The following is a 57,671-nucleotide window of genomic DNA, read 5'->3' as shown; positions in this document are numbered from 1 at the left end:
CCGGGAAGATCTCCCCCGACAATGCTGGGGCCGCCGGGGTAATAGGGTTTTGGCGTGTCGCGCACCGGGTCCCAATATTCGAAATTGGTCGTGAGGATGATGGCGAGACGCTTGCCGTTCGGCCACCGGAGCGGCTTGCGTTCGTTGATCGGAACGAAATCGTAATGCATCGATTGCTCCGCCCGTCTCAGTGCTGCGACAGGAGAGAGCCGAAGCCCTGCACCTTGTCTTCGATGCCATTCTGGCGCAGTGCATACCAGTAGGTCGCCGTGTTGATGGCGATCACGGGCTTGTCGAGCCAGAATTCGGCGATGCTGGCGACACGCGCCATGGCAAGGTTGGTGCCGACCTGGACGATCGCCTCGACGCTGGAATCATTGACCTCGTTGATGCTGTCACGCAGTTCCTGCTCGCTGACGTGAGCGATCTGCATCGGGCTTGGGCAGCGCAGGCCCTTGAGATGCACGACCTCATAACCGCAATCGGAGAAGAACTTGATCACCTGCTTGTCGCCGACCGGCATATACGGTGTGACGACGCCGATACGCTTGATGTCGCCGTATTTGGCCAATGCCGCCTGGCAGGCATCGGAGCCCATCGTGACCTTCACGCCAGCGCGTTCCTCGACGCGCTTCTGGAGTTCTACCGAACCATCAAGTCCGTCCCAGAACGTTTCTGCCGACATTCCCATCACCAGGTGATCGGGGCTGCAGGTCATCACGGAATCGATCGACTGCATGATCGCTGCGCGGATATTGTCGATGAGCTTGAGGAAATCGTCGTCGCTATGAACCGGATCGTCCGGGATCGTGATGCGCGAAAAGTGGTTGGTCACGCCGACGGGGCTCATGCGGTCGAATTCCGGCTGCACGGACGTATTGGTCGAAGGCGCGATGACGCCGAATTTTTTGCGGTATCCGAGGCTGTCCACCATGTCTGAAAAATCCTGTGTTGAAATCTTTGTTCGGGGGTCAGGCGACGTCTTCCAGGTCGCGGAGCGACTGGATCATCGAAGACCGCATGAGGTAGTTTTTGTGTTTGGAGGGATCGGCGGCGATCTGGCGCAATTCGTCGTGATAGGCCGCGCGTGCCACGGGATCGTTTTCCGCCATCATCTTGCGATTGCGCAACGATTGTTCCTGGACGGTTTCGATCGCCACCTTGCGGCGCTGGCGATTGTAGCGCTGCGTGATGTCAAGCGGCGCCTTGCCATGCCAGACCTCGACCAGCTTGTCGCACAGGTTCACGGCATCATGAATGCCGCCATTCATGCCCATGCCGCCAAGGGGATTGTTGAGATGGGCGGAATCGCCTGCCAGGAATACCCGACCAGCGACATAGCTCGCCGCGACGCGCTGGTGCACGCGGTAGGCGGTTGCGTGGACGATATCGTAGGCGCCAGACTTTGGGCAAAGTGCCTGCAGGCGTCGTTCCATCTCGGCCGGATCCTTGATCTGCTCTTCCGTCTGATTCGGGTCGGTCGGCAGCAGCACGCGCCAGAGCGACGGCGTGCGCAGCAGCACCGCCCATTCGCTGGGATCGGTGAGGTAGGCGATCGGCGCCAGATCCTCGATTGCCTCGTCAAAGCGAAACGACGTTGACATCGACAGGAAGATCTCCGGTATCGTCAGCCCGTCGAAGGAAATGCCGAGCGACTTGCGGATGGCACTATGGGCGCCATCGCAGGCAATCAGGTATTGTCCGGACAATTGGTCGCGCGAACCATCCGCGATATGCTCGATTGTCAGCGTTATCCCGGCATCATCCTGCGCGACCTCTACGGCCTTGGCACCATAGATCAGGTCGATCTGGCTATCCGCCGCGATGAGTGCCCGCAACTCTTCGGAGAGCTTCCACTGTTCGCATTGAAGGCGATAGGGATGATTGGTCTCGCCGGCCAGAATGCCGAGATCGAAGGTCGCGACGACCCCTTCTTTTCGGTCACGAAACTGCCATGTCGGGCAGACAAGCCCGCGTTCGACGAGTTTTCTGCTGATATCAAAGCGATCGAGCATGTCGAGCGTCGGCGGATGGAATGTCGAAGCCCTGAGGTCCTTGGGCAGGTCCGGGCTGGTTTCCACGATGGTCACGGGTATGCCCGCCTGAGACAGGCAGCAGGCAGCAACCAGCCCGACAGGCCCGGCCCCGACGATCAGAACACGATCCATGTTCACCCTCATTATCATTATTTCTCCGTCAATGTTTCCCTTGACATGGGTCAAGTGCTAACTCATTGTGTACAACATGTCACGACATTTAAAGAGGCAATTTTGAAAATGTCGAGATTTTTAGAGGCGGCTGATTGTTGAGCATGCGGTGCATGTGAGGCGGTCGGGCGATGAAGAAGGCGGGCGCGAAATGGCGTTCCGCCCATAAAATGAGGCGCCACAAGGCGTCCGAAGACGGGAACGATGATCTTGACGATAAATTTGACGGGAAGAATTCCGCTTTTCTCTTAGGTTGACTAGGCCCGGGCAGGGCGGCTCACGGCATGTCAGTATGCCGTTTTTCTGTGCGTTTGCACTTTTATCCTGCCCTGTTTGTATACAAATAACGAGAGACAAGCTCATGTTGTTAATTCAGCAATTGCTGAACGGGATCATGCTGGGCAGCGTTTACGTGACGGTAGCGGTCGCCTTCACGCTGACCATTGGCGTGTTGAACTTTCTCAACTTCACCATCCCCACACTCTTCATGCTATCGGGCATGGGCGCCTGGGCGCTTGCCAAATGGGGGCTGCCCTTCGGCCTGACGGGGCCCTTTCCCTGGCCGCTGGCGCTCGGCGGTGCAGTTGTCATGACAATTGCCGCATCGCTCGTCGTTGAACGCTTCACCTTTCGTTATATGAAGGCGAAGTACGGCGATGCGACGGAGCATGCCATTCCGCTGGTAAGCTCGCTCGGTTTTCTTCTCATCATCGAAAACCTGATCCGCATTGGTTACGGCACCGATCCCCAGCGCATGGACGCGATCAGCTGGGATACGACCATCAACCTCGACGGCCTGCTTCTGCGCGCGCCGCAACTGATCAGCCTTGCGGTCGCTCTCGCAATCGTTGCCGGACTGACCTGGGTGCTGAAACACAGCCGCATCGGTCGCGGATTGCGCGCGATTGCCGAAAATCCGGATGCCGCCAATATCCTCGGCGTCGATTCCAAGCGGCTCGTTCCGGTCATCTTCATGCTGACCGGCCTGCTCTGCGGGCTTGCCGGCATTCTCTTTGCCATCAATTACGGTGAGGTCTCTCCCGGCATGGGTGAGGAAATCGGGTCCAAGGCCATAGCCGGCATGGTGATCGGCGGACTTGGCTCGATCTGGGGCGCCGTTTTAGGCGGCCTGATCATCGGCATCGCGGAGATGCTGACCGTTCATTTTTTTGGCGCCGACACCGTCCAGGTCGTCGTGTGGGGCCTGCTGCTCGCGGCCCTCTTCGTCCGCCCCCAGGGCCTGCTTGGCCATCACTCGATTGGCAAAGGAAAGCTCTGACCATGAGCGGCTATTGGACCGGTATTCTCACGATCCTCGCGATCAATGTCATCATGGCCTATGCGATCTTTCTGCCTGTCGCAACTGGCCAGCTCAATCTCGGTGGTGCCGGTTTCCAGGCGCTCGGTGCCTACACCGCCGCCTATTTTTCCGCAAATTACGGCCTGACCGTTTGGTTGACATTGCCTCTGTCGATCCTGGTCGGCGGCGCAGTCGGCATGGCCATCGCACTGCCTTTGCTGCGCACGAAGGGGGTCTATCTCGTGCTTGCCACTTTCGCACTTGCGGAAGTGATCGGGGGGGGCATCCTCAATACCGAGGCGCTCGGAGGTGCCATGGGGCTGTCCGTGCCGGATTATGTCGATTATCCGGTGCCGATGGGGGCGGCCGTCCTGGTCACCCTGTTCTGCTTTTATCTGATGGCAACGCGCTTCGGGCTTGCCATGCGCGCTGCCCATGACGATGAGGTGGTCACCGATCTCCTCGGTGTCAGCGTTCGCGGCGTTCGGGTGGCAGCCTTTGCCATCGGCGCGGCCCTGGCCGGTCTCGCCGGCGCGCTTTATGCGCACAGCTACAGCTTCGTGGAAAGCCAGAGCTTCAACGCGACCCTGTCGATCTATGTCCTCCTCTACGTGCTTTTGGGCGGTACCCAGACCGCGCTCGGGCCGTTGTTCGGTGCGGTGTTCTTCACCTTGCTGCCGGAAGTGCTTCGCTCGATCCTGCCCGAATTCAAGAGCTGGATCGTCCTGGCCTTCGGGGCCGGCGGCAATGTCTCTCCTCCCGACGAGAGCTGGCGTTTCGTGATCCTTGGCCTTCTGACTGTGCTGATGATGATATTCCGACCGGAGGGCCTGATCACCCGAACACTGGTCGACAGGCTCCGCAGTCCCTTTACACCACGCCGGCGCGTCCTGCGGGAGGTCGCGGTATGAGCGGCTCATCGGACGTCCTTCTCAGTCTGTCAGGGGTGTGGAAAAAGTTCGGCGGCCTCACCGTCACCTCGGATGTCAGCTTCGACGTTCCCCGCGGCGCCCGTATGGCGTTGATCGGGCCAAACGGCGCCGGCAAGACGACGATCTTCAATCTGATCTCGGGCTTTTACGAACCAACAGCGGGCAAGATCGAGCTCGAGGGTCACTCCATTCTGGATTATCCCTCGCGCAAGCGCATCGGCCTCGGCATTGCCCGCAGCTTTCAGAACATTCGGCTGATGCCGCATCTCTCGGTTGTCGAAAATGTCATGCTTGGCCAACAGGTGCATGCCAATTCGGTCTTCGACATGCTGAAGCCGCTTTCCCTGTTCGGCCGCTCGCGCTGGCGCGCCGAGGCTGAAGCGCTGCTGGAGGAAATGGGGCTCGACACCTATCCGGGTGAAGTGGTCGCCACGCTGCCTTATGGCGTCAGGAAGAAGATCGAGGTGGTGCGGGCGCTGGCGGCCAGGCCCAAGCTGCTCCTACTGGACGAACCGGCCGCCGGTCTTAACGGCGCAGAAACCCAGAGCCTGACGGAATTCCTGAAGGGTATCAGCCGTTCGGGGGTCACGCTGCTGGTGGTCGAGCACGATATGGGGCTGGTGCGCGAACTCTGTGACACTGCCGTGGTGCTGAACTTCGGAAAGAAGATCTACGAAGGATCGACGGCGCACGTGCAGGAGGATCCGCTCGTGCTTGAAGCCTATCTCGGTCCCAATCATGCCAAGGCCGCAAAATCGGGAGCCTCCCATGTTGCTTGAAGTGCGCGGTCTTGATGTGCGTTACGGCCGCAACCATGCGGTCAAGTCGCTTGATCTTCATGTGGCGGAAGGCGAGATCGTCACCGTGCTCGGGGCCAATGGCGCGGGTAAAACCTCACTGTTGCGGGCGCTGCAGGGGGCCGTGAGGCCAGCATCTGGCTCCATCAGGCTTGCAGGCCATGAACTTGCCCAGGCCACACCTGCCGAGCGTGTGCGTCGTGGCATGGCGCTTGTTCCCGAGGGCCGGCAGATCTTCGTGAGCATGTCGGTGCATGACAATCTGCTGATGGGCGCCTATCTGCGCAAGGACGGCGATTGGACCCGCGATGTTGATGAGGTCTATGACCGCTTCCCCAATCTTGCCGAACGACGCGACATGAAGGCGAGCGTGCTGTCGGGCGGCGAGCAGCAGATGCTGGCGATCGGTCGTGCTCTGGTCAGCCGGCCGCGGTTAATCATGCTGGACGAGCCCTCGCTTGGCCTTTCGCCGCTGTTTGTCACAAATCTCTTCGATCTCATCGGCGAACTCAACCGCTCGGGCATCAGCATCCTTCTGGTCGAGCAAAACACCGGCATGGCCCTCGATGTCGCCCGGCGCGGTTATGTGCTGGAACTCGGCCAGGTTGTGCTTTCGGACGAAGCCCAGGCACTCGCCGGCAACAGTGCCCTGACCCAAGCCTATCTCGGCGGCGGCCACGCCGCTGCAAGCTGATCCCGATCTGACCGTCACCGGACGGACTGCCATCTCGAAAACAAAGGAGAATGCAATGACATCAAGGTTCCGTTTGCTCGCATCCGTCGCTCTGGCCGCGCTGGTGGCGCTTCCTGCGCTTGCGGAGGACACGATCAAGATCGGCAATATCGTCACCACGGCCGGGGTGCTGAAGAGCGTCGCGGAGCCTGCCGTGGTCGCCGCCGACATCGCCGTCGAAGAAATCAATGCCGCAGGCGGCATCAATGGCAAGAAGGTCGAGCTGATCCGCTTCGAGGCATCCTCCGACCCCAAGCAGGCCTCCGTTGGCGCGCGCAAGCTCGCACAGGATGATGGCGTGCTGGCCATTCTCGGACCCTTCTCATCGGCCGAATTTTCTGTCGCTCTCAACGATGCCGAGCGCTTGAAGGTGTTGATGATGCCGAACTCCGCCTCCACGCCCGGCCTGACCGAGGGCAAGACCTACAGCTACCGCCTGTCGGAAGACGAAAGCAAACAGTTCGGCCGTCTGCTGAAGTCGATCAAGGCGAAGGGCGTGAAGGCCGATACGGCCGAGATCGTCTATATCTCGGACGAAGTGGTCTCGAATGCCGCTGGCACGAAGCTCTATCCCACGCTGCTCGATGCCGCAGGCATCAAGCACGGCACGCCGATCGCGGTACAGTACAAAAGCTTTGATATGTCGGCTCAGGCGGCCCAGATCATGCAGTCCAATCCGGATATTGTCGCCATCGCCGGCACGCCGCCATCCGCCTCCAAAGTCATCAAGGAATTGCGGCGCCAGGGCTACAAGGGCCGCATCATCGGCTCGCAGATCTTCGCCGACCCCAATGTTCTCGAACTGTTTGGTCCGGAGGGTGACGGCACGCTGCTCGTCGCCGGTTTCTGGAAGGGCTTTAATGCGAGATCGCAGGCCTTCAACGACAAGTTCGTTGCCGAAGCCGAAAAGCGTGGCATCCACAAGCTCGGCGCACACCATTCCGATGCGCAGACCTATGACACGCTGTTCCTGATGAAGCAGGTGATGGAAAAGGCCGGCGTTACCGGAGATCCGTCGAAGCTGACGCAAGAACGGGAGAAGATTACCGCTGCCATGCAAGGCGTGAGCTTCTCCGGCATCCTCGGCGACAACATCTGCTTTGCCGGTCATGATGCCGAGCTTCCAGGTTATGTCATTGAGATCAAGAACGGGCAGTGGACGAAGTTTGACGAGGCGCCGGCCGATCCCTGCAAGTGATTTCCATTTGAAACCGACCCCGACAGCGCGCCACGCTGACGTCTTCAGCGTGGCGATCCGCCCCGGCCGTGATGTGCCAAGACCAAGCCCCAAGAAGAACAGAGGGAATGTGAAATGTTGAAACGCTTGACGATGGCGACTGCGCTTGCCGCGACACTGTCTTTTGTCCCCTTGACGATGGCCGCGGCCGAGACCGTCGGACTGGCGACCACCAAGGGCGGCGCAACCGAGCAGATCGCCACGGCGCTTGCCAAGACCATCACGGAGAGGGCGGGCGTCATGGTGCGTCCGCAGGTCATGGCCAACACATCGCAGTATCTGCCTCTGGTCGATGCCGGACGCGTGGAATTCGGCATCGCCAATTTTCCACAGACCGCCTATGCGATCTCAGGCACTGGCATGTCCGAAGGGCAGCCCAGTCCGAACCTGCGCATGGTGGCGTCTCTCATCCCTTTTAATGCAGGCCTGATGGCAACCGAAAAGTCGGGCATGAAGACCATGGGGGATCTGAAGGGGAGGAAAGTGCCGCGCTTTCCGGTCAATTCGCTCGGTGATTTCATCATTCGGGCATCGCTGCAGACTGCGGGCCTCACCTATGACGATGTGACATCTGTTCCGATCGCCAATTTCCCGGCCATGTTCGAGGCGCTGAAGGACGGCCAGACCGATGTGACCATCGCAACGGCCGGATCGCAGTCCGTTCTCGATATCGAGGCTTCGGTGGGCGGCGTCACCTTCCTCAGCTACAAGACCGGCGACGAAGCGGTGCTCGACAAGCAGCTTCCCGGGACGGGGTTGAAGAAGGGCAGTCAGCTCGCCACGTCGCCCGGCATCACGCCCGACACCAACATCTTTTTCTATGATTATACGCTGTTTGCCAGCGCCAGCGTTCCCAATGAGACGGTCGCCAAGGTGGCCAAAGCGCTTTACGAGGGCAAGGAGAGCCTGCAGGCATCCGGTCCGATCTGGAGCGAGTTCGATCCGGCCAAGCTCGCCCATGTCACCAAGCTCGACTATCATCCGGGTGCGGTGGCGTTCTACAAGAGCGTCGGCATCTGGTCCGGCAAGTGAGGGCGGCGTGATGGAGACGACGACCGTCAAGGATGAAACCGCGAATGTGCGGGTGGAGGAGATGGGGCTTGCCTCTCGAATCCTGTCGCTTCTGGTCCCGGTTCTGGCCCTTGTCTGGGTCATGGCTCTGCCGCAAAGGCTTGGACTTCTGATCTATCCGGAACAGATCGTTGCGCTCATGTTCGGCGCCTCGCTGGCGGTGGTTTATCTGCGCCGAAAGGCGCGCGAAGGGCAGATTGAGCGGCTGGCCAACCAGGCAGCCGGCGGTCTCTCCATCGCGCTCGGGATCTATGTGTTCTGGCGTTTCCCGGTTCTCTCCGAAGCCACCCATCGTTACGCGACCGAGGCTCTGCTGATCGGGGTGCTGGTCACAGGGCTCAGCATGGAAGCGCTGCGGCGGGTCGTCGGGTGGACGTTGATCATCATTTTCGCTCTGCTCTTTGCGTATGCGGTCTTTGGTGACTGGGTGCCAGGCCCGCTTCAGGGCCGCCCCATGGCCGCCGCCGACGTCTTGCGTTTCCTCGGCACGGATTCGTCCGCCGTCTGGGGGCAGACGTTGCAGATCGCGGCCTTCGTTGTCGTTGCCTTCGTGCTCTTCGGGGGGCTGCTGATTGCCTGCGGCGGTGGGGACTTCTTTACCCAGCTTGCCATGCGTGTTGCCGGCCGCGGACCTGGAAATGCGGCCAAGGTTGCGGTCACTGCTTCGGCCCTGTTCGGGACGGTATCGGGCAGCGCCGTTTCAAACGTGATGTCCACCGGTATCATGACCATCCCGCTGATGAAGCGCGCCGGCTTCAAACCGGCCCAGGCAGCAGGCATCGAGGCTGTGGCGTCAACCGGCGGACAGATGATGCCGCCGGTCATGGGCGCTGCCGCCTTCCTGATGGCAGAAATTCTGATGGTGCCCTACAAGACCGTCGCGCTCGCGGCCATGCTGCCTGCTATTCTCTATTACATGTCGGTCTACGTGCAGATCGATTTTATCGCCCGTCGTGACCACATCCCATCACTCGGCGCGATGGAACGGCGCAGCCTGATCGACGTGATGAAAGAAGGGTGGCTTGCCATTCTGGCTTTTTCGGTGCTGCTGTTTTGTATCTTCACCTGGAATATGCGGGCGGAACTTGCGGCCGTCTGGGCCTTTTTTGCCCTTGCCATCGTCGGCCTTGCCGCCGGTTATCTGCGCCGCGACAAGAAGGTTATGACATGGCGGCGCATGCTCCATGTCATCATGGACACCGGTGGCGCCACCTGTGACGTGCTGCTGATCACCGCCGTCTCCGGTATGATTATCGGTGTTCTGTCCACCACCGGCCTTGGTTTTGCGCTGTCGATGTATCTGCTGGAGTTCGGGGGCACGAGCCTGTTCGGATTGCTGATCGTGACGGCCATCATCGGTATCATTCTCGGTCTCGGTCTCCCGACCACCGGCGTCTATCTGCTGATGGCGGCGCTGGCGGCACCGACGCTGATCCAGCTCGGTGTGTCGCCGATCGCAGCGCACATGTTCGTTTTCTACTTCGGCATCCTGTCGATGATCACGCCGCCAATCGCGCTGGCGAGCTTTGCGGCTTCAAGCCTTGCGGGTGCGTCGAAGGGAGCTACCGATATCGAAGCCTTCCGCTTCGGCTGGATCGCCTATTTTCTGCCATTCCTGTTCATCTACAAGCCCGGCCTGCTGATGGTCGGTTCGTGGACGCATATTGGTTACGTCTTCGCAAGTTCAATGGTTGCGCTGGTCCTCGTCACCGGCGGTCTGGTCGGGCATGGCCTGAAGCCACTCCATCCGCCACTGCGTTTCGTCTGGCTCGCAACAGGGCTTCTGGTCATCGCCCCGCTCAACGAGATCGGCAGCGACGCGCTGGAATATGCCGTCAGTGCGATTGGCCTGGTGCTGCTCATGTTGTCGCTCCTGCCGACCAGGGGCACAAAGGCGGTTCGTGCCTGATAGGTTTCAGACCGCGACCCTTTGGTACGCAAGCCCCGAAAAATTGCAGCGCAACCCTGAAAATCAAGGGTTGCGCTGCACGCCCGGTGAAGATCATGCCGGTGGAAAGCGCACGGTCTGCTGAAGTCCCCCCGACCGGCGATTGGCGATGGAAATCTCTCCTGCGAACCGGTTTATGATTTCCTTGGCGATTGCAAGGCCGAGGCCGGCGCCCGGTGCCGTCTTGCGCCGGGCCGGATCGACGCGGAAAAACGGTTCGAAGACCTGACCGAGCAGATCCTCCGGAATACCGGGCCCCTTGTCGACAATGGTCAGGATGACGTCGGTGTCGGTGGTGTCGAGGCTCCAGTGCGCGCCACCGCCATGGGTGGCGGCATTGATGACGAGATTGCGCAGCGCCCGCTTCAACGCCATGGGATGCGCCAGAATGGTGGCCTGCCTCGCGTGATCGAGGCTGACGGGGAAGCCGATCCGGACCAGTTCTTCGGTGATCAGGCCGACCATCAGGTCGAGACGGATCAGCTCCGCACCCGCATTGCTCGTCTCTTCCCGGACGAGGCCGATGGCACTGTCGGCAATCGAATCCAGTTCCTCAAGATCCGACAGCCACTTGTCGCGTTCCTCGTCGTTCAGGATGAATTCCGCGCGCAGCCGCATGCGGGTCATCGGCGTGCGCAGGTCATGGCCGGCCGCCGCCACCAGCCGCATGCGACTTTCCAATGCGCTGCGCAGGCGTGCGCTCAGACGGTTCAGCGCACGGGCCGTGGCGCGCACCTCGCGGCTGCCTTCCTCCTGAATCTCGGGGAGGCGCCCATCCTGCCCGATGCGCTCGGCAGCTCCTTCCAGAAATTCCAGCGGCCGGGTGATCTTGGAGGCGATGAAGAAGGAGATGGCGAGGCTGCCCAGCACGATCAGCAGCATCCAGCCGCCCAGGATATAGGGCCAGTCGGAGGGCGGCGCCCGGTGCGGAATGCGGAAGACGGCCCATTCTCCGTCCGGCGTGCGCACGCTTGCCATCATCGGCGGCGTTCCGCTGGTCTTGTTGACCATGGCCTGCAGGTGAATGCCGTCCTGTGTCAGCATGTCGTGCAACGCATCGGTCAGGCGCTCGTGATATTGTCCCTCCGGTGGCCGGTTTTCCAGGTCCGCGCCCGCTGCGATCGCCTGGTCACGGTTCGTTTCGATGAGCGCAAGCGTCAGCCGGATCTGCGACACGACGGGGATCAGGATCTCGTGGGCGTCCGGTGGCACGAGCACCCGGCTTGCGGCGAAGGTCGCAAGTCCCACCACCGACACGATGGACAGAACGAGAAGGGCGGCAATGCGGTGGTAGAGGGATTTCATCGGGCCGCCGCAAGGGTTCGCACCGTGACGGTCAGCTGGTAGCCGCCATTGCGCACGGTCTTGAAGACCATCGTTTCGGTATACTCGTTGAACTTGCGCCGCAGACGGCTCATCAGCACATCGATCGAGCGGTCCATCGGGTCGCGGTTGCGCCCTTGTGTCAGATCCAGCAATTGGTCGCGAGACAGAAGACGGCCGGGACGTTCGAGAAAGACATGCAGAAGATCGAATTCAGCCCCTGTCAGGTCCAGTTGCGCGCCGCTTTCGTGGCGCACCAGCCTCAGTGCAGGGTCCGCCTCAAAGCCCTCGAAGACGTGGAGGCGTGTCTCAGGCGGGCTTTCCGGTGCATGCGTCATGCGCCGCAGGATGGCCTTGATGCGGGCCAGCAGCTCGCGCGGGTTGAACGGCTTGCCGAGATAGTCATCCGCCCCGATCTCCAGACCGATGATCCGGTCGACATCTTCCTTGAGCGCCGTCAGCAGAATGATGGCCAGCGTCGGATGGCGTTCCCGCAGCATCCGGCAGATGTCGAGGCCCGATCCGTCCGGCAACATCACGTCGAGAACGACCAGATCGGGCCTGCTGGCGACGATCATGGCTTCGCATTCCTTCCGGTCGGCCGCCACGGTCACGCGCATGCCCTGCTCGGCCAGATAACGCGACAGCAGAGAACGGATTTCACGGTCGTCATCGACGATCAGGATGTGGCCGCTGCCATTCATCGGGAATGTCCTTCCTCTCCGCCCCAGCCTCTGTCTTCGCCTCTGACTAGCCGATTGGCCGAAAAGACGTTCAGAAAAATTGTAACCCAATGTTTCTGAGCGCAGTTGAGAAACATTTCGTTACAAAAATCCCCTTCCACAACATGTTCGGACACAAGCAGCCCAAACTCGGAAACGCGGGGGCTTTATCAATGGGCAACGTAACCGGCTGAGAAAAGGCGTGCCACGTGGCGCGCCAGCGCTCCGCTTTCTGGTGTCGGTCGCGGCGCGCGGATGCTCCATTTCGTCGCCCGGCAGTCTCTTTTCCATTGGAACGGTTTGCCTGTTGATGCCCATCTCCCTGTCTTTCCGTCGAACCCTTTCCCCACGTCTGCTGCGCCTGCCTGCCGCGCTGGCCGTGCTGTCGCTGGCCGGCCTTGCCAGCTGCAGCGACAGTGGCCAGCAGGGCGGTCCGCCGACCGCCAATGTCCGTGCGCAGGTCAGTGTCGTGACGCTTCATCCGCAATCGGTGGTGCTGACGGCGGATGTGCCGGGCCGCACCGCCGCCTCGCTGGTGGCGGAAGTCCGTCCTCAGGTCACCGGCATCATCCGCGCCCGCAACTTCAAGGAGGGCAGCGAGGTTAAGGCCGGCGACGTTCTTTATGAAATCGATCCGGCGCCCTATCAGGCGACCTATGACAGCGCCGTTGCGGCGCTCAAGAAAGCCGAGGCTGCGGTGCCGAGCGCCCAGTCCAAGGTCGATCGTTATCGCAGCCTGACCTCGCAGGAGGCGGTCAGCAAGCAGGATCTCGATGATGCGGCCTCAACGCTTGCCCAGGCGCAGGCCGAAGTCGCCGCCGAAAAGGCAGCTGTCGATTCCGCCCGCATCAATCTCGACTACACGAAGATCCGCGCGCCGATTTCCGGCCGCATCGATGCCTCCTCCGTCACGGTCGGCGCGTTGGTGACCGAGGCGCAGACGACCACGCTGGCCACCATCAATCAGCTGGACCCGATCAATGTCGATGTGACGCAGTCGAGTACGGATCTGCTTGAACTGCGCCGGGCCATCGCCAGTGGCCAGATCAAGTCCTCCGGCACCAATGTCTCCGTTGCGCTTCGCCTGGAAGACGGCTCGCGTTACGAGCTGCCCGGAACCTTCCAGTTTGCCGAAGCCTCGGTCGCGGCAACCGTCGGCACGGTGACGGTCCGCGCGACCTTCCCCAATCCTGATCGTCTGTTGCTGCCGGGCATGTATGTGCGCGCCACCATCGAGGAGGGCGTTGCGCCCAACAGCTTCCTGGTGCCGCAGCGCGCCGTTACCCGCAACCTCAAGGGCGTGGCGGTGGCTTTCTTCGTGGATGCGGATGGAACGGCCCACCAGCGCGAACTCACTGTCCGTCGCAGCGTCGGCAACAATTGGCTGGTCGCCGCTGGCGTCGCCGATGGGGACCGCATCGTTGTCGAAGGTATCCAGCGCATTCGCGACGGTCAGGCGGTGACGGCGAGCGAGGTCGAGATCGACGAAGCCACCGGCGACATCAAGCAGATGGCACTCGCTGCGCCCGCCAGGGATGCCGGCACTGTCACGCATTCCATCGATTGAGGTGATCCTTGTCCCGTTTTTTTATCGCAAGGCCCATCTTTGCCTGGGTCATCGCCATCGTGATCATGCTGGCCGGCCTGCTGTCGATTACCACGCTGTCGGTGTCGCAATATCCGCAGATCGCGCCGACCACAGTGCGTATTTCCGGAACCTATTCCGGCGCTGACGCACAGACGGTGGAAAACTCGGTGACCAAGGTCATCGAGCAGGGCATGACCGGGATCGATAATCTCGATTACATGACGTCGACCTCCCAGTCTAACGGCCAGACGTCGATCTCGCTCACCTTCACCAATGTGGCCGATCCGGACGTTGCCCAGATGCAGGTGCAGAACAAGCTGCAGCTGGTGGAATCGCAGTTGCCGCAGAGCGTGCAGAACACCGGCCTCACGGTCAGCAAGTCCAGCTCCAGTTTCATGATGGTCATCGGCTTTGTTTCCACCGACGGCAAGCTGACGACCATCGATCTTGCCGACTACGTCAACAGCACGCTGAACGATACGATCAAGCGTGTCGAGGGCGTCGGCGATACCCAGCTGTTCGGGTCCGGTTACGCCATGCGCGTCTGGGTCGATCCGGACAAGCTGCAGCAATATGATCTGATGATCAGCAATGTCACATCGGCCATTGAGGATCAGAACACGCAGGTCGCGGCCGGCCAGCTTGGCGCGCTTCCGCAGCGCAAGGGCCAGCAGCTGAATGCGACGGTCACAGCCAAGAGCCGCCTGCAGACACCCGAGCAGTTCGAGAACATCATTCTAAAGAGCAATAGCGACGGTTCTCTGGTTCGGCTGAACGACGTGGCGACCGTCGAACTGGGGGCGGAGAGCTACAACACCTCGAGCATCTACAATGGCAAGCCGACGGCTGGCCTTGCCATCAATCTGGCCTCCGGTGCCAACGCGATCGATACCGCAGAGGCGGTGAGGGCAACCATCGACGGGCTGAAGGACACGCTGCCGCCGAATGTGGAGGTGGTCTATCCCTATGACACCACGCCTTTCGTCCAGCTGTCGATCGAGGAAGTCGTCAAGACGCTGTTTGAGGCGATCGTCCTTGTCTTCGTGGTGATGTTCATCTTCCTGCAGAACCTCAGAGCCACCCTGATCCCGACGCTTGCCGTGCCGGTGGTGCTGCTCGGCACCTTCGCGGTCCTGTCTGCCCTCGGTTATTCAATCAACACGCTCACCATGTTCGGCATGGTGCTGGCCATCGGCCTTCTCGTCGACGATGCCATCGTCGTGGTCGAAAACGTCGAGCGCGTGATGGAAGAGGAAGGGCTTTCGCCGCGTCAGGCAACGATCAAGTCGATGGGAGAGATCACCGGTGCCCTGGTCGGCATCGCGACGGTGCTCTCGGCCGTCTTCATTCCGATGGCGTTCTTTTCCGGTTCCGTCGGCGTCATCTACCGGCAGTTCTCGGTCACCATCGTCTCGGCCATGCTGCTGTCTGTCCTGGTTGCCCTCGTGCTGACGCCGGCGCTCTGCGCCACCATCCTGAAGACGCCGAGCCACGGCGCAAAGAGCAGGGGCCTCTTCGGCCTGTTCAACCGCGCCTTCGATCGCAGCACGCGAGGTTATCAGCGCAGCGTGGGCGGCATCCTCAAGCGGCGTTTCGTCTTCCTGGCATTTTTCGTCCTGATTGCCGGCGGCGTGGCCTTCCTCTTCACCGACCTGCCGAGTTCCTTCCTGCCGGATGAAGACCAGGGTACGCTGATCACCAGCGTCCAGCTTCCCGTCGGTGCGACCGCCGACCGCACCATGAAGGTGCTGCAGCAGGTGACGGACCATTATCTGACAGACGAAAAGGACTATGTGTCCGGTGTGATGGGCGTCGTCGGCTTCGGTTTTGGCGGGCAGGGACAGAATGTCGGCATCGCCTTCGTCAAGCTGAAGGATTTTGCCGAGCGCAAGACGGCGCAGGCAAAAGCCCAGGCGATTGCGCAGCGTGCCCGTGCCGCCTTTGCCAAAATCACCGATGCCAATGTCTTTGCCCTGGCGCCGCCGGCCATTCCCGGTTTCGGCAACAATGCCGGCTTCGATTTCTATCTGAAGGACGTGACCGGAGCCGGTCACCAGAAGCTGACCGAGGTGCGCAACCAACTGCTCGGCATGGCCGCAAAGAGCAGCAAGCTCGTTGGCACCCGCCCGAACGGCCAGGACGACACGCCGCAATATTCCATCAAGATCGACCAGGACAAGGCAAGCGCGTTCAACCTCGACCTGTCCGACATCGACACGACACTCGCCACGGCGTGGGGCGGCGATTACGTCAACGACTTCATCGACCGTGGCCGCGTCAAGAAGGTCTATGTGCAAGGCGACGTGGGTTCCCGCATGCAACCGGAAGATCTGAAGCGCTGGTATGTCAAGAATTCCGATGACGAGATGGTGCCGTTCGCGGCCTTCGCCAGCGGCCAGTGGACCTTTGGTTCACCGCGTCTTGAGCGTTACAACGGCTCCTCGGCGGTTGAAATCCAGGGCTCTCCCGGCCCCGGTGTGTCCTCCGGCGATGCGATGAATGAGATCGATGCGCTGGTCGCCGGACTACCCAAGGGCTTTTCCCATGAGTGGACGGGCCTTTCGGCGCAGGAACGGCTGTCGGGCAGCCAGGCGATGCAGCTTTATGCGATCTCCATCCTCGTCGTGTTCCTGGCCCTTGCAGCCCTTTACGAAAGCTGGTCGATCCCGTTTGCGGTCATGCTCTCGGTGCCGATCGGGGTGTTCGGGGCACTGCTTGCGGCAAAGCTGTTCGGCCAATCAAACGACGTCTATTTCAAGGTCGGGCTGCTGACCACCATCGGCCTTGCGGCGAAGAACGCGATCCTGATCGTCGAATTCGCCATCGAGCAGCAGCGGCGTGGCCTGGATATCATAGAGGCCACGCTGGAGGCCTCGCGCCAGCGCCTGCGTCCGATCCTGATGACCTCGCTTGCCTTTATCCTCGGCGTGTTGCCGCTTGCCACGGCCAATGGCGCCGGCTCCGGCAGCCAGAACTCCATCGGTATCGGCGTGATGGGCGGCATGATCTCCGCGACGGTCCTCGGGCTCTTCCTGATCCCGCTGCTGTTTGTCGCCGTGCGCCAGGTCTTCAAGGGGCATGTCGGACCATTCGAGGATGAGGAGACCGCGAAGACGCCGGCCGCTGCCGTAGAAACCCCCTCCGCATCCAGCCATTAAAGGCCTGCCATGACGACGATCGAAGCTCAACTTGGACATTGCGACCGCCGCGCCACCCGCCAAAGCCTGCTTGCCGCGGTGCTGCTTGCCACGTCGATGCTTGGCGGCTGTGTTGTCGGGCCGGACTACGTGAAGCCGGATCTTTCAATCATCAGGAACTGGTCTGCGGCTTCCGGCAAGAAAGTGCTGAAGCCGACAGAGCTTGCCGGTTGGTGGAAGGGGCTTGGCGACCCGCTGTTGAACGATCTGGTTGAGGAGGCGGTGAGAGGCAATCTCGACGTTGCCACCGCCAAGGCGAACCTGCGCCTGGCGCGGGCCACCACGCGCAGCGCCGAAGGTGCGCTTCTGCCAAGCCTCGACCAGTCCGACAGCCTCACCCGCAGCCGCAGTGCTAACGGTGACGGCGACACCTCCCACAGCACGCAATACAAGGCCGGCTTCGATGCCAGCTGGGAAATCGATCTCTTCGGCGCAGATCGGCGTTCGCTCGAAGCGGCGCGCGCCAGCGAACAGGCCGAGGAGGAGACCCTGCGCCAGACCCTCGTGACGCTCGCCGGTGACGTTACGTCCTATTATGTCGAGGCGCGTGAATACCAGTCACTGATCAGCCTGGCGGAGCGGTCTGCCAAGTCGCAATTGCAGGTGCTCGCGCTGACCAGGCGTCAGTTCGAGGCCGGCGAGGCGACAGGCATGGATGTGGCGAAGGCCGCCGCCACCGCCGCCTCGACCGAAGCCGATATTCCCTCCTACCGCATTTCCTATGCGCAGGCGGCGCATCGCCTTGGCATTCTGCTTGGACAGAGGCCGGATGCGGTGGAGGCGCGCCTGAAGAAGCCGGCACCGATCCCCGTGCCGAAGCGCACCATGCCCGCCAGCATCCCGGCCGAGATCCTGCTCAGCCGGCCGGATGTGAAGGCGGCGGAGCGCGATCTGGCGGCCTATACGGCCAAGGTCGGCGGGGCGGAGGCTGCCCGTTATCCCTCCATCAGCCTGACCGGCGATGTCACCACGTCAGCCGCGAGCGTCTCGGATCTCGCCCGCAAGTCGACCATCGGCTGGTCGCTCGGCCCGAGCGTCTCCATCCCGCTCTTCCAGGGCGGACAGTTGAAGGCTGCGGTGGACGAAGCGAAGGCGACGAGAGACCGATACTTCGTCGCCTATCAAACGGCAGTGGCGACCGCGATGGAGGATACCGAGAACGCCGTGATCGGGCTGACCCAGTCGCGCCTGCGCCAGGAGAAGCTGCGCCAGTCGGTGGCCGGTTACCGGCAGGCGGCGGATCTGTCGCGCAATCTCTACCAGTCCGGGGCCTCAGGTTTCCTCGATGTGCTTGATGCGGAGACCTCGCTCTACTCGGCCGAAGAAAGCTACATCCAGAGCACGGCCAACACCGCTACCTATTTCATCTCGCTCAACAAGGCGCTGGGCGGCGGCTGGTCGGGAACGGTGGACACAGACCAGCCGCTGGTCGTGGACACGAACGAGGGTCCCCATGCGCAGAAATGACAAGGTTACGGCAATCATCGCCTTTGCCGACCGTTTACGCGGCGTTCTCCGGGCCCTGCCTTTCGGATCGCGCGCGGCTCGCGCGACCGCTCCGGCCGCTGCGCAGGGCATGCCAGCCATTGTTTGCGAGCTTGGCCTCTCCGCTGTGCGCATCCGGGCGCAGGCGCACAAGCATCACGGACAGATCGTCGAGGGGCGCCTTCCGGATGACAGTGTCATCGAGATCAACCTCGACTGACACGACCTGCTGGACATGAAGTTCGCTTAGCAGAAGAGACGCCCCTGCCGTTTCCTCTGCCGTGGGCCGGTCCCTCCCTCCGGGACCGGTCTCACACCCCTCCTGCGTGCACAGGCGTTCTGCGGTTCCCGCACCATGATCGCGCACGGAAAACGTTGGATCGGCGCATTTGTTGCAATTTTGCGACAGGGCATTTTAGGGACGTTTCCGAATGTTTCTCCCGTTTCTTTTATCTTGAGTATTATATTCATATTAAAATAACCCTTTGGCAGCGTTCGGCTTTATGCCGAGCGCCCACCGAGTTGTCGCACGGGCAAGGGGCCTTTGCGCACCAGTATTTTCGATGACGAATGAAGGGAAAGACAGTGAGTGTTTCACGCCATCGCAAGGCATTGATGCTGTTCACGGCATTGAGCCTGATCAGCGGTGCCGGCCATGCCGGCGCGCAGGACAGCGCATCCCAGGTGAACAAGCAAGACGAGGCGACGGTGCTACCAAAAGTGGTCGTCAAGGGCGACCGCGTGAAGGGTGGCGCCGACGATACGCCGCTTGCGACGAGAACCGATCGCGAGACGCTTGCCAAGCGCGACATCCAGTCGATCGACGATCTTGGCAATACGGAAGAGGCCGGCATCAGCTATTCGTCGCGCTCCAAGGGATTTGCATTGCGCGGTCTTGACGACGACCGCATCCTGACCACCATCGACGGTGTCGCCATTCCCTATCTTGATGACAGGCTGGCCTGGAATTTCTCCTCCGGCGGCGTCGACAGCTTCGATTTCAGTTCGCTTTCCAGTGTCAGCATCCTGCGCGGTGCCGATTCCAGCCGTGCCGGTTCCGGTGCGCTCGGCGGCGCGGTGGTTCTGAGGACCCTGGAGCCGGAAGACCTGATCGGTGAAGGCAAGGATTGGGGCGGCTTCGCCACCACGCTGTATGACGGCTCCGACCGGTCGATCAAGGGTGCCGCGGCGCTGGCAAAGAAGATCGAGGGAACTTCGATTTTGCTGCAGGGCAGCTACAAGCGCGGCAACGAGACAGACACCAAGGGTACAAATGACAGCACGCGCAGCACCCGCACAGTGGCCGACCCCGCCGATACCTACACGTCCAACCTGCTCTTCAAGCTGCGGCAGGAACTGGAGGGCGGACATACGATCGGCCTGACCGCGGAACAGTTCAAGACCCGGGAAGATACGGACAAGATGTCGAGTTATTCCTCGACCTATGGCGCCTACGATTATCAGACCGACACCACCCGCGACCGCGTTTCCCTTGACTACGAATACGAGGCCATGGCCGAGGACGCCTGGCTGAAAAGCGCGCGGGCCTCGCTCTACTACCAGCACATGGATCGCGACGAAGGGTATCTCGCCACCCGCACGACGGCTCCCGTTGGCGCTTACGGACGCTCGACGGAAAGCCGTGAAAACACCGTGGGTTTCGTCGGTTCGGCCAGCAGCGAATTTGAGACCGGCCAGCTGAAGCATGAAGTGACAGTCGGCACGGACGTCGCATTCTTCGGCACCCACAGCTACACGACAGGCAGCGACTCCTGCGGGACGAATTATGTCAGCGCCTGCGCCTATTATCACGTCAACCAGTCGGATACGCCGGATGTCGACGGCACCCGCATCGGCGTTTTCCTCGATGACCGGATCGATATCGGCAGCAGCGGTGTTTCTATAACCCCCGGCCTGCGCTTTGATTATTTCGATTATCGACCGCAGGCGAGTGCGGCCTATGAAGCCAATCAAGGGTATGCGGGGCTGCCGGCCTCCGTTTCCGATTCCGCCTTCTCGCCAAAACTGCGTGCCGAATGGGCCGTCTCGCCGCAGGTCACCCTCTTTGCCCAGTGGGCCATGTCCTTCCGGGCGCCGACGGTGGCGCAACTTTACGGCAATTACGACAATGCGCCCTTCTACCGCATGGTTGGCAATCCGGATCTCGATGCCGAGACCGGCAGTGGCGTCGAGGTCGGGGCCGATCTGGGGTCTGAGGATCGCGGCCTGCGGCTCAGCGGTTTCTACAACCGCTACCGCAACTTCATCGACACCGAGACCTCTGCGCAATCGGGTTACAGCCTCGGCACCTATCGCTACTTCAACCGCGATCGCGTCCGCATCTACGGCGCCGAAGCCAAGGCGCATGCGGATGTCGGCCACGGTTTTGAACTGCATTCCTCGCTCGCTTATGCCAATGCCGAGGATCTGGACAGCGGCGAGGTTCTCGACTCGGTTGCGCCGCTGAAGGCCATAATCGGGGCCGGTTATAGCCGGGAAAGTTGGGGCACCAATGCGGACTGGGTCTTGTCCAAGGGCGTGTCCGATCTCTCGAGCGCAACCTACAAGGCGCCGGGTTATGGCATCGTCAACCTGACGGCCTGGTGGGAGCCGGAGCAGGCAAAGGGCCTGCGTGTTCAGGCAGGCGTCTACAATCTCTTCGACAAGGAATATTATGACGCGATGGAGACGAAGGACGTCACGTCCATTACCTCGGCAAACCGAGCCTTCTATTCCGAGCCGGGCCGTTACCTGAAGATTTCGCTGACAAAGACCTTCTGATCGGCATCCTGACGATCGACCTTCGGCCGGCCGCGCTTCAGCGTGGCCGGCCATTGCCGTCTCATGCCAAAGAGAGAGATGGGGGGACGGGGCAAACGTCACCCTCAGAGCAGCCTGTGCCGGGTCTTACCACGATATCGAGGGCGTTCAGGGAGAGGTCGATGCGAGCTGACATCGACCATGCCGGCGGGCGCGCAGCGTGTTCCGGCGACGTCATTTGCAGAAAAACTCGGTCAAATCGGGCGAAATCCGGCCTCTCCGGGCCATGGGGTGCTGCTTTCGCCGCCAATGTTCTTGCCACGACAAGGGAATCGGATAACAGTCACGATGATTACCGGGTTATGCGGAAAACAACGTAACTAACGGCAACAAGGAAAATGAACGTGATAATGCCGGCTTTTGAGCCCGTGATGAGTTTTGCCGATACGATCCTGGGTCAGGGCGGCGAAATTTCCACGAAGTTTGACATGGTGCCGATCAAAAAATTTCCGCCGAACGCGCAGAAGGCCCTGAGATAAAACAACGCCGGAAACCTTTCGCTTTCTCTTTAAAGGCGAAGGATGCCGGTCAATTCGGACACATTGTTTCGGACGATCTTGAGCGCCTCTGGCGGGAGTTCAAGGACAGTGAGAACACATAAGGAGATTTGAACCGCAAAAGAAAAAGGCCCCCAAGCGACATTGACGTCGTGGAAGCCCTTCTCGAAGTTCTAGCAGACTGAGAATCGCATTTCCCCGAATCGCTGTCAAGCTTTTACAGCCGTCTGTTTTGACGGGCCGGGATCTTTTGCCTGTTTGAAGGTGAAGGACAATGCAGACGCATGGAGTGACGACGCCCTTTGGGCGGCGTGGGGTTTCGCTTGCGCTCGTGAAAGGGCAAATGCAGGCAGAGGACATCCGCGCCGGCAAGGTGGTGGACAAATGGAAGCTGTTTCGCGATGTCGCGGAAGCGCGCGAAAAGCTTGGACTGCAGGACCGAAGTCTTGCGGTGCTGAACGCGCTTCTGAGCTTTTATCCGGAAACGGATCTATCTCAAGAAAAAGGGCTCGTGGTGTTTCCCTCCAACGAGCAGTTGAGCCTTCGCGCCCACGGCATTGCGGGCACAACACTGCGCCGGCATCTGGCAGCGCTGGTCGACGCAGGACTTCTCCATCGCCGCGATAGCCCCAATGGCAAACGTTATGTGCGCCGTCAGGCCGGGGGCGAGATCGAGCGGGCCTTTGGTTTTAGCCTGGCACCGCTTCTGTTGCGCTCGGAAGAGTTTGCCCATCTGGCACAATCGGTCGCAGCCGAACGGCGGGCGCTATCGCAGGCGCGGGAAGCACTGACGATCTGCCGTCGCGATATCCGCAAGCTGATTACGGCAGCCATCGAGGAGGGGGCGTCGGGCAATTGGGATGTGGTCGAGAGCCATTATATCGCGCTTGTCGCCCGACTTCCGCGCCGTGCCGATCTCACATCGGTCACGGCGATCCTGGAAGACATGCAGATGCTGCGCGAAGAAGTGCTCAACATTCTGGAAATGCAGCTAAAAAGTCAAAAAACAGACGCCAGTGCTATCCATTTTGGCTATCACATACAGAATTCAAAACCCGAATCCTTAAATGAACTTGAACCCGCTTTAGAAAAAAAGCAGGGCGAAAACCCGAATGATGGCCAGACACGGCAAGCCGGGCCGACAGGGGAGGGCCAGGCAAAAGGGCTAGCCTCTGAAACCGATGCTGCAAACGATGGTGTTTCCGGGTCCGGTTCCGCCGGCAATCCGGTCGGCCAGCATGATCGGGGCCTGCGTGAAAAACTTGCCGAGCGGTTAAAACCGCTGCCCTTGCCGATGGTGCTGAAAGCCTGCCCGCAGATCCTCGATTACGGCCCGGATGGGGATATCCGCAGTTGGCGCGATCTTCTGGTCGCGGCGGTCGTCACCCGCTCGATGCTCGGCGTCAGCCCGTCGGCCTACCAGAACGCCTGCGAAATCCTTGGGGCTGAAAATGCGGCCATCGTCATGGCCTGCATTCTGGAACGGGCCGGCCAGATCAAATCCGCCGGCGGTTACTTACGCGATCTCACGCGAAAGGCCGAACGGGGTGAGTTCTCGCTTGCCCCCATGGTCATGGCGCTGATGAGACAAAACGGCGGAAATGAACGGAAAACTGGATGAGGCAAGCTTTTCGGGGTGGCCGGACAGCCGATGAGGGATGTCCGGCATTGTTTTCTCACATCTGCCGTGTCAGCCGGGCAGCCAGCCATGGGTGAGGGGATGGTCGGCAGGCAGCGGCAGGCTGACGATGCGGCGGTTGCGGGCGGAATCGTAGAGCGCCGTGATCAACTCGATCGACTGATAGGCCTCATCGAGAGACGGCAGGTAGAATTCCGGGCGACCGGTGAGACGGGCATGAATGTCGGCAAACTGGCCGGCGAAGCGGAAGATGCCCTCGGCATTGGCGGCAACGATGTCATCGATTTCGGCCTGCTTTCCAGGATCTCTTGCCTCAAACGTCCAGGGGCCCGATCCGATGTGATAGGGTTCCGTGCCGGAGGTGATCGTCATATGCTCGAACAGAGCACGAAAACGCGATGTGCTGCCGCAGGCGCCAAGCGAGATCGAGGAGGAGACGAGCGCTCCCTCGCTTGTTCGCATGGAAAGGGCTGCGCAGTCTTCCGTCTCGATCGGGTTGACGCGCGTATCGATGAAGGCGGCGACCTCCGTGATCTCGCCGGCCAGATGCGCTACCAGATTATGGGCATGGATGGCGTGGCTGACCAGCGCGCCGCCGAGTTCACCCGACCAGGTGCCGCGCCAGCGCTCTGCGTAATAATCGGCCCGCCGGTCCCAATGGGTTTCGAGCGACAGCACGTAAGGCCGGCCGAGCAGGCCTTTCATCTTCAGGGCATGGGCGGCATGGTAGCCTGCGCCATAGCGATACTGGAAGATCGGAAAAACCTGACGATCGGCACGGGCGGCAGCGTTCCGGATCTCCGCGACTTCGGCAATGGAGCCGGCCAGCGGCTTTTCGCAGACCACATGTTTGCCCGCGGCCAGAACTGCAAGCGTCATCGGCGCATGCAGGCGGGGCGGCAGGCAGAGATCGACAAGATCCACCTCCGGGTCGGAAAGCACGATATCGAGATCGGAAATGGGGCGGCTGCCGGGGGCTTCCGCAGCGCCGCTTTCGGCCCGCTCCGGATTGAGATCACAGACATAACGCACGTCGAAAAGATGCGGCAGCTGGGCATATCCGGTAATGTGGGCCTTGCCGATGCCAGCGCCTGCGATGGCGACACGAATGCGCTCCGTCATGATGCAGCTCCCTTTTCTGCCAGAAGCTGGGCTTCAAGCGCCAGTTGCGTGGCCAAAAAAGCATGGGCTTGCGGCATGGCCGTTTCCGTCCGTTCTTCCACATCGCGCAGCAGGCGGCCGAAGAAGGGTTTGCCCGCGCCGGTGGCGTCAAAATGTTCGACACCCTTGGCATCGGCCAGGAACACGTGATCCTGCCCCGGTCGTCCGGCAATATCGATATATTTGCGCAGTTCCAGATACCCCTCCGTGCCAAGAATGGTCATGCGTCCATCGCCCCAGGTGGGAAGACCATCGGGTGTCAGCCAGTCCACCCGCGCATAACCGCGCCCGCCATTGCCTTCCAGCAGCACCTCGCCGAAATCCTGAAAGTCTGCACGATCCGGATTGGCGACATTGGCCACATGGGCGGAGATGACGCGTGCCTCAGATGACCCGGTAAAATGCAGGAACTGGTCGAACTGGTGGGCGCAGATGTCGGTCAGAATGCCGCCAAAGCGGTTGCGATCCCAGAACCAGTCTGGCCGCAGGTGGGAATTGCGCCGGTGCGGGCCGAGACCGACGGTCTGCACCACCGTGCCGATACGCCCTTCCGCAATGAGGCGGTCAGCCAGCGTCACACTTTCCACCGTCAGCCGTTCGGAAAAGCACACGGTCCAGCGCCGGCCGGTTTCAACGGTTGTCTGCCGGATCGCCGCAAGTTGCTCAAGCGTGGTGCAGCCGGGCTTGTCGACCAGCACATCCTTGCCGTGCTGCATGGCGGAAATGGCGATGGCGGCGCGCTCGCTGTTGATCGCGGCGCTGAGCACCAGACCGATGTGGTCATCTTCGAGAATTTGCGCCGGTGTCCTGAGCGGCACATCAGGATAGGTGGCGACGAAACTGTCTATTGTGGATTGCGGGGTATCGGGTGTGACGGCAAAGCCGGAAAATTTTGCGCCGGCGGCGGTCAAGCCTTCGATCATTCCGTAGATATGGTTGTGATCGATGCCGATAACGCCAAAGGAGAGGGGAGCGGGCATGGATATATCCTGTTGAAGTCAACTGATACAAAAATTCAAGGATCGTGGTCGTATTGGCGGCTGCGCCGAAAAGCGGCGCAGCCCGCAAGAATTCTGGATCTCCCGGTGGTCCTTGGACCGATCCGGGAGATGGAAGGCGGAAGGACGTTGCCTGTCACTGCGCCCGTTCGACGATGGCCTGGGCATCATCGATGAAGGTGGCGGCCGCGTCCTTGGCATCAAGCCTTGCCAGAACCACGTCCGTGCCGATGCGCATGAAGGCGTCGCGCACCTCGCCGGCTCCCTTCGGGGCTGGCAGGGGAAGCGGCCCGACCTTGGACTGGATCGCATCGAAATAGTCCACGGAGAGCTTTTCGACCTCGGTGAGCTTCGGCGCCAGTGCTTCGCGCACCTTGGGCGAGGCGGGAATGCCGCGTTCAAGGCCGAGAACACCTGTTATGGCGGGATCGTTGACCCAGGCGTTCATGTAGGCGATTGCCGCTGCCGGATCCTTGGCATCGCGCGACAGCGACAGGAACATCGAGGGCTTGATGAACTGGCCGGGCTTGCCATCCTTCTTGTGGGGCACCATGGCCGCGCCGATCTTGTCCTTGGCCGCAGACTGGATGCCGACGAGCTGATTGGACCAGAAATGCGCCATGGCGGTATCGCCGACGGCAACACCGGATTCAGCAATCGGCGCATCGAGGATGACGGTTTTTTCCTTGCCGCGCACCACGTCCTTCTTGCGCAGGTCCGCCCAGAACTGCCAGTAGGTTGCAACATCCTCTGCGGTGGCTGTCACCTTGCCGTCCTTGTCGTAGAATTCGCGGCCGTTCTGGCGAACCCAGGATTCGAAGGTTTCGATCATCAGGGCGAGATCGTCCGAACCCTTCACCTTGCCGCCGGATTTGGCCGTGATCGTTTCGCAGGTCTTGGCAAAATCGTCCCAGGTCCAGTTGATGAGGTCGGCCTTGATGCCGGCTTCCTCGAACAGCCGTTTGTTGTAAACGATCACCTGGCTGTTGGAGCCGATGTTGAGCGCATAGAGCTTGCCGTCGACCTCGCCGCCGGCAAGCGGACCCTTGTCGAAATCGGCAATCATCAGGCTTTTGCCGATGAATTCGTCGAGCGGCTTCAGCGCACCGCGGCGGACATATTCAAACAGGAACCGGTAATCCATCTGCACCAGATCCGCCATGTTGCGGCCGGCGGTCTGGGTGGCCATCTTGGTCCAGTAATCGCCCCAGCCGATGGTCTCGCCCGAGACTTCCACGCCGGGATTTTCCTTCTGGAACAGGTCGATCACTGCAAAGGTACGCTTGTCGCGCTCAGGGTTGCCCCACCAGTAATGGCGGATGCGGGTGGCGGCCCGCGCTGGCCCGGTTGCCAGCTGCGAAGCTGCAAGGCCAGCGCCTACGGCGCCCAACAGCTTGCGTCTCGTCAGGTTCATCATGTTCTCCTCCTCCTTGAGATGATTGCACCGCCCGATCGCTCCTCCGATCGGGCAGCCTGTTTGTCTTTCTCTCCGCAGCCCTTTCGACAGATATGTCAGATCTGACTGCGCAGCAGTTCGGTCAGGCATAACATCGCCATCGCCTGCCCATAGGGCATGGATGTGCGACGGATCTGCCGGTAGAAATCGAGGTCATTGCCCATTGCCGTCCCGAAGGACACCTGCAGCAGCTCTCCCTGCGGGCTGATATTGTCGATCACGCCCTTCATGGCGCGCTCTGCCGTTTCGAGATAGTCGGGGCCGAGATAACGCTTGCGCACGCTCTTCATCAGGCCATAGGCAAAACCTGCCGTGGCCGAGGCTTCCAGATAGCTGTCGGAGTCGTCGATCAGGGTGTGAAACAGCCCGGAGGCATCCTGATGCGCCTTCAAGGCGGAGGCCTGGCGCGACAGAACGGACAGAAGATGCCGGCGAAGCGGATCGCCCTCGGCAAGATCGAGCAGCTCGATGAATTCCGGGATGGCGATAGTGATCCAGCTGTTGCCGCGCGCCCAGCGGGCGCGGGCGAAGTTGTGGTGACCATCGAAGGTGAAGCCGTGGAACCACAGGCCCGTCTCGGTATCCATCAGATACTGCGCGTGCAGCAGAAACTGGTATTTGGCTTCCTCGACGAAATCCGGCCGGTTCAGCACAAGGCCGATCTTGGCCAGCGGCAACACGCTCATCATCAGCGTGTCATCCCAGATCTGCTGGTCGTTGACGCTGTTATAGACGATGTGCTGCAATCCACCCTCGCGGGTGCGCGGCATCTCGTGCATCACCCATTCGGCCCAGGTTTCGAGATAGGGCAGAAAACGTGGATCGCGGTTCATCTCGTAGAGATGCGCAAGCGTCAGGAAGGGGGCAACCGTGTTGATGTTCTTGGTGGGTGTGCCCTCTGCAAGGCGGGCCTCGAACCAGTCCGTGATGATCGCCATCACCTCTTTCTGCCCGGTCTGCTGCCAGTATTTGAAGAGGCCGTAAAGGGCAATGCCGTGCGTCCATTCCCAGCCGGCCCAACCCTTCGTGTCGATGACGCGCCCATCCTCGAGCTTCAGGAGATATTCCCCTGTCTTGTCCTCGATATGGATGAGATTGTCCGTCAACCGGTCGATCAGCGCGCAAATCTGGTCCCGTGCCAGCAAGGTGGGCTTCTGCCGTAGCAGAGGATGCATGCTTCAACTCCTCCCCAGTTGAAATATTTTCGGAACTTGGTTCCGGAAACGGAGCAGACCACACTCCGCCACGCATTTCAACGCCGTTTTTGTATCCGCTCTTTTGGCGTGCGGTTTGATCGTCAAGGGGTTGAGAACCGCAGCGGAGGAGGGGAAGAGCGGGGCTCGCACCCTGCTTGACAGACCCCGCCGTGAAATCCAGAATGCAGTTCCGGAAAATTTAGAACACGCCCATGTCGGATCAGCCCGCCAAGACAGAAAATGCCGCCGCCGTCCTCAAGGTCTTTGCTGTGCTGGAGGCACTGGTGGAGGCGCGCCAGATCGGGCTTGCGGATCTTTCGCAAAAGGCGATGACGTCGAAGACCACGGCGCATCGCCTGCTGCAGACGATGGTGGATCTCGGTTATGTCGAGCAGGATCCGGAAACCGAGAAATACGGCCTGACGCTAAAACTGTTCAGCCTTGGAGCGCGCTCGCTGAGCGAGCAGGCCGATCTGTTGCGGGCAGCAGATTCCGCGATGGGCCGGCTGTCACGGGCAACGGGTGAATCCATCAACCTTGGCATTCTCGACAGCCGCGAGGACAAGGTCGTCTACATCCACAAATACGATGCCGCCTTCAATCTTGCGATGAAATCACCGCTCGGCCTGCGCAACCCTTTGCACAGCACGGCCCTTGGCAAGGCGCTTCTGGCATTTCGCGACGAGGCGGAAATTGCCGAGCGGCTTGCTCGCATGGCGCTTGAACAGCGCGCACCTCGCACAATCACCGACCGCGCTCAGCTTCTGTCCGATCTTGAGGAGACCCGCACCCGCGGTTATGCGGAGGAGGTGGAGGAAAGCGAGGCTGGCGTGAGATGCATGGCGGCTCCGATCTTCAACTACCTCGGGCACCCCATCGCCGCCATCTCGATTTCCTTCCCGCTCTTCCGCTTCGACGAGGCCCGCAAGGCAGATTATGTCGACCTTCTCACCAATGCCGGCAAAGCCGCCTCCGAAGCGCTGGGGGGGAGCTAGGGGCGGGATGACGCTCTGAGGCAGGAGGCAACCTTTGTCATTGAACCCGAATGATTTTTCGGCTGAAATGCGCCGAAAGCGGTCCTCACGCGACGCGTCTGCCCTTTAGCCGTCAATCACATGCTTCACTACGACCGAGCCCTGACTTGAGTTGCTTCCAGCCGACTATGACGACAATGAACACGCCTGCGGCTGCAACCCAAAACGGAGCAACCAGCGCAACTTGTCGAGGGACAATGCCATCAAGGCCACGAACGATGAGCCCCGATAGCAGGAGACCAAGCGGCATCATTCCCCAGGCCAGCAGACGATAAACACTGTTCACACGGCCCCTAAGATGGTCAGGTATCATGCGCTGGCGGGTGGAAACCGACACCGTATTCCATACCAATCCGGCGAATTCGAACAAGGCAAGGATTAATGCTAGAGACACTGCATTGGGGGCCAATGCTATGCCGACAAAGGCGGGGACGGAGACAAAGAGCATCCATTGCGCGGTAGGACCCGTCCCCAGGCGACGCACTACATGCTCGCCCAACAGACCGCCCGCGATTCCCCCGACGGCTCCTGTAGCAAGAATTAACCCGTATGCCGCTGACGACAGGCCAAGGTTCTCCTGAACATGCAGTACCAATGCGATCATGACCATCTGAAAGAACAGGTTCCAAAACCCTGTAAGCCAGGCAAGTAGCCGTAGAAGCGGAGCGCCTCTTAAGAATGCCATTCCCTCGGCCAATTCCGCCCGCCAGTTTCGCCGAGCGGATTGGGCAGGCTGAAAGTTGCCGCCAATGTTGCCCACAATCAAAGCAGCCAGAGCGTAGGCGATTGCATTCGCGGTAAACGGAAAGGGCAGTGCGACGCCAACCAGTGCTGCACCTACGGGCGGACCAATGAGGGCGTTACCCGTAAGCTCGACACTCCAGAGTCTGCCATTTGCCCGTTCCAATTTGTCAGGCGGAACAAGCGCGGGAAGCATGGTCTGCGCGGCATTGTCCCGAAACACCTCGGCCGCACCGACAATGAGAGCCGTAAGGGTGAGAACAACAAACGCCAGTGGCGATGTGAGCCCCGTTTGGGGAGGGGCTGACAATGGCAACTGGCTGTAAAGCGCCACCGCCGCGACACCGAAAGCGACAGCTCGTAACACATCCATTCTCAGGATGAGTTTCCGGCGATCCATTCTATCAGTTATGATCCCGGCGGGCAGTGCAAAGATCGCCCAGGGTAGTCTGAGGGCGACTGCGACCAGTGCGATCAACAGCGGATCGCGCGTCAAAAGAGAGGCTGTCCATGCCCACGCGATTGTCGCGATCCCGTCTCCGAGATTTGTTAGCCCACTGGCTGCAATAAAACGTGTGAGGCGTGCAGTGCCGCCGTAAGCACGTGATCGCTGCGAAGGTTCCGGCATGTAAATCCTTGCGTTTTTCGTGACCCTCGCGGAGACTGCATCCTCAAGGTAACTTGAGGTCAAGCGATATGTTGCCGACAGAGCAAATGATTAGGCACGGCGATCTAACGGTGGGCCAAATGGCAGCGCGGGCTGGCATCGCGCTATCGGCGCTGCATTATTACGAGTCAGAGGGGATGATCCACAGCAGCAGGACGGCAGCGGGTCATCGGCGTTATGATCGGCGCGAACTGCGGCGCGTGGCCATCATTCGGGTCGCCCAGTCTCTTGGGCTGTCGCTTTCGGAAATCCGGTCGATGCTGGTGAGGGTTCCGCGCGGCCAGGCTGTGGGCAGAACTGACTGGCAAGCGGCACCCTCAGAATGGCGGAAAGTCCTTGATGAGAGAATCGAACGACTTGTCCGCCTTCGTGATCAACTTGACGACTGCATTGGGTGTGGGTGCCTCTCGCTGGAAAGTTGTCCGCTGAGTAATCCTGACGATCATCTGGCTAATTTCGGAAGCGGACCACGCCGATGGACGAAGTCATATTTGAACTGCGGAACGTTCGAAGACCAGCGCTCTGGTGACTGCTTCGGGCCGAAAGCTGACTATCTCCGTTATCGTGTCAGTTCGCCCTCTGCCGCAGCCAACGCCTCCAGACTACAGAACGCATTAAGGCGGCAGTCCAAACTCTGCCGCCTCAATACCCAAGTCATTTTCGATGAGTGCAGCGGCGGCCTCAGGCAGCCTTGTCCTGAGAGACAGGGGCAACGGTTTTTGACCATTCGGCATACCAGGCCTGGAACAGCTTGAACTGCTTTTCGACAAAGCCGCGCTGGCTGTCGGAAAGGCTGTCGGTTTCGTTGAAGTGCAGCGTGAATTCGGGATTTCCGGTCATCACCAGCATGTGCTTGTAGAAGAGAACGAGATCCGGGCCTTCATCGAAGGAAGAGAGCACGGCAAGTGCGGTTTCCAGTTCAAGCGCCTGGGAGCGGGCTGTAGCGTTCCCCTTGGCGGCGGCCTCGCAGAGCGAAACCAGATGCAGCACTTCGCGGGGCAGCACATTGCCGATGCCGGTGATGGCGCCGGATGCGCCGCAATTGACAAAACCGTGGAAGACGGCGGTATCGACGCCGACCATCAGGGTCACTTCATCGTCACGGCTGGTGATGTTTTCAGCGGCATAACGCAGGTCTGCCGGGCCGCCGAACTCCTTGAAGCCAATGAGGTTCTTGTGTTCGCGCCGCAGCTCGAAAAACAGGTCGGCGCGCGTGGCAAAACCGTAATAGGGGCTGTTGTAGATGACGGCCGGCAGATCGGGAGCAGCCGAGAGGATCGTCTTGAAATGCGCCCGCTGGGCCGAAACGGACGTGCCGCGCGAAAGCACCCGCGGAATGACCATCAGGCCGTGTGCGCCAACCTTCTGCGCATGCGCTGCATGTTCGGCGGCAATCTTTGTGTTGACGGCGCCGGTTCCGACGATGACCCGAAGCCCCGCCTTCACCAGTCGCTCGACGCCATCCATGCGCTGCGCATCGGTCAGCAGCGGCCAGTCGCCCATCGATCCACAATAGACAACCGCCGACATGCCGGCATCCACCAGCTCGCGGCCTTTGCGCACCAGACCGTCAAAATCAGGCGTGCGGTCGGCATGGCATGGTGTCATCAGGGCCGGAATGCAGCCGGTGAAAATGTTCGAGGTCATTGCAATCTCCATCAAAAAAGCGGGACGGCAAGGACTGCCGAGGCCGGAATTGGAGTTAGTATACACTTTGTATTTTTATTGTCGATGGAAAAGCGTGGCGATGTCGGAAGCTGCGCAAGGCAGCGCTTGGCGCAAGACGAAAGCCGGCAAAAGGTTGATGTCAGATGTTCTTGAGGTCGCGCGCATTGGCGGCGTCGCGCGCCAGATACTCCTGTATCTGCGCCACGATCTGCGCTGCATGGGCAAGCGCCAATGTATCGGCTCGCTCCACGTCCCCCGCTTCAATCGCAAGGATCATGTCCTCATGCTCCTCGACATATTGCCGGGGCAGCCGGTCGTCGAAGGTGGAATAATAGAGCCGGAGGATCCGTCGTCCTTCATCGAGCAGCCGGGTAAAGAAGGTGGTGTAATAGGCATTGCCGGCCCGTTCGGCGATGGCGACGTGGAACTCGCGGTTCGCCTCGATCATCGCATAGGCATCCTGCGCATCGACAGCCCGTGCAAACTCGGTCTGGCGGGCGCGAATGTCCCGTGCGGGACCAGCGCTCCGGCGGCCGGCGGCGCCGCGCGTCGTCACCCGGTACATCAGTGTCAGCGCTTCGAAATAGGCGGGGAGGGCGGCAAAGTCGATGGCGGCAACGATGGTGTTGCGGTTCGGCAGGGTGGTCGTCAGGCCATCGGCGGAGAGCCGCAGCAGCGCTTCGCGCACGGGCGTGCGCGACATGCCGAAGCGTTCAGACAGCTTGACCTCGTCCAGCGGCGAGCCCGGCTCCAGCGTCATCGCCAGAATTTCCCGGCGGATAGTGGCATAAACGGTCTGGGTGCCGGATCCGCGCGTGCGGGCCGGGTCTTGAACATCTTGTGCAGTTGTCGTCGCCATCGCCAATCCGTCTGTTGTTTGTCTTCATCCATCATACTGCAGGCCATCTGTCGATTAAATTCAAAGGTGTCGCGACAGGGCATGCGCGGCAGATCGTGGAGGGGTGGCCTTGCCGTTTGGGGGTGCTGGCGAGGAGAGGAGGGGTAGCCCAAGCAGATCCCGCGCACCCGCCCTTCAAGGAGCGCCCGCGTTAAACAGTCCGATGCCGTAAAATGTGCGAAATTTTGCGTTTTCTCTATTATCTCCAAAGGCTTGATGCAGCCTATACCCGAACCGGACAGACTGTCACAGGTTATGAAATCGCACAGCCGGAGGCGGTTCTAAAGGAGCCATTAACCTTTATTTTCTACTTAATAGCACTGCCATTTGTACGCGGTTGGTGTGATGCATTTTCATAGAACGAACTTCCCCAAGTCCCTTGAAACCATGCAGTCCGACGAGGGTCCCCTCGACGGCCGCGAACCTGAGCCGCATCGCCGGACACCGACCGTCGATCCGAACGAAGCAACCATCGAGCAGGCGCCCTGGCAGGCGGCCTTCAAGCTGGCGCCCAACGTGCGGTTCACCCGCACGCCGGAAAGCATTCTTGCCCGGCCGCGTGGTCGCGACCAGGTGGCACCCGTTGCCCCGGAAGAACGCATGCCGGCGGCCGCCGGGCGGCTGGTCGAGCCGCTCGATGTGAATGCCCAGCCACCGGTCAATGAAAACGCCACGCTTGCGCCCGAATTGCTCGTCAATGCGCTGCAGGGCGTGGCATCCGCCATGCAGCAGATACCGGCTCCGTCAAAGGTGAAGCCGCAACCTTCGCCGCGCGCGCTCATCTTCAAGCGGCCGGCGCCGAAGGAAGAACCGAAAGCCGAAATGCCTGCAGAAAAGACCACCGAAATCGCATCTCCCGTTAATGCCGCGCAGCCGCACATCGTGCCTGCCTATTCGCCTGCCTCTCCCGCTCAGCCCGCTTTTACCAACGCCGTGCCTGTCCCGTTCGCACCAGCCGTGACGGCACCCGCGCAAGCTCCTGCCGTATCGCCCGGGGTCGCCTCGCCGATGACGTCTGCCGCGCCGGTTGCCGCGACACCGGCTTCTTGCGATACGCCGTCAGCGCCCAAGCTGTGGCTCTCCGATTTCGCCTTCTTCGAAGCCGGCATGGATGCCGATGTGGCGCCTGCGGTACCTCCGGCCGTGGAGCAGCCGGCAGTCCCGCAAACCTTCCACGCCGGCCCCGTCATCCTGCGGCGCCCGGCCGAAGTGGTGCGCCTTGCCCATCCGCTGGTGCCGAATTCCGTGACGGCGCTTTACCGCGAGGTGCGTCCCGGAACCCGGTTTGAGAAACGCCCCGTTCAGCCCATTGCAGCCGAGCCACGCGAAACCGTCATGGCCATCCCGGCCCCTGTTGCGCCGCCGGTTCATCCGCCGATGGATGCCATTACCGTCGAGCCAGTTGCGGTTGTCGTGCCGGTGATCGAGGAGGCCGTTGTCGCGCCGGTCGAAGCCCCGGTTGCTGAAGTCGAAACCGTAACCGTTCAGCCGCAACAGCCGTCGGCCCGCGCCATCGTGCCGATTTCGCGGCGCAAGCCGCAGGGCCTGCCGGGTCTGTCCGGTGCCATGGCCGTGCGCGAAAGCGATGACGCCTACGAATTCCCGCCGATCGCGCTTCTGCAGGAACCGTTTGGCCAGCAGGCCGAAACGGTGCAGCCGGATGCGCTGCAGCAGAGCGCCGGTCTTCTCGAAAGCATCCTGGAAGATTTTGGTGTGCGCGGCGAAATCATCGACGTGCGCCCCGGTCCTGTTGTCACGCTTTACGAATTCGAGCCGGCGCCGGGTGTCAAATCCTCGCGCGTCATCGGCCTTGCCGATGATATCGCCCGCTCCATGTCGGCGCTGTCGGCTCGCGTCGCGGTCGTTCCCGGCCGCAATGTCATCGGCATCGAGCTGCCGAACGCCGTTCGCGAAACGGTGTTCCTGCGTGAACTCATCGAGTGTGAGGATTATTGGGAAACCAAGCACCGCCTGGCGCTCTGCCTTGGCAAGACCATTGGTGGCGAGCCTGTCATTGCCGAACTTGCCAAGATGCCGCATCTGCTGGTTGCCGGCACCACCGGTTCGGGCAAGTCGGTTGCCATAAACACCATGATCCTGTCGCTTCTCTACCGGCTACGCCCGGAAGAATGCCGCATGATCATGATCGACCCGAAAATGCTGGAACTGTCGGTCTATGACGGCATCCCGCATCTGCTCACTCCTGTCGTCACCGATCCGAAAAAGGCCGTGCTGGCGCTGAAATGGGCCGTGCGCGAGATGGAGGATCGTTATCGCAAGATGTCGCGGCTCGGCGTACGCAATATCGACGGCTACAATGCCCGCGCCGCCCAGGCCCGCGAAAAGGGCGAGACGATCACCGTCAACGTGCAGACCGGCTTTGATCGTCACAACGGCGAGATCGTTTACGAGGAACAGGAACTCGACCTGTCGCCGATGCCCTATATCGTCGTCGTCGTGGACGAGATGGCCGACCTGATGATGGTTGCCGGCAAGGAAATCGAAGGTGCTATCCAGCGTCTCGCGCAGATGGCGCGCGCCGCCGGTATCCACCTGATCATGGCAACGCAGCGTCCCTCCGTCGATGTCATCACCGGTACGATCAAGGCCAATTTCCCGACGCGCATTTCTTTCCAGGTGACGTCGAAGATCGACAGCCGCACCATTTTGGGCGAACAGGGTGCCGAACACCTGCTCGGCCAGGGCGACATGCTGCATATGGCCGGCGGCGGGCGCATTTCGCGTGTCCACGGCCCCTTCGTGTCGGATGCCGAGGTGGAATACGTCGTCTCGCACCTGAAGGCGCAAGGACGGCCGGATTATCTGGGCACCGTCACGGAAGACGAAAACGAGGTGGACGCCGAGCCGGAAACCGATGCCGCCGTCTTCGACCGCAGCGGCATGGGCAGCGAAGATGCCGACGACCTCTATGAAAAGGCCGTCAAGGTGGTGATGAAGGACCGCAAGTGCTCGACATCCTACATCCAGCGTCGCCTCTCGGTCGGCTATAACCGGGCCGCCTCACTGGTGGAACGCATGGAGCAGGAAGGCCTCGTCGGCCCGGCAAACCATGTCGGAAAACGCGAGATCATTTCCGGCAAGCCGGTCCCCACGCTTTCTGAAGATTAAGCCTCACGATCCCTGCCGGGTAGCCGCATAGCGGTTGGCCGGCTTCGACAGGCCAAGGTTTTCGCGAAGGGTCGAGCCCTCGTATTCCTCGCGAAACAGGCCGCGACGGCGCAGTTCCGGCAAAACCAGCTCGACAAAATCGGTGAGGCTTGCCGGCAGCGTGGGGAACATCAGGATAAAACCGTCGGCGGCACCCGCCTGAAACCATTCCTCCATGAAATCGGCAATTTCTGTGGGCGTACCGGTGATGCCGTTGCCCGTGCTCTTTTCCGCGTAATGGCGGATGAGATGGCCGAGCGTGTGGCCCTGGCGGATATAATCCGTCAGTTCCTCGAAGAGAGCCTTCGAGCCCTTCGGCTCGGCGGGAAGCCGCTCCATCGGGAAGGGTTTGTCGAGATCAGCGCCTGACAGATCGGTTTCGAGAAATTCGCCGAGCATCCAGCGCCCGACATCCGGATGCAGATTGTCGATGAGGAAATTGACCTTCGCCTGCGCCTGGGCCTTCGTCTCGGCCACATTGATGACGACTCCAGGCATCATCTTGAGATCGCTGGTGGAACGCCCGTACTTTGCCATGCGTCCTTTGACGTTATCGGCAAAAGCCTTGTTGCGCTGAAGGTTGGAGGCAAGGCTGAAGACGATTTCGGCGGTGCGTGCGGCGAGTTCCATGCCGGGCTCGGAGCCGCCGGCTTGGGCAATCACCGGCCGTCCCTGCGGGGAAGCGGCAATGTTCAACGGACCGCGCACCTGAAAATGCGGCCCCTTGTGGTTGAGGAGATGCAGTTTGTCCTTGTCGTGGTAGAGCCCGGCCTGCTTGTCGAGGATCAGTGCATCCGGCTCAAAACTGTCCCAGAGGCCGAAAACGACATCGACGAATTCCGCGCCACGCTCGTAACGCCAGCTGTGCGGTGGAAGCCCGTCGAAATTGTAGTTGTAGCCGGTTTCGTCATGGTCCGATGTCACCACGTTCCAGCAGGCGCGCCCGCCGCTCAAATGGTCGATCGAGGCAAAGATGCGGGCGAGGTTGAAGGGCTCATAAAAGCTGGTCGAGGCCGTGGCAACAAACCCCAGCTTTTCCGTCAGCACCGAGAGCGCGGAAATCAGCGACAGCGGTTCGAAACGGTTCATCTTGGTGGGCGAGCGGGCAAGCGCATCCGCATCGCCGATGGCAGCCGCCGGCGAATCCGCCAGAAACATGAAGTCGAATTTGGCCGCTTCCGAGATTTTGGCAACGTTCAGCAGGTGATCGATGGTGTTTGCGCCGTTCACATCCGCTGCCGGATGACGCCAGGCGGCGGGATTGAACCCGAAGGTGTAAACGAAGGTGCCGAGCTTCAGCGTGTCGGTGCGGGCCATGGGATCTGCTCCTGGTGATCAGCGGCGGGCGTGCTGGCGTCCAGACGTCGCAGCGGTGTGAAACGGGCGGTCAGCGCATGCTGGCGGCCGGGATAGGTGAGGCGCACGCGGGTGACGGTATCTTCAAAGCGCCAGGTCTGGCGCTCCACCGTCAGAACCGGTGCATGGAGGCAAAGGCCAAGCGCCTCGGCCACGGGCAAGGATGCCGCATCGGCTGCAATCCGGTGTTCCGCGGCGTTCCACGGCACGTGTTGCAGCAGCCACGGGCCGGGCGACAGTTCCTCGAACGTTTCGGTTGCGGCATCCGGCACGATGGAAAGGTTGATGATGCGTTCTTCAAGGCAGAACGGCGCGTCATCTGCCCGGTGCATGACGGTGAGCGACAGGAGTTTTCGCCGCGCCGGCAGGGCGCAGGCTGCACGTTCGCTGCGTGTCGGCAGGCGCAGCGCGCGGCTGACCACCTCGAACCGATAAGACAGGTTCTGCGCACGCACTTCGTCGCCGATATCATAGATTTCAAGGATCGCGCTTTGCGGCCCCTGCGGCATGACGATGCTGCCGGTCTTGCGACGCCTCAGAAGAAGGCCCGCCCGGGCAAGCTCCGTCAGGACCTTGCTGACCGTCATCCGCGAGCAGCCATAGGCCTGCGTCAGCGCCTGCTCGGAGGGCACTTTATGGCCCGGCGGCCAGCGGCCGGAGACGATATTGTCCTCGATCTCCTCTAGGATGCGCGCATGAAGCGAACGGACGGGCTTTTTGCCGATCCTGCTGTCATGGTCCATGTCGCCTCCTCCATCGCATGCCGCTTGGCCGGACCCGTCAGGCCAGCATCGAGGCACCGCGGTCCAGATAGGTATCGAGGAACTGTTCCAGACGCGGATGGCGCGGCTTGGCAAATACGTCCGCCGGTGCGCCCGTCAACACGAGCCGCCCCTGGTCGAGAAAGCTGATCTGGTGGCCGATGGTGGCGGCAAAACCGATCTCGTGGCTGACGACGACCATGGTCATGCCGTCCGCTGCCAGATCACGCATGACCGTCAGCACTTCGCCGGTCAGTTCCGGGTCGAGCGCCGAGGTCGGCTCGTCAAACAGCATGATCTTGGGCGATAGTGCCAGTGCCCGGGCGATTGCCACACGCTGCTGCTGGCCGCCGGACAGTTGCGCCGGATAATGCCCGGCGCGGTTTTCAAGGCCGACTTTCTTCAACTGCGCCATGGCGCGCTCTTCCGCTTCTTTCCGGGGCACCTTATGAACCGTCTTCAGCGCCTCCGAAACATTCCCCAATGCCGTCATGTGGGGCCAGAGGTTGAACTGCTGGAACACCATGCCGATCTGCGCGCGCACCGCCCGGATCTGGGTCGACGGCAGACGCTCGCGCTCTCCCCTGGCGTTTTCAAAGAAACCCAGCGCCTCGCCGTTGACGGTGATCATCCCCTCCGTTGCCTCCTCCAGGAACGCCAGGCAGCGCAAAAGCGTGCTCTTGCCGGACCCGGACGGGCCGATCAGGCAGGAAACCTTGCCCTCGGGGATATCCAGATCGATATCCTGCAACACCGGCGTCTGGCCGAAGCGCTTCACAAGGTTTCGAACGGAAATGGCGGGAAGCGTCATGGCGTGGAAAACCTGTAGGTGGAAAAGCGGGATTCGGCAAAACGGCCAAGCCGGGCCGCGGCCTCGACGATGACCCAGTAGATGACTGCCAACAGGAAAATGGCCTCGAGAAAGGCATATTCCTGCGAACCGATGGCGCTGACGGTGGTGGTCAGTTCCGGCACGGTGATGATGGACAGAACCGCCGATTCCTTCAGCAGGATCACCGAAAGGTTGACCGAGGGCGGCAGCACGATCAGCGCCATTTCCGGCAGGAGAATGCGGCGGATGACCTGCAGGCGCGAAAAGCCAAGGCATTCGGCGGCCTCCACATGGCCGTGGGGCACCGCGCCGTAGCCTGCGCGAAAAATTTCCGAATAATAGGCCGCCGCATAGATCGACAGCCCGAGAAGGCCGCAGGGAATGGGATCAAGCGAAATGCCGATGAACGGGCCGCCGTAATAAACGAGGAAGATCTGGATGAGGAAGGGCGTGCCGCGCAGCACTTCCACCACAAGACCGAGCGGAATGTCGACCATGACGCCGCCATAACGCCTGAGGGTTGCGACGACAAAGCCGATGAGCACGCCGAGCAGCATTCCGGCAATCCAGAGCGCCAGCGTCACGCCGGTGCCGGAAATGATCTCGGGCAGATGTTTGAGGATAACGCCGGGATCAAACATCATTTGGCAACTCCCGGCAGCGCGCGTTCGCCATAACGACCGGCAAGCGCCACGCTCCAGCAGATGACGAGATAGATGAGGGCGGCCGAGGAAAAGATCTCGATCGGCATATAGGTGGAGGAGGCGAGATCCTGCGCCATGCGGGTGATTTCCACGATGCCGACGACGGAGACCAGCGAGGAGGATTTAAGGATCATGATCGCTTCGTTGACGAGGGCGGGAAAGGTCATCCGCAGGGCGATCGGCACCTTGATGCGCAGGAACAGCTGGCTTGGCGTAAAACCCACCATGTCGGCGGCCTCGATCAGCCCGCGCGGCACGCTCTCAAACCCGCCGCGCAGGTTTTCCGCCTGATAGGCCGCCGTGCAGAGCGACATGCCGATGATAGCCGCGACAATGCTCGGCACGTTCAGCCCGATGAACGGCAGAAGATTGTAGATGAGCAGAAGCTGCACCAGAAGCGGCACGCCGCGAAAAAAGCTGATGAAGAACTGTGCCGGGCGCCGATAGAAGGCCTTGCCCGACAGCAGCGCGGCCGACAGCACCAGCGCCAGCAGGAAGCCGATGGCGATCGAGATGGCACTGATGCCGATGGTCCAGACGGATGCCTGTACCAGAAGATTGAACAGCTTGAACGACATGGGGCGGAAGCATCCGTCGCAGAACCGGTGGCCGGATGGCAGGCCACGGTTTTCACCAGGAAGTCAGGAGTGCCGGCGGGAAGAAGCTCCCCCCGCCACGCGTCCCGGACCAGATTGCCGGATCAGATTGCCGGGTCCTTCACCATATCCGGCGTATCGAACTTGGTGCCGAACCACTTTTCCTGCAGCTTTGCGGTGCGGCCATCGGACTTCATCTTCAGGAGGGCTGCATCGACGGCATCCATCAGCTTGGCGTGATCGGCATCTTTCATGCCGACAAAGCCGAAATAGGTCGGCTTGCCGAAAGCCGGCTGCACCACCTCGAACAGGCCGGCGCGCTGCTTGGCGACAAAGGCAATATTCGGCAGTGAATTGGCAACAGCCACGACGCGGCCGGCGGCCATATCGGCATAGGCATCGTTGAAGGCGGGATATTCGCGAATATCGACCTTGGACGGAAGTGTTGCGGAAAACTCGGTCAACTGGGCAAGCTGGGCGGTTGCCTTGCCGACGCCGACGGCCTTGCCGGCGATATCCTGCGGCTTGGTGATCGAGGTGTCGCCGGCCTTCTTCAGGATCGCAACGGTTGCTTCAGCAATCGGCGAGGAGAAGCGGTAACGCTCCATGCGGGCCTTGGTAATGGTGGCGGGACCGGCAACGACATCGAACTTGCCAGCTTCCAGGCCGGGCAGAACGCCTTCCCAGGGCAGCGTGACCCACTCGATCTTGACGCCGAGTTCCTTGCCGATTTCGGCGAACATATCGACGTTGAGGCCGACGTGATCACCGGCGTCGATGAAATCGAATGGCGCAAAGGCGGTCTCGGTGCCGACCTTCAGAACGCCGGCAGCCTTTGCCTTGGCCAGCACATCGTCCGCATGGGCCGACACGGCTGCACCAAACAGCATGGCTGCGCCGACCGCCGCCTTGAGGAAACTTCTCTTCTGCATCATCATGCTCCCGTCTACCTTGTGCGCCCGTGCGCAGATCCCCGTGATCCGGCCGGTGGACCCGACCTTTTTGACTATACAAATAGATCGGGCTGGCAGACCTCTGTCAACAAATTTGTGCAGCTTTCTGCGGCGCCTAAAAAATGAGCTTTTTGGTCATTTTAAAGTTGCTGAGCAATCTCAGGATTTGCAAATCTGCCGATGCGGAGGTATTCCCCAGCAACTGCTTTCGCCTGTCCCGGCTTCAAGAGAGTGATCCATGTCCTCTACCGTCAAGCAATTTGCCGCCTATTATCGTCCCCACACGCGGCTTTTCATCCTGGATTTCTCCTGCGCTGTCCTATCAGGGCTTCTTGAGCTCGCCTTTCCGCTGGCCGTCACGCTGTTCATCGACAGGCTGTTGCCGACCGGCCAGTTCGGATGGATTTCCATTGCCGCCGTCGGTCTGCTGGTGATCTATCTTGCCAATGCCGGGCTGCAGGTCGTCGTCACCTATTGGGGCCACATGCTCGGCATCAACATCGAGACGGAGATGCGGCGCAAGGCTTTCGATCACCTGCAGACGCTCTCCTTCGGTTATTTCGACAATGAGCGCACGGGGCGGCTCGTCGCGCGGCTGACCAAGGATCTGGAAGAGATCGGCGAAGTCGCGCATCACGGGCCGGAAGACCTGTTCATCGCGGTGATGACGCTGATCGGCGCGTTTTGCATCATGCTGTGGGTGCATGCGCCGCTGGCGGTGATGGCAGCGATCATCGTGCCGCTCACCGGTTTTCTGACCACCCATTATGGGCAGCGGATGACGGTGACCTGGCGGGCGCTCTACGGTCGTGTCGCCGATTTCAACACCCGCATCGAGGCCAATGTCGGCGGCATCCGCGTCGTGCAGGCCTTTGCCAACGAAGAGCATGAGCGTCGGCTTTTTGCCAGGGATAACAGCAACTACCGCGATACCAAGCTGCAAGCCTACCGGTACATGGCAGCGTCCACGTCCATGACATACCTGTCGATGCGTTTCGTGCAGGTGGTGATCATGTTGGCCGGCGCCTGGTTCGTCACGCAGGGCAGTTTGAGTGCCGGCGGTTTTGTCGGTTTTCTGCTTCTCGTCAATGTGTTCCTGCGGCCGATCGAAAAAATCAATTCGGTGATCGAGACCTATCCGAAGGGCATTGCCGGCTTCCAGCGTTATCTCGGTTTTCTCGCCCAGAAAGCCGACATCGTCGATCGCCCCGGCGCCCGCCCGCTGTCACGCCTTGATGGCGATATCGTCTATAAGGATGTGGCGTTCCATTATGCCAGCGGCCAGCCCGTGTTTGAGGGGCTCAATCTTTCCATCAAACAAGGGACGATGGTCGCTTTCGTCGGCCCCTCGGGCGCCGGCAAGACGACGCTCTGCTCGCTTCTGCCGCGCTTTTACGACGTCACCGGCGGTGCCATCTCCATTGGTGGCGTTGATGTCAGGGACATCACGCTCAAATCCCTGCGCGGCAATATCGGCATCGTGCAGCAGGATGTGTTCCTGTTTGCCGGCACGATCCGCGAAAACATCGCCTATGGTCGGCTCGATGCGACCGATGCCGAGATCGTCGAGGCCGCCCGCCGGGCGCGCCTTGCCGATGTGATCGAGGCACTGCCGGAGGGGCTTGATACGATCATCGGTGAGCGCGGCGTCAAATTGTCGGGCGGACAGAAACAGCGGCTGGCGATTGCCCGCATCTTCCTCAAAAACCCGCCGATCCTGATCCTCGACGAGGCAACATCGGCGCTCGATACGGAAACGGAACGGGCGATCCAGGCGTCGCTTGCCGAACTTGCCGTCGGGCGCACCACGCTGGTCATTGCCCACCGGCTGGCCACGATCACCAAGGCTGACCGGATCCTGGTGGTGGACAAGGGCCGTATCATCGAACAGGGCAGCCATGGCGAACTGGTTGCCATGGCAAACGGTCTCTATCGCCGCCTGCACCATGCGCAGGTGGAAGGCCTTGCCACGCTTCTGGCCTGAGAAAGGGCCGAGACCAATCTCCCCCCATGGCAAATTCAGGCGCCGGCCCTTGCCGGCGTCTGCCGTCATGCCCGTGCATATGGCTTTCCCCGGCCCCAGACCTGCCCGAATCTCCTGATCATGTGGCCGCAAAACCGCCAGAGGTGAAACTTTTGGCACCATGATGGCGTCCTTGTGTGCAGTGCATTTGCGCCAGCCGGCAGACCTGAATATATACTGATTTCCTTGAACATCCGTATTCCGCTTTCTGGAATGCGCGGAACGCCAAAGCACGCCAGATGGAAAAGAACCTACTTCGCTATATCTGGAATCACACGCGTTCCCCCCAGATCTGGATATTGTTCATCGTCCTGTTCTCGATGGTGCCATATTTTGCCGCCTTCGACCTGCCGAAACAGATCATCAATGGACCGATCCAGGGGCAGGGGTTTGAATCGGCGGATGCCTCTGCCGCCTTCCTCGATTTCAGTTTTACCGTTCCACTGACCGGCTGGACCCTATCCTACGACGGTATACAGCTTGACCGCCTGTCGATGCTGATGGCGCTGAGTGGCGTCTTCCTGCTGCTGGTCATCATCAACGGTCTGTTCAAGTTCTATATCAACACCTACAAGGGGCGGCTTGGCGAACGGCTGCTGCGCCGCATCCGCTACGAACTGGTGGACCGCGTTCTACGCTTCCCGCCCAACACCATGAAACAGGTGAACGGCGCGGAAATCTCCACCATGGTGAAGGACGAGGTGGAGCCGTTCGGCGGCTTTACCGGGGATGCCTTCGTGCAGCCGGCGCTGCTGGGCGGGCAGGCGGCCGCGGCCCTTTTCTTCATCTTCCTGCAGAACACCTGGCTTGGCCTGATTGCCGCCGTCATGGTGGCAATCCAGGTCGGCATCATCCCGAAGATGCGCCGTCGCCTCATCGACCTTGGCCGCCAGCGTCAGATCACGGCCCGGCATCTTGCCGGCAAGGTGGGGGAAATCGTCGAGGGCATCGACACGATCCATGCCTATGACACGTCCAATTATGAGCGCGCCGATATCGCCGCCCGACTTGGCCAGATCTACCGCATCCGTTTCGAGCTGTACCAGTGGAAGTTCCTCGTCAAGTTCGTCAACAACTTCCTGTCGCAGCTGACGCCCTTCCTGTTCTATTCGATCGGCGGTTATTTTGCCCTGCGCGGCAGTCTCGACGTTGGCCAGCTGGTGGCCGTCATCAACGCCTACAAGGACTTGCCGGGGCCGCTGAAGGAACTGATCGACTGGGACCAGGCACGCCAGGATGTGCAGGTGAAATACGAACAGGTGCTGGAACAGTTCGAGCCGCCGCAACTGATCGAGCCCTCAGTGCAGGTCATTGCGCCGATCGCGCCGACCTTTGCCGGCGGAGCACTGGCTGCCACCAATATCATCGTGGCCGACGGTAGCGGCGCCAAGGTGATCGATGGCGTCTCCGTCAAGATCGACCAGGGCGAGACCGTGGCAATTGTCGATAATTCCGGCAGTGGCGGCGAGGCGCTGGCCGAAGCCTTCGGCCGACTGGTCTGGCCGCTTTCAGGCAAGGTCACGCTGGGGGATGCAGACATTCTGGAACTGCCGGAATCCATCACCGGCCGCCGGATTTCCTATGTTTCCGCCAACAGTTATTTCTTCCACGGCAGCCTGAAGGACAACCTGCTCTACGGCCTGAAACACGCGCCGACGAGCACCGTCAGCTATAGCGGTCGCGATGCGGCAAACCGCAAATGGGAGGTGCATGAGGCGCACATGGCCGCCAATTGCAGCTATGACCTGAATGCCGACTGGCTGGACCGGCGCTCGACATCGGTTCTGCGCGGCTTTAACGACGACCTTAAGCAATCGCTGATGCGCGCGCTCGATGCCGTGCAGCTGACGCCCGACGTGATGGAACTGGCGCTGCATTCCGTCATCGACCCCCAGGAGAACCCGGGCCTTGCCGAGCGTGTGGTGGAAATGCGCCATGCGCTTCGCGACGAACTGAAGAAGGAGGGACTTGCCCATATCGTTGCCCCCTTCGATCCTGCCTCCTACAATACCGAGGCAACCGTTGCGGAGAACCTTCTGTTTGCCGCAACGCGCACCAGTTCTGCCTCCGAGACGGAAGTGGCGGAAAGTCATTACGTGTTTGAGGTTCTGAAGCGGGCCGGCCTGTCCGACCTCCTCTACGCCATGGGCATGACGATCGCCGAAAACCTCGTTGAAATCTTTGCCGATCTGCCGCCGGAACACCCGTTCTTCCAGCAATTGCAGAATATCAACGCCGATGACATCGCCGGCTACCAGCAGTTTCTGCAAAAGCGCAAGGCGCGCGGGCAGCAGCCGGTGACGGAAGAAGAACATCGCAGCATCGTGCGCCTCAGCCTCTATTACATCGAGCCGCGGTATCGTTTCGGTGTGCTGACGCAGGAGATCATGAACCAGGTGGTGGCGGCGCGCGACCTGTTTTACGAAAACCTACCGGCAGACCTGCGCGACCGGGTGGAGCGTTATGACCCGCACCGCTACATGGCGGCCGCAACGCTTCGCGAAAACGTGCTGTTCGGCAAGCTCTCGCACCGGGCCCCGGATGCCGTGGTCCATGTTCGCGAGGTTGCCAAGCGTGTGATGGAGGAGAAGGGGCTACTCGAAAGCTTCATCGGCATCGGCCTCAGCTTCGATGTGGGCAGCGGTGGACGACGCCTGACATTGACCCAGCGTCACAAGATCAGTCTTGCACGCGCGCTGATCCGCCGCTCCGACTTTTACATCTTCAACCGGCCGTTGCCGGGGCTGGACCGCCGTGTCCAGGAGGAAATCGTCAGGAATGTGCTTGATTTCCTGAAAGAGCAGGACAATGATCCTGCAATCGTATGGGTTCTTTCGAACACATCACTGTCACGCATGTTTCACAGAGTCATCGTATTCGATCGCGGCGTTGTGGTCGCAGATGGACCTTACGAGACTCTGGACAAAGAAAGTGGTATCTTCAAGTCGCTGGTGGCGTGATCTGACGTTGCTTTGCGACAGGAGATAGTGGGCTCCATGTTGCTTAACGATGAAGTGCAGCTTCTGCGCAAACTGCCCTATTTCAGCAAGGTTGATCCTTGCAAACTGAAGCTTCTGGCGTTTGCGTCGGACCGCGTCTGCTACGAGGCTGACCAGGTGATGTTTCACCAGGGCGATAACAGCGATGCAGCCTATGTTCTCCTGCGCGGCAAAGCCGATCTGTTGATCAACACGGCGGCCGGAGAGGTGAAGGTTGGCGAAGCGCATTGCCATTCCATGATCGGTGAAATGTGCCTTTTGTCGGACGCTCCCCGCGCTGCCACGGTGCGTGTGACGGAACGCGCAGAAGCGCTGCGGATTTCCAGGGAGTGTTTTTTAAAGGTCGTTTCCGCCGATCCGCACATCGGTTTCCAGATCAGCCGGTCGCTTGCCGAAACCATTCGCGACAAGGCTCCGGCACCTCAGCGCCAGCCCGACCGGGCTGCCGAAAGGATGCCGATCAAGCTGCATGAACGCGCCGATTGAGGGGCGGCCTCAGCTTTTCCACAGAAATTTTGACGGAGCCGTTTTTTTACCGCACCCGGCGACGATACTGGAAATACCGACCTTCCTGGATGGTTTCGAGGCGCGGCAGCGGGCTCAAATCCGGATGCTCCAGCGGCAGCCCGCTGACGGCAATGCCGCCGGGCGCGAGCATGCCCGCCACCATCTGCGGCAGCCATGTCAGCGTCACGGCATCCACGTCGGGATAACCGGTGCCGATATCGGCATGAACGAGGGCTGCATTCCAGCCGAGGAAAGCCTGACCGGTTTCCCGGATTTCGCCTTCGACAAAATTTTCCGGCTCGGGCGTGGCAGAGGCATGCGAGGCAAGCTTGCGATCAAAGGCGATGATCCGGCGATCGCCAAAACATTCGCGCAGGTGGCTGAAGGTGCGGCCATTGCCAAGCCCGATCTCGAAGACCGGGCCGTCTGCCGGCAGGTCTCCATGGTCGCGCACGTGGTTTAAAAGATCCCGCTGCGCGCTCATGCGGTTGATGAAACTGTCGAGCCTGCTCACGCGGATCTCCCTGCCTGTTGCTGCCTCATGCCTTGACGACCTTGTCCGATGCGATGCCACGGCGGGCAAACACGTTGCGCGTATCGATGATCAGCGCGGCCGATTGTTCAAGCGCTGCATAATCGACCGGATCATGATCGGTGGCGATCACCACGGCATCGAAACCGGCGATGGCGCCCGGCGTGAGTTCCACCGAGCGGCGGCCCATCAGGTGACCGTATTCGCGCGTGCGTGGCACTTCATCGAGGAAGGGATCGTGGTAGGCGACGTCCGCGCCGCGCTCCAGCAGGATTTCCATCAGCCGCAGCGAGGGACTTTCGCGAATATCAGGCACGTTTTTCTTGTAGGCGAGACCAAGGATCAGCACGCGCGAGCGGCTGAGCGCCTTGCCGAGCTTGCGGTCCAGCGCTTCGGCAAGCTTTTCCACCACATGGCGCGGCATCGCCGTATTGATCTCACCGGCGAGTTCGATGAAGCGCGTCGGCTGCTCGAATTCGCGCGATTTCCAGGTGAGATAGAAGGGATCGATCGGGATGCAGTGGCCACCAAGGCCCGGACCCGGATAAAACGGCATGTAGCCGAATGGCTTGGTCTTTGCCGCATCGATCACGTCCCAGACGTCGATGCCCATGGCGTCGTAGACCAGCTTCAGCTCGTTGACGAGCGCGATATTGACCGCGCGAAAGATGTTTTCCGTGAGCTTTACGGCTTCTGCGGTGCGCAGGCTCGAGACCGGCACGATGGTTTTGACCACTGCACCGTAAAACGCCTTCATCATGTCCAGCGCCAGTTCACCGTCGCCGGCCACCACCTTTGGAATGGTGGAGGTTTCGAAATCGCGGTTGCCCGGATCCTCGCGCTCCGGCGAATAACCAAGGAAGAAATCGACGCCGCAGGAGAGCCCCGTCTTTTCGAGGATCGGCTTCATCACCTCGTCGGTCGTGCCGGGATAGGTGGTGGATTCCAGCACGATCAACTGGCCGGGCCGCAGGCGTGCAGCAATATCACGGCAGGTGTTTTCGACGAAGGAGAGGTCCGGATCGCGGTGGCGGGTGAGCGGCGTCGGCACGCAGATGGCAATCACGTCGCATTCGGCCAGACGCTCGAAATCGCAGGTTGCGGCAAATCGTCCGGCTTCGTGTTCCGAGGCAAGTACGGCATCCGGCACGGCGTCGATATAGCTCTTGTGCGCCTCGATGCGGGTGATCTTCTGCGGGTCGATGTCGAAGCCGAGAACGGAAAAGCCGGCGCGCGACATGCTCATGGCAAGCGGTAGGCCGACATAACCGAGCCCGATCACGCCGGCCTTTGCGGTTTTCGCAACGATGGCTGCGAGAAGATCCGGTCTTTGCATTTCGGTGTGATCCACGTGCGCCTGCTCCGGTTCGAATGCGACTGTTCGGCTGCTCAAGTGAGGCGGATGGCCGGACCTGTCAAGGTGGAGGCCATGTCTGGGCGATCAACAGCCCTTGCATTTGACGTGATGTCTGCTTTGCAGAACAGGCTGTCGTTTGAAAAAATCAACGTCTATGCCTTGCAATCGGCACCCCGCCTGCGCCATCTCGACGGTATGAAGATCGCCTTTTACGCGCCGCTCAAATCGATCAACCATCCGGTGCCCTCCGGCGACCGCCTGATGGCGCGCCAGATTTTTGGCGCTTTGTCCATCGGCGGCCATGCGGTGGAGACGGTGTCGGAGTTCCGCTCCTTTTCCGCCACATCAGAGGTGCCACCGGAGCAGGAAGAGATTGCGGCAGCCGAGCGGGAGAGGATTGCGGCTTTGTGGCTGTCTCAGCGTCTGCCGGACCTCTGGTTCTGCTATCACCCTTATTATAAGGCGCCGGATCTTTTGGGGCCGGATCTCTGTCGGCAATTTTCGCTGCCGTATTTCACCGCCGAATCCTCCTATTCGAAGCGGCGCAATATCGGCGGCTGGGCGCTGTCTCAGGAAAAAGTGCTTTCCGGCATCCAGCAGGCGCGCGCCAATATCTGCCTCACTCGTCGCGATAAGCAGGGGCTGATGGAGGTTGCGCCGCAAGCCCGGTTTGTGCGTCTGTTGCCCTTCATCGATCCCACCCTGTTTCTGGCACGCGAACCCCGCCCGGAACCCGGCCATCTGGTAACGGTTGCCATGATGCGGCCGGGAGACAAGCTGAGCAGTTATACGGCTCTTGGCACTGCGCTGTCGCGGCTGTCCGATCTTCCATGGCGGCTGACCGTCATCGGGGACGGGCCGGCGCGCCCAGAGGTGGAGCAAGCGTTTGCCGAGGCGCTGCCGGCGGGCCGCGTCACCTTCCTCGGCCAGCAGGAGCGGGAGGCGGTGGCAAAAAGCCTGTCTGGCGGCTCCATCTACCTCTGGCCGGGGCATGGCGAGGCCTATGGGCTTGCCTATCTGGAAGCGCAGGCGGCGGGGCTGCCTGTTGTGGCCGAAGAGGTCGCCGGCGTGCCGGAAGTGGTGGAAGATGGCCGCACCGGCCTGTTGACGCCGCCGGGGGATGTGCAAGCCTATGCAGACGCTATCCGCAAGCTGTTGACGGATGAGGCAGAACGGGTGCGATTATCCGTCAATGCACGGCGTATGGTGGCCGAGGAGCGGTCGCTGTCCGCTGCCGCCGACCGGCTGCACCAGATCATTGAAACCCGTATGGAAGAAACCGCATGAGCCGGAACGCCCTGGAGACACATCTGGATGGGTTGGCGCAGGAGGGGAGGGCAGTCACCCTCTGGCTGCGCGACGACGATGCGGTGCTGCCGACGCCGGCTCTCGACCGGCTGCTATCCCTCACCGAAACCCATGCCGTGCCCCTGACGCTTGCCGTTATTCCCGAAGAGACCGGAGCGCCGCTGGCAGAACGGCTGGTATCGGCGCCGCTTGCGTCAGTTGCCGTACATGGCTGGTCGCATCGCAGTTATTCCACGCCTCCCGCCAAGAAGCAGGAGCTTGGCCTTGATCGTCCGCTGGAGACGGTGACCGGCGAGTTGCGGGCCGGCCTTCAAAAGCTCCAGCAGCTTTACCCCACGCAGTTGCTGCCCATGCTCGTTCCACCCTGGAACCGCATTGCACCTGAAATTGTCGAGCAATTGCCGGCGCTCGGCTTTACATCGCTTTCGGTCTTCGGCCGTGAAAAACCGGCGCCGCTTGCCGTCCTCAACACCCATGTCGACATCATGGACTGGCACGGCACCCACGGCGGAAAGACGGCCGAGGCGCTGTTTGGCGAGGTGCTGGATTATCTCGCCAGCGAAAACCCTGTCCGCGCCATAGGCATCCTCACCCACCATCTGGTGCATGATGCGGCGGCCTGGGATTTTCTGGGAGAGCTTTTTGCGCTGGCGGCCGCGCATCCCGCCTGCCGCTGGGCAAGCGCCTCCGATATTCTGGCCGCCTGACGGCTACCAGGACTTCCAGCCGATCAGCAGGCCGCCATCCCCTGCCGTCGCTTGCCGCCTTGCGTCCTCGACTTGCAATGCCGGTGCGCGGCGGGCAAGGTTGGCTGCGACGAGTCCCGCATGCGGAACGGTGAACGTGGTGCCGCGAAAGAGCAGCGTCATCACCAGCGGCCCGGTCGACCACCAGGCCGGTCCATCCGGCAAAAGCTGCGTCACCTCGGGCAAAATGTCGAGGAGGCGCTTGAAGACGGGGTGGCCGGCAGGCGTCGCGATAAAGGAATTGGTGAGAAGCAGGCTTCCCATCCCGGTGTTGCGCGGCGTGTCCTCGGCCAGTGCCGAAAGCCCCGTCAACGGCAGCAGATCGGCAAAACTTATGTCGTCGCGGGCCGGATACCAGTCGCAATCGAGATAGATACCACCCTCGGCAAACAGCACGAAATAGCGGGCGATATCGACGGCACCCGGAAAATCACCCTCGGCCATCATGCGCTGAAAGGCCGTATGGCTTTCGACGCCAAGCGCCTGCAGATCCGCTTCCCGCCACAGCCGGTATTCGAGGCCGTTCCTCTCAGCATGCGCCCGCCAGGCTTCCACAGCTGGGGGAACGGCGAGATCCCCGAGCCAGATCTGGTGCAGCACGCGCGGCACGTGCTCTCGGTTGAGGTTGTTCATCTGCCGCCGTTCGGCACCATCGAAACGGGTGAGAGGGGCAAGCAGCGACGGCGGAGGCACCAGCGTGTGCTGCAGGCCCAGCCGTTCCACCACCTGACCTTCAGCCTTTGCCAGCTTCAGCCTCGCCGAATGCAACTTTCGCGGATAACCAAGCACCGTGCGGCCCCCGAGAGTGGGGTCGTTCATGATCGCTTCATCCGTCAGGAGAGCGCCCAAGTACCGGCGCGCCTCATCATGCGCGCCGCTATCGATCAGCGCGCGCAATTCCTTCAGACGGGCCCGCGGGCTCATGGTGGTCTCTCTCTCGGTCATCGGCACCTGCTTCATTGGCAATCGGAGACCGAACTGCAACGATCGGCATTATTCAGTCGAAACATTCAAGCCCTGCATCGATTTACATGGGAACTGTCATCTTCCCGAAACGGTTGTTGCGGCAGATCCTCAGCTCGAACGAGGCTGCCACTGTTGTAGGTGTTGATCATGGACACAGGCAATATGCTGAGATACGGTTGATGAAAACAACAATGGGAACGCGCCTTTGGCAATCGCGCCACAAGGCTTCCGGGAATCACAATGCATGATTGAGCGTGCAGATCTGCTCCATATCGATGGACTGTCTGTTTCCTTCCCCATGTGGGGTGGCAGCATCGATGCCGTCAAGACCATCTCGATGCGGATTTGTCCGGGCAAGGTCACCGCACTGGTCGGTGAGTCCGGATCCGGAAAATCCGTGCTCGGCCGCTCGGTGATGGGGATCGAGGCGGCCACCGCGCGCATTTCCGGCCGCGTGCTGTTCAACGACCCCGATACCGGTGAAACGCACGACCTTCTGTCGCTTCCGCATGACGGACGCCAGATCCGCGCGATCCGCGGCAACCGCATCGGCATGATCTTTCAGGAGCCGATGACCTCGTTTTCGCCCATGCACACCGTGGGCAACCAGATCGAGGAAGTGCTGCGCGTCCACACCGTCTTGTCGCCTACGGAACGGCTGGAACGCTGTCGTGAAATGCTGGGGCTTGTCGGTTTTGCCGATCCGGCCCGCGCGTTTGAAATGTATCCGTTCGAGCTTTCGGGCGGCATGCGCCAGCGTGCGATGATTGCCATGGCGCTGATCTGCAAGCCATCGCTGCTGATTGCCGACGAGCCGACGACGGCGCTTGATGTGACCATCCAGGCGCAGATCCTGAAGCTCCTGCGGGACCTCCAGTCGAAGCTTGGCATGGCCATGCTGCTGATCACCCATGATCTCGGTGTCGTCGCCAGCATGGCGGATGAAGTGGTGGTGGTCTATCGCGGCGAGGTGATGGAATCCGGTCCCGTCGAGGCGATCTTCCGCCATGCCGGCCATGCCTATACCAAGGGGTTGATGGCAGCCGTGCCCGACTTCGATCTGCCGCGCGATGAACGCCTGAAGCCGCTGCGCGAAATCAAGGTGCATGCCGAGGGGCTGATCGACAAGGCGCGCAGCACGGCTGTTCTGCCGGACGTGCTTCTCAGCGTGCGCGGCGTGTCCAAATCCTTTTCCTCCAAGCGCGGCGGCGGCTTTGGCATGCGCCCGCCACCGCCGACGCTTGCCGTCAACGATGTCTCGTTCGAGATCCGTCGTGGCGAAACGCTCGGCCTTGTCGGCGAAAGCGGCTGTGGCAAGACGACGCTGAGCAAGATCCTGATGCGCGGCGTGACGCCGGACGCCGGCCAGATCCTCTTCAGCGGCGAAGGCAAGCCGATCGATGTGCTGAAGGCGCAAGGGGATGAACTCGACATCCTGCGCACCCGCATCCAGATGGTGTTCCAGGACCCGGTCTCGTCGCTTTCGCCGCGCATGACGGTGCGCAACATCATCAGCGAGCCCTTAGAAATCCACAGGCGCGGCAATGCGCAGGCGCGTCTGGACGCAACCCTTCGCCTCGTTAACGCCATCGGCCTGCCGGAAAATTCGATCAGTCGTTATCCGCACAGCTTTTCCGGTGGCCAGCGCCAGCGCATCGGCATTGCCCGTGCGCTGGCACTCGGACCCGATCTGCTGATCTGCGACGAGCCGGTCTCGGCGCTCGATGTGTCCATCCAGGCCCAGATCCTCAATCTGATGAAGGACTTGAAGCGCGACCTTGGCCTTACCTACCTGTTCATCTCGCACAATCTGGCCGTGGTGAACTACATGGCAGACCGTGTGGCCGTGATGTATGCCGGGCGGATCGTCGAAATCGCCCCGTGCGATGTCATCATGCGCCACGCCGTGCATCCCTATACCAAAAAACTTCTGGCGGCGGTGCCGGTGCCGAACCTCGATCATCCGCTTGATTTCGATGCCATTGGCCAGCCAAGCGCTGCGGCGCGCAAGGACTGGGCACGTCAGTTCGTCAGCGAGGACGAGGGCGACGACCTCACCCATGCCGACCTCGGCGGCGGCCATTTCGTCCTTGCCCGTCGGGATGTCGATGCGCGGGAGTTGCGGCCATGATCACACGCAGACACGCATTGGCGCTTCTCGGTGGCACGCTTCTGCCGCATTCGATGCTGGGCGCTGCCATCGCCGCCTCCACGCCGGCCCAAGATGCCGCAACGGCGGCGCTGCCGCCTCTTGCCGAGCGCCTGCCGAAAAATCCGCGCGTGATCAAGTTTGCCGGCGAGGGTAAGGCGATCGGGCGGCAGGGTGGCACCCTGCGCGTGCTGATCGGGGGGCAGCGTGACATCCGCTACATGCCCATCATCTCCTATGCTCGTCTGATCGGTTATAACGAGCAGTTCGAGATGGAGCCGGACATCCTGGAAAGCTTCACCGTGGAGCGCGAGCGCGTCTTCACCTTCAAGCTGCGCGAGGGACATCGTTGGTCGGATGGCAGCCTGTTTACCTCGGAAGATTTTCGCTATGTCTGGGAAGATATGTTCCTCAACAAGGAGCTTTATCGCGGCGGTATCCCCTCCAGCATGAAGATCAATGGCAAGGCGCCGCGTTTCGAGGTGATCGACGCGCTCACCGTGCGATACAGCTGGGACGAGCCGAACCCCGATTTCCTCACCGACATTGCCTCGCCATCGCCACTCAGGCTGATGATGCCAGCCGCTTACCTGAAGCAGTTCCATCCGACCTACCAGACGGCAGACAAGCTGAAGGAGCATGTGGCGAAGAACCGCGTGGAAGACTGGGTGGCGCTGCACCAGAAGCTGTCGCGCACCGTGCGACCGGAAAATCCGGATCTTCCCTCGCTGGATGCCTGGCGCAATATCACCCCGCCGCCCGCTGGACGTTTCGTTTTCGAGCGTAATGCCTATTATCACCGGGTGGACGAGAACGGGCAGCAATTGCCCTATATCGACCGCGTTTTCTTCGACATCAGCTCAGCCGACCTGATTGCCGCAAAGACTGGAACCGGTGAAAGCGACCTGCAGTTCACCAATCTCGATTTTGCCGATTATACCTTCCTGAAGAATGCCGAGGAGCGATACCCGATCACGGTGGATCTGTGGAAACGCATCCAGGGGTCGCGTGCGGCCTTGATGCCGAACCTCAACTGCAAGGATCCGGTGTGGAACGCGCTGTTTCGGGATGTCCGGGTGCGCCGCGCGCTGTCGCTTGCCGTCAACCGCCACGAAATCAACATGGCGGTGTTTTTTGGCCTGGCCAAGGAGAGCGCCAACACGGTTCTGCCGCAGAGCCCGCTGTTTAAGCCGCACTACCGCGATGCCTGGACGACCTACGATCCTGATGAGGCCAATCGCCTGTTGGACGAGGTGGGACTGACCGGCCGTCGCCACGATGGCCTTCGCCTGCTGCCCGACGGGCGGTATGCCAAGGTGATTGTCGAAACGACGGGCGAGCACAGCGTCGATACGGATATCCTCGAGCTGATCCACGATCACTGGCTGGAAATCGGCATCAAGATTTTTGTGCGCACCTCGCAGCGTGAGCTGCTGCGCCGCCGCGTCAAGGGTGGCGATACGATCATGACCATCTCCGCCGGCCTCGACAACGGCGTGCCCACAGCCGACATGTCGCCGAAGGATCTGGCACCGACCAGCGACGACCAGATGCAATGGCCGCTCTGGGGGCTTTATTCCTACTCCGGCGGAAGCGACGGGCAGGCCCCCGACATGCCGGAAGCCATCCGCCTCAACGAACTTCTGGGCAAATGGCGCAATTCGGAAACCGAGGACGAGCGGGAAGCCGTGTGGCACGACATGCTCTCTCTTCACGCCGAACAGGTTCTCACCATTGGCACCGTCAACGCCACGCTGCAGCCGGTCGTGCATTCCACGCGGCTGCGCAATGTGCCGAAGGACGGGCTCTACGGCTTCGATCCCATGTCCTATCTCGGCGTCTACAGGCCCGACACATTCTGGTACGATCAAGATGCGTGAGATGATCCGCTACATCCTCTGGCGTTTTATGGTGATGATCCCGACGCTGGTGCTGATCTCCATGCTGATCTTCACCATCATCGAACTGCCGCCGGGCGATTACTTCGAAAGTTATGTCGAGGAGTTGAAGGCGATCGGCGAAAAGGCCGACATGCAGGAGATCGAGGCTCTGCGCGCCCGCTACGGCTTCGACCAACCGCTGCCGATCCGTTATGTGCATTGGGTTGGCGGCATGCTGACCGGCGATTTCGGCTATTCCTTCGAATACCGCATGCCGGTGACCGACGTGGTGGGCGACCGGTTGTGGCTGACGGTTCTGGTCTCCACCGTCACCATCATCCTCACATGGCTCTTGGCCTTCCCGATCGGCATCTACTCGGCCACGCATCAATATAGCTGGGGCGATTATGGCTTGACGCTGCTGGGGCTGATCGGCCTTGCGGTGCCCAATTTCGTGCTGGCGCTAGTGTTGATGTATCTTGCCAATATCTGGTTCGGCACCTCCATCGGCCATCTGATGGACCAGAAATATCTCGCCGAACCGATGAGCTGGGACAAGTTCCGTTCGATCCTCGAACACATCTGGATCCCGGTCATCATCATCGGGACGGCCGGAACCGCCGGCATGGTGCGCCGCGTGCGCGCAAACCTGCTCGACGAGTTGCACAAGCAATATGTGATGACGGCGCGGGCCAAAGGCCTGCATCCGTTCAAGGTGCTGATCAAATATCCGCTGCGCATGTCGCTCAACTTCTTCATCTCGGATATCGGCTCTGTGCTGCCGGCGGTCATTTCCGGCGCTGAAATCACCGCTGTCGTGCTGTCGCTGGAAACGACAGGGCCGATGCTGATCCGCGCGCTGCAGAGCCAGGACATGTATCTGGCGGGGTCGTTCCTGATGTTCCTCGCCTTCCTCACCGTGATCGGCGTGCTCATTTCCGATATCGCGCTTGCCATCCTCGATCCGCGGATCCGCCTGCGCGGAGGAGCCACGAAATGACCTCGCGCACCGATACCTCGTCCAACATCCTGCCGCATTATGTGCGCGATACGCCGTTCGACCCGAATGCCGACGATGCCGCCGCCGGCATCATGCCGGCCGATCAGGCCTCGCAGCTGAGGTTGATGTGGTGGCGCTTTCGCCGCCACCGGCTGGCGCTTGCCTCGGGCATCGCGCTTCTCCTTGCCTATCTGATGATCGTGATCGTGGAGTTTATCGCGCCCTACAAGGTGCATACCCGCAATGTCGAATTCATCTATTCGCCGCCGCAATCGGTGCATCTTTTCCATGAGGGCAGTTTTGTCGGCCCCTTCGTCTACGGCCAGACCATGCGGCTCGACATGCAGACGCTGCAGCGGGTCTATACGCCAGACAAGACGGATATTCAGCCACTGCGCTTCTTCTGCCATGGCGAGCCCTACAAGTTCTGGGGGATGGTGGATGCCGACCTGCATCTGGTCTGCCCGCCGGAAAACAGCCAGTTCTTCTGGCTGGGCACCGACCGGCTTGGCCGCGATA

At 60.9% G+C, this 57,671-nt stretch carries 45 protein-coding genes and 1 pseudogene (2 of these 46 only partly in view); 25 read left to right on the top strand and 21 right to left on the bottom strand.

Translation table 11 applies throughout. The annotated features are described in order from the left end of the window. The 3 genes in view from AC4CWF_RS24545 to AC4CWF_RS24535 are tightly spaced (at most 37 nt apart) and all read right to left on the bottom strand, a layout consistent with a single transcriptional unit that may run on beyond the window. Nucleotides 1-170, bottom strand: the beginning of a protein-coding gene (locus tag AC4CWF_RS24545; RefSeq protein WP_491286363.1) for a polysaccharide deacetylase family protein. The gene continues 745 nt to the left of window position 1, outside the view; the window shows 170 of its 915 coding nt (coding positions 1-170); its start codon is at nt 168-170; the stop codon falls past the left edge of the window. A 17-nt stretch (nt 171-187) separates the two neighbouring features. Then, complete coding sequence (locus tag AC4CWF_RS24540) at nt 188-934, bottom strand: maleate cis-trans isomerase family protein (RefSeq protein ID WP_491286361.1); 747 nt, start codon at nt 932-934, stop codon at nt 188-190. Between the two features lie 37 nt (nt 935-971). Then, nucleotides 972-2,168 (bottom strand): FAD-dependent oxidoreductase, encoded by a 1,197-nt coding sequence (locus AC4CWF_RS24535; protein WP_491286359.1) that lies wholly within the window; start codon nt 2,166-2,168, stop codon nt 972-974. Between the two features lie 400 nt (nt 2,169-2,568). Here AC4CWF_RS24535 and AC4CWF_RS24530 point away from each other — a divergent pair, with 400 nt between their 5' ends. The 7 genes from AC4CWF_RS24530 (at nt 2,569) to AC4CWF_RS24500 (ending at nt 10,186) form a co-directional block, all read left to right on the top strand. Next, nucleotides 2,569-3,486: a branched-chain amino acid ABC transporter permease gene (locus AC4CWF_RS24530; protein ID WP_491286357.1), complete on the top strand. Its 918-nt coding sequence runs from the start codon at nt 2,569-2,571 to the stop codon at nt 3,484-3,486. 2 nt (nt 3,487-3,488) lie between these two features. Further along, nucleotides 3,489-4,418, top strand: a complete 930-nt coding sequence (locus AC4CWF_RS24525; protein ID WP_491286355.1) for a branched-chain amino acid ABC transporter permease — start codon at nt 3,489-3,491, stop codon at nt 4,416-4,418. Next, nucleotides 4,415-5,218 carry an ABC transporter ATP-binding protein gene (locus tag AC4CWF_RS24520; RefSeq protein WP_491286353.1) on the top strand — a complete coding sequence of 268 codons (804 nt, stop codon included), beginning with the start codon at nt 4,415-4,417 and terminating at the stop codon, nt 5,216-5,218. The genes AC4CWF_RS24525 and AC4CWF_RS24520 overlap by 4 nt, the downstream gene beginning before the upstream one ends. Beyond that, nucleotides 5,208-5,930 (top strand): ABC transporter ATP-binding protein, encoded by a 723-nt coding sequence (locus AC4CWF_RS24515; protein ID WP_491286351.1) that lies wholly within the window; start codon nt 5,208-5,210, stop codon nt 5,928-5,930. Before AC4CWF_RS24520 ends, AC4CWF_RS24515 begins: the two co-directional genes overlap by 11 nt. A gap of 55 nt (nt 5,931-5,985) precedes the next feature. Continuing rightward, complete coding sequence (locus tag AC4CWF_RS24510) at nt 5,986-7,167, top strand: ABC transporter substrate-binding protein (protein ID WP_491286349.1); 1,182 nt, start codon at nt 5,986-5,988, stop codon at nt 7,165-7,167. A gap of 114 nt (nt 7,168-7,281) precedes the next feature. Further along, nucleotides 7,282-8,238, top strand: a complete 957-nt coding sequence (locus AC4CWF_RS24505; RefSeq protein WP_491286347.1) for a TAXI family TRAP transporter solute-binding subunit — start codon at nt 7,282-7,284, stop codon at nt 8,236-8,238. Nucleotides 8,239-8,248: 10 nt separating this feature from the next. Next, entirely contained in the window at nt 8,249-10,186 is a 1,938-nt protein-coding gene (locus tag AC4CWF_RS24500; RefSeq protein ID WP_491286345.1) for a TRAP transporter permease, read from the top strand. A 93-nt stretch (nt 10,187-10,279) separates the two neighbouring features. Here AC4CWF_RS24500 and AC4CWF_RS24495 read toward each other — a convergent pair whose 3' ends face one another. Together AC4CWF_RS24495 and AC4CWF_RS24490 are read right to left on the bottom strand one after the other, a co-directional pair. Further along, nucleotides 10,280-11,530: an ATP-binding protein gene (locus AC4CWF_RS24495; RefSeq protein WP_491286343.1), complete on the bottom strand. Its 1,251-nt coding sequence runs from the start codon at nt 11,528-11,530 to the stop codon at nt 10,280-10,282. Continuing rightward, nucleotides 11,527-12,252, bottom strand: coding sequence for a response regulator (locus AC4CWF_RS24490; protein ID WP_491286342.1), 726 nt, complete (start codon nt 12,250-12,252; stop codon nt 11,527-11,529). Before AC4CWF_RS24490 ends, AC4CWF_RS24495 begins: the two co-directional genes overlap by 4 nt. 328 nt (nt 12,253-12,580) lie before the next feature. Between AC4CWF_RS24490 and AC4CWF_RS24485 the strand changes: the two genes are divergently transcribed. The 6 genes from AC4CWF_RS24485 (at nt 12,581) to repC (ending at nt 23,478) form a co-directional block, all read left to right on the top strand. Then, complete coding sequence (locus AC4CWF_RS24485; protein ID WP_491287799.1) at nt 12,581-13,837, top strand: efflux RND transporter periplasmic adaptor subunit; 1,257 nt, start codon at nt 12,581-12,583, stop codon at nt 13,835-13,837. Nucleotides 13,838-13,845: 8 nt separating this feature from the next. After that, on the top strand, nt 13,846-17,016 hold the full coding sequence (locus AC4CWF_RS24480; RefSeq protein ID WP_491286340.1) for an efflux RND transporter permease subunit: 3,171 nt from the start codon (nt 13,846-13,848) through the stop codon (nt 17,014-17,016). A 9-nt stretch (nt 17,017-17,025) separates the two neighbouring features. After that, complete coding sequence (locus AC4CWF_RS24475) at nt 17,026-18,522, top strand: efflux transporter outer membrane subunit (RefSeq protein ID WP_491286338.1); 1,497 nt, start codon at nt 17,026-17,028, stop codon at nt 18,520-18,522. Beyond that, on the top strand, nt 18,509-18,760 hold the full coding sequence (locus AC4CWF_RS24470; RefSeq protein ID WP_491286336.1) for a hypothetical protein: 252 nt from the start codon (nt 18,509-18,511) through the stop codon (nt 18,758-18,760). Before AC4CWF_RS24475 ends, AC4CWF_RS24470 begins: the two co-directional genes overlap by 14 nt. A 365-nt stretch (nt 18,761-19,125) precedes the next feature. Next, on the top strand, nt 19,126-21,321 hold the full coding sequence (locus tag AC4CWF_RS24465) for a TonB-dependent hemoglobin/transferrin/lactoferrin family receptor (protein WP_491286334.1): 2,196 nt from the start codon (nt 19,126-19,128) through the stop codon (nt 21,319-21,321). Between the two features lie 810 nt (nt 21,322-22,131). Then, the gene (repC, locus tag AC4CWF_RS24460) at nt 22,132-23,478 is read left to right on the top strand and encodes a plasmid replication protein RepC (RefSeq protein ID WP_491286332.1); all 1,347 of its coding nucleotides are present in this window, start codon (nt 22,132-22,134) and stop codon (nt 23,476-23,478) included. Nucleotides 23,479-23,547: 69 nt separating this feature from the next. Here repC and AC4CWF_RS24455 read toward each other — a convergent pair whose 3' ends face one another. The 4 genes from AC4CWF_RS24455 to bglB all read right to left on the bottom strand — a co-directional run bounded on the left by AC4CWF_RS24455 (nt 23,548) and on the right by bglB (nt 28,286). Continuing rightward, nucleotides 23,548-24,618, bottom strand: coding sequence for a Gfo/Idh/MocA family protein (locus AC4CWF_RS24455; protein WP_491286330.1), 1,071 nt, complete (start codon nt 24,616-24,618; stop codon nt 23,548-23,550). Then, complete coding sequence (locus tag AC4CWF_RS24450) at nt 24,615-25,637, bottom strand: Gfo/Idh/MocA family protein (RefSeq protein ID WP_491286328.1); 1,023 nt, start codon at nt 25,635-25,637, stop codon at nt 24,615-24,617. Before AC4CWF_RS24450 ends, AC4CWF_RS24455 begins: the two co-directional genes overlap by 4 nt. Nucleotides 25,638-25,791: 154 nt before the next feature. Further along, complete coding sequence (locus tag AC4CWF_RS24445; protein WP_491286326.1) at nt 25,792-27,072, bottom strand: ABC transporter substrate-binding protein; 1,281 nt, start codon at nt 27,070-27,072, stop codon at nt 25,792-25,794. A gap of 95 nt (nt 27,073-27,167) precedes the next feature. Next, entirely contained in the window at nt 27,168-28,286 is a 1,119-nt protein-coding gene (gene bglB / locus AC4CWF_RS24440; protein WP_491286324.1) for a beta-galactosidase BglB, read from the bottom strand. Nucleotides 28,287-28,519: 233 nt separating this feature from the next. Between bglB and kdgR the strand changes: the two genes are divergently transcribed. After that, complete coding sequence (gene kdgR, locus AC4CWF_RS24435) at nt 28,520-29,302, top strand: DNA-binding transcriptional regulator KdgR (RefSeq protein ID WP_491286322.1); 783 nt, start codon at nt 28,520-28,522, stop codon at nt 29,300-29,302. A 112-nt stretch (nt 29,303-29,414) separates the two neighbouring features. On the opposite strand, the gene AC4CWF_RS24430 is transcribed toward kdgR, so the two are convergent. After that, a complete protein-coding gene (locus tag AC4CWF_RS24430) occupies nt 29,415-30,710 on the bottom strand; it encodes an MFS transporter (RefSeq protein ID WP_491286320.1) in 1,296 nt (431 codons plus the stop codon). Between the two features lie 119 nt (nt 30,711-30,829). Here AC4CWF_RS24430 and soxR point away from each other — a divergent pair. Then, nucleotides 30,830-31,225, top strand: a pseudogene (soxR, locus tag AC4CWF_RS24425) (redox-sensitive transcriptional activator SoxR); the annotation flags it as partial. Nucleotides 31,226-31,430: 205 nt separating this feature from the next. On the opposite strand, the gene AC4CWF_RS24420 reads toward soxR, so the two are convergent. Further along, nucleotides 31,431-32,396 carry a dihydrodipicolinate synthase family protein gene (locus AC4CWF_RS24420; RefSeq protein ID WP_491286318.1) on the bottom strand — a complete coding sequence of 322 codons (966 nt, stop codon included), beginning with the start codon at nt 32,394-32,396 and terminating at the stop codon, nt 31,431-31,433. A 160-nt stretch (nt 32,397-32,556) separates the two neighbouring features. Next, the gene (locus AC4CWF_RS24415; protein ID WP_491286316.1) at nt 32,557-33,276 is read right to left on the bottom strand and encodes a GntR family transcriptional regulator; all 720 of its coding nucleotides are present in this window, start codon (nt 33,274-33,276) and stop codon (nt 32,557-32,559) included. 384 nt (nt 33,277-33,660) lie between these two features. On the opposite strand from AC4CWF_RS24415, the gene AC4CWF_RS24410 reads away from it, so the two are divergent. Beyond that, complete coding sequence (locus AC4CWF_RS24410; protein ID WP_491286315.1) at nt 33,661-36,444, top strand: DNA translocase FtsK; 2,784 nt, start codon at nt 33,661-33,663, stop codon at nt 36,442-36,444. 3 nt (nt 36,445-36,447) lie between these two features. Here AC4CWF_RS24410 and AC4CWF_RS24405 read toward each other — a convergent pair whose 3' ends face one another. From AC4CWF_RS24405 to AC4CWF_RS24380, 6 genes are all read right to left on the bottom strand, one after another. Then, on the bottom strand, nt 36,448-37,800 hold the full coding sequence (locus AC4CWF_RS24405; protein ID WP_491286313.1) for an LLM class flavin-dependent oxidoreductase: 1,353 nt from the start codon (nt 37,798-37,800) through the stop codon (nt 36,448-36,450). Next, nucleotides 37,779-38,582: a histidine utilization transcriptional repressor HutC gene (gene hutC / locus AC4CWF_RS24400; RefSeq protein ID WP_491286311.1), complete on the bottom strand. Its 804-nt coding sequence runs from the start codon at nt 38,580-38,582 to the stop codon at nt 37,779-37,781. The genes AC4CWF_RS24405 and hutC overlap by 22 nt, the downstream gene beginning before the upstream one ends. Before the next feature lie 37 nt (nt 38,583-38,619). Further along, nucleotides 38,620-39,411 carry an amino acid ABC transporter ATP-binding protein gene (locus AC4CWF_RS24395; protein ID WP_491286309.1) on the bottom strand — a complete coding sequence of 264 codons (792 nt, stop codon included), beginning with the start codon at nt 39,409-39,411 and terminating at the stop codon, nt 38,620-38,622. Continuing rightward, a complete protein-coding gene (locus tag AC4CWF_RS24390; protein WP_491286308.1) occupies nt 39,408-40,076 on the bottom strand; it encodes an amino acid ABC transporter permease in 669 nt (222 codons plus the stop codon). Before AC4CWF_RS24390 ends, AC4CWF_RS24395 begins: the two co-directional genes overlap by 4 nt. Continuing rightward, nucleotides 40,073-40,714: an amino acid ABC transporter permease gene (locus tag AC4CWF_RS24385; protein ID WP_491286306.1), complete on the bottom strand. Its 642-nt coding sequence runs from the start codon at nt 40,712-40,714 to the stop codon at nt 40,073-40,075. Before AC4CWF_RS24385 ends, AC4CWF_RS24390 begins: the two co-directional genes overlap by 4 nt. 122 nt (nt 40,715-40,836) lie before the next feature. Then, on the bottom strand, nt 40,837-41,664 hold the full coding sequence (locus tag AC4CWF_RS24380) for a transporter substrate-binding domain-containing protein (protein ID WP_491287798.1): 828 nt from the start codon (nt 41,662-41,664) through the stop codon (nt 40,837-40,839). A 259-nt stretch (nt 41,665-41,923) separates the two neighbouring features. Between AC4CWF_RS24380 and AC4CWF_RS24375 the strand changes: the two genes are divergently transcribed. The 3 genes from AC4CWF_RS24375 to AC4CWF_RS24365 all read left to right on the top strand — a co-directional run bounded on the left by AC4CWF_RS24375 (nt 41,924) and on the right by AC4CWF_RS24365 (nt 47,193). Continuing rightward, nucleotides 41,924-43,669: an ABC transporter ATP-binding protein gene (locus AC4CWF_RS24375; RefSeq protein WP_491286304.1), complete on the top strand. Its 1,746-nt coding sequence runs from the start codon at nt 41,924-41,926 to the stop codon at nt 43,667-43,669. 278 nt (nt 43,670-43,947) lie between these two features. Next, nucleotides 43,948-46,668, top strand: a complete 2,721-nt coding sequence (locus AC4CWF_RS24370) for an ABC transporter transmembrane domain-containing protein (RefSeq protein ID WP_491286302.1) — start codon at nt 43,948-43,950, stop codon at nt 46,666-46,668. 36 nt (nt 46,669-46,704) lie between these two features. Beyond that, entirely contained in the window at nt 46,705-47,193 is a 489-nt protein-coding gene (locus AC4CWF_RS24365; RefSeq protein WP_491286300.1) for a cyclic nucleotide-binding domain-containing protein, read from the top strand. A 46-nt stretch (nt 47,194-47,239) separates the two neighbouring features. Here the strand turns inward: AC4CWF_RS24365 and AC4CWF_RS24360 are convergent, their stop codons facing one another. Beyond that, nucleotides 47,240-47,728 (bottom strand): class I SAM-dependent methyltransferase, encoded by a 489-nt coding sequence (locus tag AC4CWF_RS24360; RefSeq protein WP_491286298.1) that lies wholly within the window; start codon nt 47,726-47,728, stop codon nt 47,240-47,242. 25 nt (nt 47,729-47,753) lie between these two features. Then, complete coding sequence (locus AC4CWF_RS24355) at nt 47,754-49,082, bottom strand: nucleotide sugar dehydrogenase (protein WP_491287797.1); 1,329 nt, start codon at nt 49,080-49,082, stop codon at nt 47,754-47,756. A 216-nt stretch (nt 49,083-49,298) separates the two neighbouring features. Between AC4CWF_RS24355 and AC4CWF_RS24350 the strand changes: the two genes are divergently transcribed. Both AC4CWF_RS24350 and AC4CWF_RS24345 read left to right on the top strand, forming a co-directional pair. After that, nucleotides 49,299-50,390: a glycosyltransferase family 4 protein gene (locus tag AC4CWF_RS24350; protein WP_491287795.1), complete on the top strand. Its 1,092-nt coding sequence runs from the start codon at nt 49,299-49,301 to the stop codon at nt 50,388-50,390. Then, complete coding sequence (locus AC4CWF_RS24345; RefSeq protein ID WP_491286297.1) at nt 50,387-51,118, top strand: polysaccharide deacetylase family protein; 732 nt, start codon at nt 50,387-50,389, stop codon at nt 51,116-51,118. The genes AC4CWF_RS24350 and AC4CWF_RS24345 overlap by 4 nt, the downstream gene beginning before the upstream one ends. Before the next feature lie 3 nt (nt 51,119-51,121). Here the strand turns inward: AC4CWF_RS24345 and AC4CWF_RS24340 are convergent, their stop codons facing one another. Next, nucleotides 51,122-52,102 carry a glycosyltransferase family 32 protein gene (locus AC4CWF_RS24340; protein WP_491286295.1) on the bottom strand — a complete coding sequence of 327 codons (981 nt, stop codon included), beginning with the start codon at nt 52,100-52,102 and terminating at the stop codon, nt 51,122-51,124. A 265-nt stretch (nt 52,103-52,367) separates the two neighbouring features. On the opposite strand from AC4CWF_RS24340, the gene AC4CWF_RS24335 reads away from it, so the two are divergent. The 4 genes in view from AC4CWF_RS24335 to AC4CWF_RS24320 are tightly spaced (at most 1 nt apart) and all read left to right on the top strand, a layout consistent with a single transcriptional unit that may run on beyond the window. After that, nucleotides 52,368-54,254: a dipeptide ABC transporter ATP-binding protein gene (locus tag AC4CWF_RS24335; RefSeq protein ID WP_491286293.1), complete on the top strand. Its 1,887-nt coding sequence runs from the start codon at nt 52,368-52,370 to the stop codon at nt 54,252-54,254. Then, nucleotides 54,251-56,152 carry an ABC transporter substrate-binding protein gene (locus AC4CWF_RS24330; protein ID WP_491286291.1) on the top strand — a complete coding sequence of 634 codons (1,902 nt, stop codon included), beginning with the start codon at nt 54,251-54,253 and terminating at the stop codon, nt 56,150-56,152. The genes AC4CWF_RS24335 and AC4CWF_RS24330 overlap by 4 nt, the downstream gene beginning before the upstream one ends. A gap of 1 nt (nt 56,153) precedes the next feature. Further along, on the top strand, nt 56,154-57,152 hold the full coding sequence (locus AC4CWF_RS24325) for an ABC transporter permease (protein ID WP_491286290.1): 999 nt from the start codon (nt 56,154-56,156) through the stop codon (nt 57,150-57,152). Beyond that, nucleotides 57,149-57,671: the 5' end (the start) of an ABC transporter permease gene (locus AC4CWF_RS24320; RefSeq protein ID WP_491286288.1), read on the top strand. The gene runs 650 nt beyond the window's last position; 523 of the gene's 1,173 nt are visible here — the first part of the coding sequence; its start codon is at nt 57,149-57,151; the stop codon falls past the right edge of the window. Before AC4CWF_RS24325 ends, AC4CWF_RS24320 begins: the two co-directional genes overlap by 4 nt.

The organism is Neorhizobium sp. PAMB6630 (assembly GCF_058242775.1).
The sequence above is the reverse complement of the archived record's forward strand: the minus strand, read 5'-3'. Positions and strand labels throughout refer to the sequence as shown.

Coding starts and splice junctions, on each gene's coding strand:
- AC4CWF_RS24415 (WP_491286316.1), bottom strand. CDS start 33,276: ATGGCGACGACAACTGCACAAGATGTTCAAGACCCGGCCCGCACGCGC.
- AC4CWF_RS24410 (WP_491286315.1), top strand. CDS start 33,661: ATGCATTTTCATAGAACGAACTTCCCCAAGTCCCTTGAAACCATGCAG.
- AC4CWF_RS24450 (WP_491286328.1), bottom strand. CDS start 25,637: ATGCCCGCTCCCCTCTCCTTTGGCGTTATCGGCATCGATCACAACCAT.
- AC4CWF_RS24505 (WP_491286347.1), top strand. CDS start 7,282: ATGTTGAAACGCTTGACGATGGCGACTGCGCTTGCCGCGACACTGTCT.
- AC4CWF_RS24330 (WP_491286291.1), top strand. CDS start 54,251: ATGATCACACGCAGACACGCATTGGCGCTTCTCGGTGGCACGCTTCTG.
- AC4CWF_RS24340 (WP_491286295.1), bottom strand. CDS start 52,102: ATGACCGAGAGAGAGACCACCATGAGCCCGCGGGCCCGTCTGAAGGAA.
- AC4CWF_RS24520 (WP_491286353.1), top strand. CDS start 4,415: ATGAGCGGCTCATCGGACGTCCTTCTCAGTCTGTCAGGGGTGTGGAAA.
- repC (WP_491286332.1), top strand. CDS start 22,132: ATGCAGACGCATGGAGTGACGACGCCCTTTGGGCGGCGTGGGGTTTCG.
- AC4CWF_RS24405 (WP_491286313.1), bottom strand. CDS start 37,800: ATGGCCCGCACCGACACGCTGAAGCTCGGCACCTTCGTTTACACCTTC.
- AC4CWF_RS24525 (WP_491286355.1), top strand. CDS start 3,489: ATGAGCGGCTATTGGACCGGTATTCTCACGATCCTCGCGATCAATGTC.
- AC4CWF_RS24370 (WP_491286302.1), top strand. CDS start 43,948: ATGGAAAAGAACCTACTTCGCTATATCTGGAATCACACGCGTTCCCCC.
- AC4CWF_RS24350 (WP_491287795.1), top strand. CDS start 49,299: ATGAAGATCGCCTTTTACGCGCCGCTCAAATCGATCAACCATCCGGTG.
- AC4CWF_RS24495 (WP_491286343.1), bottom strand. CDS start 11,530: ATGAAATCCCTCTACCACCGCATTGCCGCCCTTCTCGTTCTGTCCATC.
- AC4CWF_RS24375 (WP_491286304.1), top strand. CDS start 41,924: ATGTCCTCTACCGTCAAGCAATTTGCCGCCTATTATCGTCCCCACACG.
- AC4CWF_RS24390 (WP_491286308.1), bottom strand. CDS start 40,076: ATGATGTTTGATCCCGGCGTTATCCTCAAACATCTGCCCGAGATCATT.
- AC4CWF_RS24500 (WP_491286345.1), top strand. CDS start 8,249: ATGGAGACGACGACCGTCAAGGATGAAACCGCGAATGTGCGGGTGGAG.
- AC4CWF_RS24515 (WP_491286351.1), top strand. CDS start 5,208: ATGTTGCTTGAAGTGCGCGGTCTTGATGTGCGTTACGGCCGCAACCAT.
- AC4CWF_RS24455 (WP_491286330.1), bottom strand. CDS start 24,618: ATGACGGAGCGCATTCGTGTCGCCATCGCAGGCGCTGGCATCGGCAAG.
- AC4CWF_RS24420 (WP_491286318.1), bottom strand. CDS start 32,396: ATGACCTCGAACATTTTCACCGGCTGCATTCCGGCCCTGATGACACCA.
- AC4CWF_RS24535 (WP_491286359.1), bottom strand. CDS start 2,168: ATGGATCGTGTTCTGATCGTCGGGGCCGGGCCTGTCGGGCTGGTTGCT.
- AC4CWF_RS24335 (WP_491286293.1), top strand. CDS start 52,368: ATGATTGAGCGTGCAGATCTGCTCCATATCGATGGACTGTCTGTTTCC.
- AC4CWF_RS24380 (WP_491287798.1), bottom strand. CDS start 41,664: ATGCAGAAGAGAAGTTTCCTCAAGGCGGCGGTCGGCGCAGCCATGCTG.
- AC4CWF_RS24475 (WP_491286338.1), top strand. CDS start 17,026: ATGACGACGATCGAAGCTCAACTTGGACATTGCGACCGCCGCGCCACC.
- AC4CWF_RS24445 (WP_491286326.1), bottom strand. CDS start 27,072: ATGATGAACCTGACGAGACGCAAGCTGTTGGGCGCCGTAGGCGCTGGC.
- kdgR (WP_491286322.1), top strand. CDS start 28,520: ATGTCGGATCAGCCCGCCAAGACAGAAAATGCCGCCGCCGTCCTCAAG.
- AC4CWF_RS24345 (WP_491286297.1), top strand. CDS start 50,387: ATGAGCCGGAACGCCCTGGAGACACATCTGGATGGGTTGGCGCAGGAG.
- AC4CWF_RS24385 (WP_491286306.1), bottom strand. CDS start 40,714: ATGTCGTTCAAGCTGTTCAATCTTCTGGTACAGGCATCCGTCTGGACC.
- AC4CWF_RS24325 (WP_491286290.1), top strand. CDS start 56,154: ATGATCCGCTACATCCTCTGGCGTTTTATGGTGATGATCCCGACGCTG.
- AC4CWF_RS24355 (WP_491287797.1), bottom strand. CDS start 49,082: ATGCAAAGACCGGATCTTCTCGCAGCCATCGTTGCGAAAACCGCAAAG.
- AC4CWF_RS24470 (WP_491286336.1), top strand. CDS start 18,509: ATGCGCAGAAATGACAAGGTTACGGCAATCATCGCCTTTGCCGACCGT.
- AC4CWF_RS24510 (WP_491286349.1), top strand. CDS start 5,986: ATGACATCAAGGTTCCGTTTGCTCGCATCCGTCGCTCTGGCCGCGCTG.
- AC4CWF_RS24540 (WP_491286361.1), bottom strand. CDS start 934: ATGGTGGACAGCCTCGGATACCGCAAAAAATTCGGCGTCATCGCGCCT.
- AC4CWF_RS24485 (WP_491287799.1), top strand. CDS start 12,581: ATGCCCATCTCCCTGTCTTTCCGTCGAACCCTTTCCCCACGTCTGCTG.
- AC4CWF_RS24395 (WP_491286309.1), bottom strand. CDS start 39,411: ATGACGCTTCCCGCCATTTCCGTTCGAAACCTTGTGAAGCGCTTCGGC.
- AC4CWF_RS24490 (WP_491286342.1), bottom strand. CDS start 12,252: ATGAATGGCAGCGGCCACATCCTGATCGTCGATGACGACCGTGAAATC.
- AC4CWF_RS24530 (WP_491286357.1), top strand. CDS start 2,569: ATGTTGTTAATTCAGCAATTGCTGAACGGGATCATGCTGGGCAGCGTT.
- AC4CWF_RS24365 (WP_491286300.1), top strand. CDS start 46,705: ATGTTGCTTAACGATGAAGTGCAGCTTCTGCGCAAACTGCCCTATTTC.
- hutC (WP_491286311.1), bottom strand. CDS start 38,582: ATGGACCATGACAGCAGGATCGGCAAAAAGCCCGTCCGTTCGCTTCAT.
- bglB (WP_491286324.1), bottom strand. CDS start 28,286: ATGCATCCTCTGCTACGGCAGAAGCCCACCTTGCTGGCACGGGACCAG.
- AC4CWF_RS24430 (WP_491286320.1), bottom strand. CDS start 30,710: ATGCCGGAACCTTCGCAGCGATCACGTGCTTACGGCGGCACTGCACGC.